Below are 57,671 nucleotides of genomic sequence, written 5' to 3' on the forward strand. Positions count from 1 at the left end.
GTAAATTTGCCCCGCGCTGCCCGCACGCGATGGAACGCTGTCTCGAACAGGAACCCGAGCTTCTGCCCATCGAAGGGTCGACGGACCGCAAAAGCCGCTGTTGGTTAACGGAATCGGATAGACCGGAAGGAGGAGAAAGCGCATGAAAGAGACTCCGCTGGTTGAAGTGAAAGGATTGCAGAAATCTTTTACCGTGAAAAAAGGCTGGTTCGGAGCCGCCAAACATTTGCGCGCGGTGGACGGCATTTCGTTTGCGATCCGCAAAGGGGAAACGTTCAGCCTAGTGGGCGAGAGCGGCTGCGGCAAGTCGACGACGGGACGGCTCGTAACCCGTCTGCTTAAGCCTAACGGCGGAGAAGTATGGTTTAACGGACAAAACATTAGCGGGCTGAACGACAATCAGATGCGTCCGATCCGCAAACATATGCAAATGGTATTTCAAGACCCATACGCCTCGCTGAATCCGCGGATGAAAGTAAAGGAGCTCGTAGCCGAGCCGCTGCTCATCCATACGAAGCTCAGCCCGAAGGAAAGGGACAAGCTGGCGCATGAGCTGCTGGAGACAGTAGGGCTCAGCAGCTTGCATGCCGAGCGTTACGCCCATGAGTTCAGCGGAGGCCAGCGGCAGCGGATCGGCATCGCGCGGGCGCTATCCGTGCGTCCCAGCTTGATAGTGGCCGACGAGCCCGTATCGGCGCTCGATGTGTCGATCCAGTCCCAGGTGCTGAACCTGCTTCAGGATCTTCAAGAGGAGTACGGCCTCACGTACTTGTTCATTTCTCACGATCTTAGCGTCGTGGAGCATATAAGCGACCGCATCGGCGTTATGTACCTTGGCACGCTGGTAGAGACGGCCGACAAAGATACACTATACGAACGTCCGCTTCATCCGTATACGCAGGCACTGCTCTCGTCCGTGCCGGTACCCGATCCGAGCAAGAAGAAGGAACGCATCATTTTGAAAGGCGACTTGCCGAGCCCGGTCGATCCGCCGTCAGGCTGCCGGTTTCATACCCGCTGTCCGTCGTGTATGGAAATTTGCAAGCAGAAGGTGCCGGTATTCAAAGAAGTGGAGCCGGGCCATCAAGTTGCCTGTCATTTATACGATGAAGAGAGCATGAGAAGCGCGAAATAATCCTCATAATCATTGTTGAAGAAGGGATCGCCATGCATATTTCAATCGATAAGTCCGAATCGGCGGATGTTCACATCCATCCGGCTTACTCAGGGGAAACGTTCCTGTACCCGCTCGGCGAAGGGCACAAGCAGCCGGGTACGATAACATGGCTGTATGGCCGCTCGGAAGGCGAACCGGATGCGCTCTCCGCAGGAATGGGGCAGCGCCGCCAACTGACGATGGAGCGAATTCGCCGTTCCGGCGGAGCCGCGGCTCGCGCCTTGCTGCTGGAAGGACGAAGCGGCGGAACGCTCGCGCGGGGCTCGGCAGCGAAGGCGGAAGGGAATTGCAGCGGAAGCAAAGAGGCGGCAGCAGAATGGCTGCAAGCCTGGATCGAAGGATGGCTGCTCGGCTTGTACCGATTCGACAAGTATCGAAGCCGGACGAGAATATCAGGCGAAGTCGGCTTGAATCTCCGATCGGAGGAATGGGCCGAGCTGTCGCTTGCCGAGCTGGAGGCCGTTATCGCACTCGCCCGGCATAGGGCGGAAGGCACCAATTTGACGCGGGACTGGGTAAATGAGACGCCCGACGCACTGAACCCGGATACTTTCGTACAATGGACCATTGAGCTGTTCAAGGACAGGCCGGTCAGCATCCACGTTTATCGGGGACAAGAGCTGATCGACCGAGGCATGAAAGGCTTGCTGACGGTAGGAGCCGGCAGCATGTATGCACCGGCGCTTATCGAGCTCCGCTACGAAGGAAGCTCCGAACCTGATGCGCCGTTGCTGGCGCTGGTCGGTAAAGCGATCACCTTCGACATGGGCGGCATGAACGCGAAGACGGGCCGCGACATCAGCGATGCCCGGATGGACATGGGCGGAGCGGCGGCCGTCATCGGCGCGCTGGACATCGTTGTCCGGCAAAATGCGAAGGCTCGCATAACCGCCCTGATCGCCGTCGCGGATAATGTTCCGGACGCCCGCTCCACGCTGCCTTCGTCCGTCATCACTTACCCGAACGGCTTAACCGTTCAAGTAGCGAATACGGACGGAGAAGGACGGCTCGTGCTGGCGGACGCCCTGATCCACGCCGCCAAGCTTGGCGTGGCGCAGATCATCGACATTGCCACGCTGACAGGCAATGTCGGGGATGCGCTTGGGCTAAGCATCGCGGGAATTTGGGGCGACTCCGGGATGACGAGCAGCTTGGTCGAGATCGGTGAGCGCAACGGGGAACGGCTGTGGCCAATGCCCCTGATGGACGAGTATGAATCGGAGCTGAAAAGCCATTATGCCGACCTGCGCAATGTCGGCACGTCGACATTGGCCGGCGCGATCGTCGCGGCGCTGTTTATCCGGCGCTTCGTTCCCGAATCGGCGGGCTGGGTTCATATCGATATGGCAGGCACTGTGCAATATAAGCAGGACGTCGGCTACGCGGAGGCGGGAGCTACGGGATATGGGGCGAGACTGCTAGCGGATTACGCGATTCAGTATGCCCGGAAAGCATAATTTGGCACAACAGGAGATATCGACTATGATGCTGGAAGTAATTGCTACGTGTATGGACGACGCGCTAAAAGCCGAGGACAACGGGGCCGATCGGCTGGAACTGATCACGGCCATCACCGAAGGCGGGCTGACGCCGGGCATCGGCTTGGTTCGGCAAGTCGTCCAAACGGTACGAATACCGGTTCACGTTATGGTCAGACCGCACAGCCGCTCCTTCGTGTACGACCAGCACGATCTGGAGACGATGATCGCGGAGATCAAGTCCATCTCCTCCACAGGAGCGGCCGGCATCGTTGTCGGCGCTCTGACGGCTGACGGACGGATTGACGATATAGCGCTTGAAGCGATGCTTCCATGGGCCGAAGGGCTTCAAGTGACGTTTCACCGGGCTTTCGACGAGCTGGACGACCAGTTCGCGGGACTGCAGACGCTGCTTCGCTACCCGCAAATTACCCGCGTGCTCACTTCGGGCGGGCCGAGACCGGCTCCAGAGTCGGTGCCGGCTATCCGGAAGCTGGTTGAGGCGGCGGAAGGTACGACGCTGCGCATTTTGGCAGGCAACGGGCTTACTCCGGAAGGAATCGAATCTTTCATTGAACAAACCGGGGTAACCGAGGTGCATTTCGGCTCGGCGGTTCGCTTCGGCCGTTCCGGACTGGCGCCGATCGATCCCGTGCAACTGCGGGCGTTATCCGACAAACTTCTTAGATACGGCCGATCATAGATTTTGAAAAAAGGTGAATCATCTTGCAAAATACAGAACAATACGTAGTAGGCATCGATCTTGGCGGAACGAAAATAGCGGCTGCCCTTTTCGATTCGAAGGGCGAAATTTTGAACCGGGAACGGATGGAAACGGCCAATGCGCGTACGGCGGAAGAAGTCGTGCAGCGCATGATCGACATGGTCCGCTCCGTTTCTCTTGGACATCCGCTGTCCGGCGTAGGGCTCGCTTCTCCGGGGGCGGTCAACAGCAAGGAAGGCATCGTGCTTCACGGCACCAACCTCCCGGAATGGGAGAATGTCCCCTTGAAGAAGTGGATGGGAGAGGCTCTAGGTGTCGAAGTGCAGGTCGTCAACGATGCGAATGCGGCGGCATGGGGCGAATATGTCAGAGGCGCGGGCAAACGGTCCGAGAACATGGTATACGTCACATTCAGTACGGGCATCGGAGCGGGGATCGTGTTGGACGGAAAGCTGCTGCTCGGCACCACTTCCTTCGCCGGGGAGCTGGGTCACAACATTATCGAGCCTAACGGTCCGGAGTGCATCTGCGGCAACAAAGGCTGCTGGGAAATGTTCGCATCGGGAACGGCTATCCGAAATTCGGCGCTGGAGCTTATGCGGAGCAGGCCTTCCGCCATTGCGGAATTGGCGGCGGCCCGCAATGAAGCGATATCATCGAAGCACGTGTTCGAGGCGTGCATGCAAGAAGATGCAGTTGCCGTCGAAGTGGTGGATCATGCGGTTTACTACATGGCGCTCGGTCTTGCGAATGCGGTCCATACGTTCAACCCTGACCGCATCGTCATCGGAGGCGGCGTGAGCAAAGCGGGGGATCAGCTTTTTCCGGCACTGCGTGCTCAGACGGAGAAGCTGGTGATGAAGCCTTACCTCGGCACCTATACGATCGTGCCTGCCGGCTTGCAGGACGATGTCGGTCTGATCGGCGCCGCCGCTTTATTTCACGGTTCTTGATGGAACGGCTTTTTAGCGTTATTTATACGGAAATGGAGAGCTGCCGCATGAGTACGAGAGAGGACAGAACCCGCTGGTTTTTGCAAGACCGGTTCGGCATGTTCATTCATTGGGGGCTGTATTCGATTCCCGCCAGAGGGGAATGGATTCGGGGCAACGAGCGGATGAGCTTCGAGCAGTATAAAGCGTATTTCGACGAATTCGACGCCTCTCGCTACAACCCGAGGGAATGGGCGAAAGCGGCAAAGGCCGCCGGTCAGAAGTACGCGGTACTGACGACAAAGCATCATGACGGCTTCTGTCTGTTCGACAGCAAGCTGACCGACTTCAAGGCGACCAATACGCCGTCCGGCCGCGATCTCGTTCGCGAATATGTCGAAGCTTTTCGGGAAGAAGGAATCGCCGTCGGCCTTTATTATTCCATCATCGATTGGCATCATGACGATTATCCGGGCTACGGAGACAAGGCCCATCCGGATCGGGACAATGAAGCGGCCAAAGATAAGCCTATCGATTTCGACCGTTACTTGACCTATATGCACGGCCAGGTGAAAGAACTGCTGACGAACTACGGCAAGATCGACATCATGTGGTTCGATTTCTCCTATGACAACATGACCGGCGAGAAATGGAAGGCGACGGAGCTCGTCCGCATGATCCGTTCCATCCAGCCGGATATTATCATCGATAATCGATTGGGCGGCAATATCCGCGCGGCCGAGCCGGAAGAATATGCAGGCGACTTCTTCTCGCCGGAGCAGATCATTCCGCCCGGGGGCATCGTGGACGTGAACGGCAACTCCATTCCTTGGGAAGCGTGCATTACGCTGAACGACCATTGGGGCTATCATTCCACCGACAAAAACTACAAGTCGGCCGAGCAGGTCATCCGCACGCTGGTCGAATGCGTCAGTAAAAACGGCAATCTGCTGCTCAACGTCGCACCGGATGCCAAAGGAGAGATCAATCGGGAAATGCTGGACGTGCTGCGCGAAGTAGGGGAATGGCTGCGGCTGAACGGCGACAGCATCTACGGCTGCGGAGCGGCGGATTTGCCAAAGCCGGAATGGGGGCGCTATACGCGGAACGGCAATAAGCTGTATGCCCACGTATATGACCGGGGAATCGGTCCGATCTATTTTGAAGGCTTGAAGGGGAAGATTGTCAAGGCGAGGCTGCTGCGGGACGGTACCGAGCTGAAGGTGGAAACGCCGTGGATGGCCGAAGAGTATTCCGACATCGAGAGCGGCGCTTTTATCAGTCTTTCGGGCGCCAAGCTGCCGGATGAACGGGATACGGTTATAGAGCTTTATTTGAAATAATGCGATGAAAGGCACGGAGCGTTGACCGTGTCTTTTTCTATTTGACCGCTCCCACCCGACTACTACTTTACTAACATTTTAGTGAAACCGCTCGGTCATCATTTTCCTGTAATGGCCGGGGCTTGCGCCGTACAGCGATTTGAAAAAGCGGATAAATGGAAACGGCTGTTCATAGCCGACCCGATTTGCAATTTCATGGATCGTCAAATCGGAAGTAGCCAGCAACGATTGCGCTTTTTTATACCGCTGCGATTGAATATATTGCAACGGAGAAACGCCGAACGCCTCTTGGAACTCTTTATGGAAATGCGATGTAGAAATGAACATCAGACCGGCTAACTGAGATATAATAATTTTCTCATTCAGATGGCTTTCGATATAATCGAGAACCGGCTGGAAACGCTGAAGTTTGCTGATTTTCTCAATGCCCCCGGATTTGTAGCGAGAAAATGACATAACCAGCTCCAGCACGACGTACATAAGCTGATTCACAAGGCTGGCTGAGCGCAGAAGCTCGCCGGGATCAGACTGCGCAGCATGAACAAGCTCGTAAATTTGCGTTTGCAGCCTCCTTACCTCGTCTCCAATGGATACGGGGGATACATAAGGAACATCGAGCAGATCGAGCAGCGGAAAATGTTCAAATACAGTGAAATTGAAATTAAGCCAGTGCGAGACGATATCGCGGTCGATCAGTTGCAACGTGTAAGGCCGATTGGCCGGAATATACAGCGCTTGCCCCGGATTCACGATAAACGTTTCGTGCTCCAACGTAATTTGTACAGGCCCGTCGTTAATTTGAGTCAGCAGCGCCCACGGCTGGACGCGAATGGACGTGTAGTAGCTTTTGCCGCGATACGTGCCTAGCGTGGAAGTCCCACATTCGAATTCGGACAGCCTCAGTGTCGTGAGCAAATGAACGAGGCGGAAAGCATCTGGCGAATCTTGCATACGAGCCCCTTCCTTTACCGATATTGACCGGTTACCCCTTCGAAAAGAGACTGTACTCGGTGTCTTGCTACCATTATAGGGGGGGGGATTGGGTCGCAGTCAATACGAATCTTGCAGGCGTTTCGAAAGTGCAGAGGATATGTGTACTCGACTGCACAATCTGTGCTTTTTGTCCGAAGGTCCATGTGTGATAATGGCTTTGCAACACGATGAGCGCTTGAGTGGGCGATAAGCTAATGGCCAAAGAAGGGAGCATACGCATGACAAACAAAATGAAGGCCGGTAATTTATGGAGGTGGAGAGATTTTGTAGACGCGTGATTCGGCTTTTGTGCGTTCAAAAGACAACGTCGTACAGAGCTGAATTTGAGCACGCAAGCTGCTGGGCGAAGGGGGCGCTATACGGCGACAACATATCAAGGATTTGTTTCTTTTTTTGATGTAAGCGCCGCCAAATTCTGGCGGGAGGAATTGCAGCTCGATTTGACGCTTCTTCCGTTTGCCCCATTGGATTGAGTCCAAGAAGGTAAGCGAAACGGTACGACATTGTTACAAAGTTGCAAGACTATGTTTCAAGCAATCCAATTATTCAATGGGGTGGGTCTATATGAAAAAATGGAACAGTGCAACGTTAGCTGCTGTGATGGCCATTGTTTTGCTGACTGCCGGATGCGGCGGCGGGAAGGAAAGCGGCGCGAAAACAGAAGGGACGGCCACACCGGGCATCAATAAGCCTGCGGAACCGTCGAAGCCGGTCAAACTGCTCGTCATCACGCCCCAGGGCGGCAACATGGAATGGTTTATGACTCGATACGGCAGTCAGATTCAGAAAAAATATCCCCATTATGAGTTTGAAGTGGTGGAGAGCGTCGGAAACAATGTACAAAATCTCGTTATCGAGCAGCGCAAAGTCGATCTGATCATTTCCTCCGTTAACAATTACCGTGCCAGCCTGCTCGACCTGTACGGCGGCGATATCTCGGATCTGATCGCGAAGCAAAAGTACGATCTCAGCCGACTGGAGCCTTCTTATATCGAAGCGGCGAAGGTGAACGGGAAAAACCAGAACGGCTTGCCTTTGTACGATTTGCGGCTGACGCTGTATTACAATAAAGATATTTTCGATAAATTCGGTGTTCCTTATTTGAAAAATCATATGACTTGGGAAGAAATGGCGGAGGTTGCGACGAAGCTGACGCGCAACGATGGCGGCGTGCAGTACCGCGGATTTGTCGCTAGCCCAAACCCGTTGCTCGTTGTGAATCCGCTTTCTATACCGTATACCGACGAGTTGGGCGAGAAAGCCGTTTTGCAGACCGACCCGTGGAAATCGTGGATTAACATGCTGCTGCCGTTGTATAAAGCGCCGGGCTATGACGCCAAGCTTCTGAACGATGCGCGGAACGTCTTCGTCAAAGAGAAGACAAGCGCCATGTTCCTAGCGTTCAACTCTGACGCTCCGAAGCCTGAGGAAAATGTGAACTGGGACGCGGTCAGCCTGTCGGAGTTGAAAAGCTTGCCGGGCGTCGGCTCGCAGCCATACCCGGTCATTATTACGGTAGCCCCGACGAGCCAGCATCGGGATGAATCGTTCCAAAGCATCGCCCAGCTTTTGACTGATGAAGTGCAAACGGCGATCACCTCCGACTTCGCCGCCATTACGCCGTTGAAGAACCAGGCGGTGAAAGATGCGTTCGGCCGCAACGTAGCCCAATGGAAAGGGAAAAACGTTAGCGCGATTTCTACTTTGAAGCCCGCTGCGCCAGCCCGCGCCGGCGTGTATGATTCGAATGCGGCAGGCGCGCTGAACAACGCCGTCATGTCCGTCATCGCCGGTGAAACCGATCTAAATTCCGCACTGCGAACCGCCGAAGAGCAAGCGACCAAGAAGATCGCCGAAGCGATTCAGATGAAAAAGTAACGAATAGTCCCCACGAAAGACATCGCAGAGTCCTATGAAAGAAAGAGGCATGATTCTGCTAATACTGATTTCATCTGTGGTAGCAACTATGTTCCCCAAATCAATTTGATTTGGGGTTTTGACCTAGGTGTCGTTTTATATAATTGGGACATTCCGACTCCGACCGTATTGCTTAGGATAAGCAGCTAGTTTACGGCTTGCTCCGCCGCTTGTAACGAACGTCATCTCTCAAGATACTCGGTTTTATTGCTCGAACGGCGATTGCGGGGTTGTGGAATTTTGACCGATATTTTTCAGGAAGTGGCAAGAATGTTATCCTCTTTTCCTATAACATAGAACTTGCTTAAGATCATGCAAGAAAGTGAAGGGGGGACAACAGATGAGGCTCTTGAAATGGATCAAGCCGATCGGAGCGGGAGTTACATTGGCTATCATAGCTGCTTGCGGGGGAGGAACCGGTGCCGGACAAACGCAACAGGAAAAAAGTGAAGCGGGGCAAGCTCAGACGAAAAAAGACCCCGTAGAAATCGTCTTTTATTCCACCACCGCCGACCCGCAGGAAAGCTTCGAGTACCGGTTCGGGGAACTGCTCCGGGCTAAGTTTCCTAACTATACGATTAAGTACATACAGTCCGGACAAGGGGCTACGTTAAACGATTTGCTCACAAATGGTACAAAATTCGATATTTTTTACAACACAATCGGTAACTTCGAACAGGCGATCATCCAGAACGATTTGCAGGTGGATATGACGGATCTGATCAAAAAGCACGGCATCGATCTGAATCGGATCGAGCCGACCCTCGTTCAGGCGCTTCAGCAGGTGCAGGGCGGTAAAATATTCGCTCTGCCCGTATCGACTTCCAATCTGATTTTATACTACAACAAAGACATCTTCGATAAATTCGGCGTACCGTACCCGGGTGACGACTTAACGTGGGAGCAAACGCTGGACTTATCCAAAAAAATGACCAGGAATGACGGGGGGACGCAGTATTTCGGGATGGCCGCCTCTTTCCTTCACCTGTTCCGAATGAATCCGCTTTCGATACCGACGGTCGATATGACTTCGTTCAAGCCAACGATCAACAAGGATGAGCGCTGGAAAACATTTTTCAAAACATTTTTTATCGACTCCTCGCAGGAGCCGGGTTATCAAGACTTTATTCAGAAGACGAAATCGTTCCCCGGTATTAATCAGTTCGTTAAGGATCGCAATGTCGCCATGTTCCCTTACTTATCCAGCTTGATCTACGCTTGGCCGACGGAGATGCAAGCCTTCAATTGGGATTGGGCTGCGCTGCCTCATTTCAGCGGCAGTCCGGGAACCGGATCGCAGTCGTATCCCGCCTTTTTCGGATTGACGAAGCGAAGCGCCCATCCGGACGAAGCGATGGAAGTGCTGAAATATTTGCTCACGGATGAATTCCAGCTTTCTCTTTCCCACAAAGGAATTATGCCCGTTGTCAAATCGAAGAACGTAATTGACAGCTTCGGAAAGCAGTCGCCATTCAGCAACCGGAGAATGCAGGCGGTGTTCCAAAACAAGTTCGCGCCCATTTCACCCAAAGCGGTCTACGATGCAGATATTCTCAACATCTATGCGAAGTACGCGAATGCGGTCAATCAGAATACGATGGACATGAATACGGCGTTTAGCAAAGCGGAGGAAGAAGCGGTCAAGTTTATCGATAATTTCAGCAAGAAGTAATCGGCGGAGCAGTCGTTCTCGTAGCATGCTTTCGATGTTGACAGATGCTTACTCGCCCTCTACGATGAGGGAGACATGCTGTCTATTTTGGAGGTTGGGGGCGGAATGACGATGACTTCTAGTCCGTACTATTATGAACATATTATGGGGAAGCCTCCTCGCAAAGACGAGTTCGAATTTTATATCGGCATTCATTCTTTCCCGAAAACCGATCTTCATTTTCATCCGTTCGCCGAATTAACCTTTGTACTGGATGGATGCGGCTACGAGAAAATTAACGGCATTATGCACCGCATGGAACCGGGTACGATCTCTTTAGTGCTTCCTAATCATATGCACGAATTCAAAAGCGATACCGATCAGACCATTCGCAAATATTGCTGCATGTTCGATATTAACCTGTTGTTCGGATCGTCTTACGATTCCGATTGGTACAGGTGGCTTTATCGGATCGGCTCGCAAATGCCGTCTTACGCCGCTTTTCAGGAGGAAACGGCCGCCAGAGTCGAAGGCATTTTCGCACAGCTCATGGCAGAATACGTCAAACCCGAGCTCACGGGGCATCATAACATGATTCGGAATAAATTATCCGAAGTGCTCATCCTGCTTTTAAGAGAGATCAATAAGGGACCCGGATCCAATTCAGATTGGAATCGGAAGGATCGCAGTCAGCCGTTTTGGCCCGCCCTACACTATGTGCATGTTCATTTTGCGGACAAGCTGTCTCTGGAGTCGGTGGCTACGCGCTTTCTTACAAACTCTACGTACTTAAGCCGCCTCTTCCGGGAAAATACGGGGCTAAGCTTCCTCGAATATTTGCACCGTCTGCGCATCAATAGTGCCGCGACCATGCTGATCCACACGGATAAATCGGTCGCAGACATTACGTTTGAAACCGGATTCGAATCGATACGCACCTTCTCTCGCGTCTTTCGGGATATGAAGGGGAAGTCGCCGAGAGAGTTTCGCAAAGCCCACCCTTAACCCGCGAGAAAAAACGGATCGGTTAGCCTAGGCACCGGTTCGGGAATCGAGAGGTTCAACATACCCGATTTCTTTATTATCGGCTTTTTAGGAAACGTTTCCGTTTATTGATTTATCCGCGTTTCAAATTCGTTGAACTGCGGCATGAAAGGCCGCACATAACCAACATGCAGGAGGGTCTATGTATGAGAATAAACAAACAAACAAACAAACAAACACGTGCGCTTGTCATCGCGGTATCGGCGGCTCTGATGATTGGCGGTTGCGCCGCCAAGAAAGAAGAAGAAGGGGGCAAGGCAGACCCGCAGACGGTGGGGGTGAAGCAGGAAGCGCCCCTCGAGCCGGTTACGCTGAAATTTCATCAGCTCGGCACCTATTTTACGCCGGAGGATTTCAAAATGCTGCTGGCCGATCCGGTTCATAAAAAATATCCGCACATCACGCTCGAAATGATCAATTCCCAGAACGATATGGCCAAACTGCTCGCTATGGGGGAACAGGTCGACTTTCTGGTGACGTATAACGGGCGGCTCGCCCCGCATAAAGATTTGAACGTTCTCGAAGATATAACCCCGCTCGCCAAAAAACATAATTTCGATCTGACCCGCTTCGACCCGGGCGCGCTGGACGCGCTGAAGTCGGCTTCGGATAAAGGCGAGCTGTATGCCCTCCCCTACGCAGTCAATCTGAACGCGCTCTACTACAATAAGGACATCTTCGACAAGTTCGGCGTCGGGTATCCGTCCGACGGTTTAACCTGGGAAAACGCGATCGAGCTCGGCAAAAAAGTCGGCCGCCAGGAAGGGGGCACGCAGTACAGAGGGCTGGAAATGGACAATTTGGCCCGCCTGCTTTTCCCGTTGTCGCTGAACGTGATCGATCCGAAGACGGATAAGGCGATGGTGAACAGCGACCCGTACAAAACCGCGTTCGAGATCGGCAAATCAATCTATTCGATACCGGGCAACGACTACAAAACGGGGACGGGGGCGATCGACCGCTTCTCCAAAGACCGGAACGTTGCGATGCTAGGATCGGTCAATTTGTTCCTCACCCTGCGGCAAATGCCGGATCTGAACTGGGACCTCGCGCAGTTCCCAAGCTACAAGGAGAAGCCGAATACGTACGGCATGTACGATCTGCACCTGCTTATTCCGATGAAGATGAGCCAATATAAGGACGATCAGATGCGCGTTATGGAAGTGATGTTCTCCGACGAGGTGCAAAACGCGATGGTGCGCAAAACGGCCCGTATCTCTACGCTGAAAGATCCGAAATACAGCCAGCAGTTCGCCCAGGAAATCTCCGAGCTGAAAGGAAAACGGATCGAAGCCGTATTCAAGAGCAAGCCGGCGCCGGCTATGGCTTTCTCGGTGTACTATTCGAACGCGTATACACTGCTGAACGCCGAATACGAAGCGATGCTGCAAGGGAAGCAGGATACGAACACCGCGCTGCGGACGGCTGAGGAAAAGATCAACCAGCTTATCAAGACGGAAAAAGGCAAATAAGCCGGATTGTAACCGAAAGCGATTTCATTTCGAGGAGGAGGCTGGCCATGAGTTTAGGTCAAGGGATGAACGTGTTATGGTTTGGAGCGAAGGGTGACGGGGTGTCGGACGATTCCGACATCGTCAACGGCGTCTTGCAGTAGTTCGCGAACGTATACTTGCCTCCCGAGCGGACATACCGCATTACGAAGCCGCTGGTCGACCCCGACGGTAAATCGCTTGTTTCTTCAGGAAACGGCGCGACGATCAAAATGACAACGGTAAACGTGGCCGGGATCGAGGTCGGTCACCAATCCGCCGTAGAGACGCTGACCATACTGATCTGCGGCGGGTAATACCGCCGAGTCGGCTTGCGCGATCAAAATCCGAACGAGCCCGCTATCGACGCGGGCCCGAATCCGGGACATCGGCATCAGGGGGACCGATTTTACGAGCAATGGAATCTGCATCAAGGATACGCAAAACTACGTCGCTTTTACAGTTATTGAGAACATCTATTGCGACCGGCTGAAGACGGCCGTACGGTTCGAGATGACCCTGCCCGCCTATGCGAACGGGACGATTTTGAACAATATCGTCATTCGCTCGACGAAGCGCGGCTTTTACTTCGATAAAGGCTCGGAAGCGAATGTAGTGAACAATGTGCATTGGAATTCCGGCAGCGAGTCGATCGAGTCATTTATGCCGAATCCAACTACAATCAGTGGAACGGCTGGTATTACTACTTGGGCGTTTTCTTGACAGAGGTCCACAGCGAAATATCCCATACTTGCTGGGGTTATTCGATTTTCAAAAATCGGCTTAGATGAGGAGGATAAATAATGACAGGCGCAATTTTAACAGCAATTGGCAAAGCAAAATTAGCCAGTGCAACCTCTGAAAATCAGCTTGAGATTACACATGTCGCCGTTGGTGATGGCAATGGCTCATATCCTGTTTTGACTGAAAATAGGGTGACATTGGCTAACGAAGTTTGGCGTGGTACTGCTTCTACTCCAATTCGTGATTCGCAAGCAACAAATACATTGATGTTTGAGTCGGTTATTCCACCGGATGTTGGCGGCTTTACCATTCGAGAGATTGCTGTTTTTGACAGTACAGGTGCAATGATTGCAATCGGGCATGTTGACCCTGTACAGCAAAAATTACTACCGAAGCAGTCAACTGGCATCAATATGACCGTACGTATCATTATCGCACTGGCAAATGCTGCTGAAACAAAGTTTATTTTACAAACAGAAAAGATGGAGTGGCAAGCGGGGAAAGGTATGGAACAGGAATGGCCGGAGGAGCCGGTCACCCATGTAAGCCGCAGAAAGCTGCTGACGGCCTTCGGCATGGCCGGTGCGGCCTTTGCCGCGGGCAGCATACTCCCGGGATCGTTAACGGCTTACGGGAAAGAGGGTTTATCGGTTGCCGGTACCGTATACGAAGGGGCTAACGGCAAGGACAAAATTCCCCCGGGAATAGCGGCGAATCTTGAGCTTGTAACCCATAACGAACTGGCAGGTCGTGATATGGCTGGAGCGCATCCAGCGAGCGCGATTTTGGATTCAAGCGGGTTATCACAGCAGCAGGTTAATGATTACAATCGCTATGTTGATTCCATCTCCGACATGCTGGCCATAATTTCACCGCAAAATGGTATGCGTGTTGCTGTAAAAGGTTATCATTCACCCGACACTTTTATTGAACTTAATCCATATAAGGGTGGTGGTGATTTTATTTGGGATGCTGCAAGTACATCTACAGCAAATGGCGGTACAGTTTTTCAAGTTTCCGGAATTGCTACCGGTCGATGGATTCGCTTAGATTGCTCTGAAGTTACTGTAGAGATGTTCGGCTCAAAAGGTGATGGTGTCTACGATGATCGACCTTCATTCCAAGCTGCTATTAACTACCTGCACGGGCGTGGTGGCGGTGAGTTAGTTGTTCCAAAGCCTATAGTAGAGTACCGCTGGAAATCCTATGATGCCGCAAACTCCGCATGTTTAGTTATTCCTGCGCCAACACGAAGCATTTACTTAGATCCTATCTCTATTCGTGGTACGGCTAACTTAACGTCTATTAAAGTGGATTTAGGCACAGGTGTTACGATCGAAGCCGCAATTCTATTGAAAGGCGGTGGTCTGTATAAGAAATTTGAAAACTTATCGGTATGGGGTGGGGCAACCGCAACAGCTCCAAACTGTAATTATGTTCTTAAAGGTTCAGACGCCTATTACCCGAATATGGCTATTCGCCAATGCCAATTCTATGTTGCAAAGAAAGACTGTGTTCGTCTAGCAACCTTTGTGACATTGCTTGAGCAGCTTCAAACGGCTTATTCTCCACGTGGAATTGTTATCGCAGGAACCGGGGTTAATGATTCAGGTGTATGTACTTCTGTGACATTAAATAGTTGTTATGCTTTAAACCATACAGAGTTCGGTTACTGGTTCGGCGAGTCAACCTATATGACTTTCAACTCATGCGCAGCAGATCACATCATTAATGACACGGGTAATGGTGTAGTAGCTTATCCGTACTATATTGATATTGCTCGAGGTGTAGCCCTTAATGGTTGCGGTGCTGAAAGTTCTACTCGCATTATGAAAGTCCGTGTTGCACAAGGGCTGAATATTAATGGATTTATGACATTATCAATCGGCAACGCCACAACTCCGCCAGACCACTTAATACGAATTGACGGCGGTTCTTCTACCACAATCTCAGGGTTATGGAATCATAATAAGAAGGGTGCGACTTATGTATTATCGCTGGGGAATACATTCTCTGCTGAAAGCGTCACCATTCTTGATCAGAGTATTTTTGCTACAGAAGTGACTTATTCATCGAATTGGCGATTTGAAAATCCTATCAGATTCATATTGAATGACTTTTCTAAAAAGACACAGGATAACACTTTAACAAACACAGGTAATGCCACAACAAACACGACTAATTTAGCAAATTTAACAAAATTAGCTTACGATACTGAGTTAGTTCATGATGTAATTATTCGATTACCGTCAGGAGATTACGAAATAAACGGAACCGTTTATTTGTGTAATTCAAAAACCCGTGGTGTTGGTAGAGTTCGCTTAATTGGCCATGCAGATGGAACAAGCAGAATTGTGTTTTCCGGTAATGGGGGGATTTCATTTGGAATTCCAAGCCAACTATCCAGTGTTGACTTCACTGTGGAAAATGTAGAGCTTTACTTAGGACCTGCGATTAATGTTAGTAATAAAGGTGTATTGTTCTATAAAGCAAATGTAGCATTTACAAATGCAAAAATTACATCAGACGATGGGGCTAAACAATACTATTCTGCCGGTCAAGCGACGTTAGCTTTGGATAATAACTCAAGAATAACGACGCCGCTGTTTGGTGCAATCGAGGTTGCTTACAGTTATAAAGCTACTGCCGCTCCAACGAACAGCACAAAATTGCCAGCAGGAACTATATTTAAAGCGTCTGACCCTAATGCAACTCGCATCGGTTGGATTAATACAGCAGACAATGGTGCAAACTGGCTTCCTATGGTAGTTACTTAAGATGAAGCCCTTCGGGGCTTTATTAAATCCATTGCGGGCATCGACGTATGCTGTATGTCGGCGATATCCTTTCCCAGCGAGGCTACGTCCTGCGCTTTATTGTTGATAGCGGCAAACGGCGAGTAAGAATGGATACAAGAATAGTCGTCGTAAAAAGGATGTCCGAGGATGAATTCCAAATTATATAAAGAGCCTATACCGTATCAGGATAATATGCTCAGCATAAAAATTATTCAGCAGGTTAAGCCTTTTTTCTCGGCGCCTCCGGGAAGCAAGCAGCACTACCACAAAGAGATTGAAATGTTGTATGTTCAAGAAGGCTGCTTGGAAATGGGCATACAAGACGAACATCACAGACTTGAGCCCGGGGATATATTGCTGATCGGTTCGTCCCAACCGCATATTACCAAAGGTGTAGCTTCAGAAAGAACGGTTTACTTGACTCTGCATTTCGATCTCCAGCCTTACTACGATCCCAGCATGTTGGTACATTACAGGTATTTCGCCGAAATTGACAGCCCTTTAAGTCACGTTAATGAAATGTTTCGACAACATGCAAAATTGCGCAACGATATCGGCCGGGCTGTTCTGGACATTCATCGGGAGATGGAGAGCCGCTCAAGAGGTTACAATATGGCCGTCAGTCTCCTTGTGAAACAGATACTTCTGACCATTTTGCGAAGCGATTCGGACGAAGCGGCTCGCAGTTACGAACGTCTCCCCGTTTATCCCCTTCATTTGGTGCTTGAATATGTGGAGAGCCACCTGAAGGATAAAATCGAAATGGAAACAATCAGCAAGATGATGAACTTGAGCTACTCCTATTTTTCCAAATACTTCAAAAGGGTTATGGGACTTTCCTTTATCGAATATGTTAATATCCGAAGAATCAAACAGGCCGAGCGCCTCCTTCTGACCAAGGACGGCAGTATTGCCGCCATAGCCGAACAAGTCGGAATCACGAATATCGCTCACTTCTATGAATTGTTCAAACGCTACAACCGTTGTTCCCCGAAAGAATACGCCCAGAAGCTGGCATCGTCGTGCTCTCCGACGAACGATTGAACGGACGGGGACTTTCCGCAAATTTCATGATACGAAACGAACCTTCATTCCTTCTTTGGCGGAGGAATCGGAGGTTCTTTTTCTTGATAGAGGCGATCGAATACAAGAAGTTAGTCGATCAAGGCAGCTGCGATCAAAACAAAAATGGATAAGAAGTGGACAAAAGCTGCAATATCCAAAACTAGCGAAAGACTTTATTATGGCTTTAACCGGTATTCGTAAGTGCAATGGGCGCCCTAACGTGCAAGCGTTTCAACTATACCAATCGGGGAGAGATAATTAAATGGTCAAATTACGCATCGTTTCTTTTATGGCTGCCCTTTTAGTAATGCCAAGCCTACTGATCGCCTGCAGTCAAAACGGAGAAAACGGCAAGAAAAGCCAGAACGGGGACGGCCAACAGACTGTGCAAAAGACGGAATACAAAGGGGGCCCGGCTGAGCTTCTGGTACTCGATGTAAACACCGGTACGACAGACGAACAGTTCAAAAAATTTTTTGTCGATCCGGTTAAAGCCAAATATCCGCAAATCAATCTGGTTCAAACGCGCGACCCGCTAGACAAGCTGCTTGCAGCAGGTACGCCGCCCGATATGGTACTGGTCAGCAACCCTGCCTTGGCGACCATACTCGAGGCCGATATCCCGGAAGATTTGACGGCGATGGTCAAAACATACGGCATCGATCTCGGCCGGATGGATCAAGCCGTTGTCCAACAAATGATGAAGCTTGGCGATCAGAAGGCGTTTTACGGGATGCCGTTCGCCATGAACTACGGAGCGACGGTGTATAACAAAGATATATTCGATAAGTTCGGGGTTTCATATCCGAAAGAAGTCATGACTTACGAAGAGATGTTGGAGATGGGAAAAAAACTGACCCGCGCCGACGGCGGTACGGATTATATCGGCGTCATGCCGCCCGACCTGAGACAGATGTACTGGCAATACGGCTTGCCCGTGTTCGATAAAACGAAAGGGAAGGCGTCCTTCACCTCGGATAAGCACGCTCAGGTATTTGCGCTGCTCAAGCAGTTTTACTCCATTCCGGGCTATGTACAGGATGGAAAATACAGACACTCGACCGACCTGTTCTTCAAGGAGCAGCGGATGGCCATGTTCCCGAACTTGATTGCCGCCTTTAACATTTTTTTCACCAACGCGGGAACGAAAGATGCGTTCAAATGGGACCTGGCCGCCTTCCCGAGCTACAGCGATCGGCAAGGAGCCGGGCTGGTCGTCGACTTCCATATGGCGGTCGTCAACAAATCGGGCAAAAACAAGGAGGCGGCTTATCAAGTATTGCTCGGCCTGGTGAGCGAGAACGTGCAGACGATGCTCAGCAAAGCCGGACGGTTGTCCGTCCTGAACGACCCGGGCATCCGAAATGTATACGGGTCGGACAGCGATTTGTTTAAAGGGAAAAATTTGCAGGCGATCTTCAAAGTAACCCCGTCGCTGTTGCCGGAAGCATCCAAGTACGATCCAAAAATCAACGGCTTGCTGAACGAGGAAGTAACGAAGAGCGTCGTTATTGACGGAATCGATATCAATACGGCATTGCGAAACGGCGAAGAGAAAGCAAACAAAGAAGTAGTGAATGTTCTCAAGTAGATCTACCCATTACCCCACCTACGAGGGCGGTTCCAGAAATAACTTAGCGACCGCTCTCCGGTGGAATACCGGAAAACGATCGCCGCATGAGCGCTCTTTTTTTCTCTGCCTGCTTGACGGGGATATGACCATCGGAACGTTTCCCGGCAGCCTCATTTATTTTTTCATTCCAAAATGACCCTCTCTTCCCCGACATGCAGCAAGTTGTGAAATTCCGCTTCGTCTTCCGGTTCGAAATCAATGCGCCAAGTGAGTGTCTCTGTTCGAAACGCCAAAGGTTTGAGGACAATTAAGCTTTTATCCATTGGGACTTTTGCGGTTTGAAGCCCTTCATATTGAACGGGCTTCCACCCTTTCGGAAGCTTCAAGAACAAATTCCCTGCTTCCCCTTTTGGCCGGATGCATACGCCGCTCAAATAGCGTTTGTTCGGATTCCACTCAAGCTGTTCGATTTCGACCCCTCCTTGGGTTACATGCATATCGGTCCCTATCAGCCAAGGATGCGGCCTCGACCTGGCTATTCGAAATACCCGGATATGATGGGGGGGCACCTCGACTTCGAGACGGTCTTTTATTTCACCCAAATACATCTCGTTCCAAAAATCAAACACGGTGTAGGCAGGGCCGTGTTCCAACCCAAGTTTGTCCAGCGAGAGCTCCATTTTTACAGTCCTAGGTTCGGTATTCAAGACGCCGATAACGTTCCATTCGTCCCAGCCCTTCTCGACCTTCAAATTGAACATTTTGGGCCAATCCGGGTATACGGCGTCAAACAAGTCTGCCGGTTTTGCCATCTTGTTGTATGGCGGAAGCGCCTTCTTGATAAGCGCAAGCCGTTCTTCGCCAATGGTCGAAATATCGTCCCCGAGCATCACGGGACCGCCTGACAAAGCAAACATGCTGACCGTGATAATCGCTTCGTTCAAAGGAATAGGCTTATCGATGGTCATCACATTGAAAGCGTCGTTATAATATAACTTCCGATCCGTAAAATAAGTGTTGGCCATTGTGGTCGATACGGTTCGAATCAAATTCCACGCATTGATCGTATACATGGCAGGGTATTCATTCATCCCTTTTATAAGCGGACGTCCTTCACCGCAATCGGGGGCAACCCTTACAGCATCGACACAACCGATGTTTTGGAATGTTGTTCCGGTCGAAGACAAAATATACGCATCTTCGCCTGCAGCTTCCCGGATCGTTTTCAAAGCCTCTCTGTACACTTCGGGACCTTTCACCTTGGAGCGGTCGAAATATTCATCATAGAGGAAGTGTCCCGGGGTCGAGCCCGATCCCGCATAAAGAAAATCGATCATATAGTACCTGATCCCCAGCTTCTGGTAAAATTCAAAGGTTCGCTTCAAAAAGTCAACCGTATCGGGATGACTTCCATCCAGGCAGTAGAAGTTAACCCGTTCGTCAGGCGGCAAATCGCCGGACTTCCCGAACCTCCACCTGGAATTGCATTTGACGAACTCTCCTTGCCTTTTTAACAGATGATGCTTGTGTTCTTCAAATAGGGGACTCAACTTGTCCGGTATCCAGAAAGGAGCGATCCAAAAGCCAAGACGTTGCCCGTTTTTCGCCAATTTGGAAACAAGCCATTCGAAATCGTGGGGGAACGTCGTTTTGTTAAATGCTGTCCAGTTTCCCGGCAGCATGTGCTTTAAATTGCCGATGCTTACCCAGAAATTCGTGACATCAAACCCTTCGAGTCTCGTTTGGATGGCGGCGGAATTCTCCAGCACAAGTTCTTCGTACGTTTGTTGGGTAAAACCGTCCCTCCATGTCCATCCTCCGAGCCAGCCGACGGACGGTTTCGGGGCTATCCGGGGCTTGTAATATTGCCCCACCTTCGTTGCCCAATTTTCCAAAGACGCATAAGGATCGTATGACCAATCGCACCCGATCGTTTCGGACTCGATTTCCTGATCCGGCTGAAGCTCATAATCATCAAAGTCGCAGAAACCATCAACATGAATCTTGTTGTGGGACGTGCTGTATGCAATCTCCGTATTGATTCTGTCAAAGGTCATAAAGCTGCAGTTGAATGCAAGTTTGTGGGACCGATTATACAGCAAACCGACCGTTTTGCTCCGGTGACAGTTGTTTTCAGAATAAAGCTTTTTCACAACATTATCGGTTACCCAGGCCGTTTGACAAAGCACCACCGTTTCCTCGGCTCCCTCGCCAAGATCAATATTGCCGCTCTCGTGCAATAAATGGCATTTTCCGAGCTTAATGGCTGTTTTCCCAACATTTTTGATCCGGGCTTTTATGGTCAAGAAGCTTTCCTCTTCATATAACCGGAACGAGATCGCAAACTTCTTCCCCGTACCTGAGGCGCCACAATCGGCAACAAGTTCCGAGTATCGTCCGTGCAAGTCTTCGCCTTGCGTCATTTCGACCGAATCGGTTTTCTCCAGACAGCGGATCTGGGAGCCATCTACTTCCCATACGAGCGAAAAGGATTCCATGACCAAGCGTTGGTCTGCTGTCCATGACCATGTTCCTGCAACGGAATCAAATGAAATTGCTCCGAATTTGTTACTTAACGGATATAACATGCCTGTATACACCTCTATGTTTTTTTATGGTTTTTGCGATGGAAGGGCGCGCGGTTTACCGCCTGCGATGACTGTAAGGCATTTCGGTCGATCTCCTTCTTGTTGCTGCATGACGCCCTCCTATTTTCTTTATTGATTCAGAAAGTTTAACTTCGCTAAAGCGTTAAAGCGAAGTGCGAGTTTCTGAACCAAGAAAAACTTCCGGTGTTCGGGGTCCCCGAAAAGTACCTGGCGTAATCTTCGAAGGATAGCGTCACTTTTTGGGGTGAGAGTAGCGGTCGCTCATCTTTGAAGTACGTCGATAGACGTTTTTCTTAACGATAAGGAAAGTTTAACTTCGCTAAAGCACTAAAGCGAAGAGAAGCTTTCCTTACCAAGAATAAGCTACCGCTAAAACACGAATGCACATCATCGAAAGGCTTCGATCAGAAGCTTTTCTTATATTATCTCTTGCCGTACAGTGCGGAAACAGCACATATCGTCTGCTTTTATTGTCATATTGTCTTTGCTTCTCAGTGTGTGACTGCGTGCACGTTTTTCAACAATAAAGGCGTACATTGCCCACTCCCACCCGACTACTACCTTTCTACTACCTGTGTATACTACCGTGCCCCGGTACGTGGATGATACAGTAAAGAAGTTCAAGGATGACGCGTCTAAAGAACAAATGAAGGAGCTTGGGAGTGGGTAGAAGATGGAATGGCTTATATTGATCCACGTGGTGTCGGCGATTATCGGCATTGGGCCGACTTTTTTCGGTCATATGTTGTTCAGGAAGAGGCAGCAGGGGGAGCAGCTTAAGCAGTCGTTGGCATTATTTCAACTGCTCAACTACTTTCCGAAAATAGGCGGGACGATTGCCGTCGTGTCGGGAGTAGTACTAGTCGCCATGTCGGGCTGGAAGTTCTCGGATCTATGGATTTGGATTTCTCTCGTCTTATATGTGCTCATTCAGGTCGTTGCTGTCGGTATGCTCGGTCCGGTAGTAGGTCAATTAATACACGCATTGAATAGCGGGGATGAAAGCCCGGCTGATCGGGGCACCTCGACGAACAAGGCGGCCGTTCTCCTCGCGAAAGCGAACCGGTTATACAACACCGCTTCGTTCATGGGCATCGTTTTGATTATTCTAATGATCGTAAAACCAATGTGAAGCAGGAGGAAACAATCGATGAATTTACATGGAAAAGTAGCCTTCATCTCGGGTGGCGGCCGGGGCATCGGAGCGGCCGCGGCACTGGCGCTGGCGAATCTCGGAGCAAGTGTTGCCGTGAATTATTTGCAGCAGGAGGATTCCGCACAAGCGATCGTCGACCGCATTCGGAATGCGGGGGGCAAAGCGGAGCCGGTAAGGGCGGATGTGCGTGATCCCGACCAGGTGAGCACCGCCATTACCCGTATACAGGAAACGCTTGGCGATATCGACATCCTGGTGAGCAATGCAAACATGTCATTCGTGATGAAGCCGCTGATCGGGATGCAGTGGGAGGAATATGCCCAGAAGCTGAATGACGAGATGAAGGCGGCTTTTACGTTGACACAAGCGGTTTTACCTGCTATGATAACCCGCAAATACGGAAGAATCGTCTATATATCCAGCAGTGCGGCCGATGTCGCAACGCCTTACTTGGCCGCACACGGCTCGGCTAAAGCAGCGCTGAATGCGTTCGCGAAATATGTTGCGCTTGAGAACGCCCCTCATGGCGTTACGGCGAACGTTGTCTCTCCGGGACTCGTCCAGACGGACGCGTCGCGCTACACACCGGATGCGATCAAGCAGCAGATTGCGGCTATGACGCCGATGCAGCGGGTGGCGACGCCGGATGACGTGTCGGGTGCGATCGCATTCCTGGCGAGCGAGGAGAGCCGGTTCATTACGGGAACATGCACGAATGTGAACGGCGGATTGATCATGGTGTAGTACGTATCGAAGCGGCTGTATTTTAAGGAAGAAGGGTGCGGTTCGGAGGCATGGCGAAGGAAGCGGACAGCGCAAGTGACGCGGGAGAACGATTCGTTCACGAGATCGATCAGATTGAACGGCATTATCTGGTAGGCAGGCAGAAGGAAGTCCAGTTTTTCCGGGAGCAGCTATCGGAGAAGCGGCATAGAGGACGTATTCTGAACGTGTATGGCACGGGTGGCGTAGGAAAAAGTTACCTCCTCGACGAATTCCGCCGGATTGCCCATCAGGATAGGATGCGATTCCTGCTGCTCGACAGTAGAGATTTCCCGCATAATCCTCATGACTTCTGTCTCCATCTTCTGCGGCTGCTTCGCTATAGCCTGGATGAGCGGACTGACAACCTGAATCGCTTGCTGGAGTTGTGCCAAGAAGCGATTATGCACGAGCCCGAGTCGGATGGAGTCATCCTCGCGTTGGATACGTTCGAGGAGCTGGGGGAACTGGAATATTGGTTCCGTGAAGAGTTCCTGACCCAGCTCCATTCCAAAGTGTTCGTCATTATATCCGGACGTTATCCGATTCAAGGCGCTTGGCTGTCCTCTCCCGCGTGGCGCCGGCTGATCAGCCATATGCCGATCGGGGATCTCGACTATTTCTCGGTCAAGGAATATTTGGGCCGTTCCGGGTTCGAGACGGAGGACGATATTCACCGGATATGGAGCAAGAGCAAGGGACATCCGTTGACGCTGTCCCTGCTCGTGTCCACGACGCTCTCCCAGGCGATGCAGCCGATGGCGTTCGAGGAGCACCATAGCGTGTTCGCCCAAGTGGTGCATGCATGGCTGAAGGAGCTTCCGGACCCGCAGCTTCGGGAGCTTGTGGAAGCGGCGGCGCTGCTCAGGCATTTCAATCAGGAGCTGCTTTCGTGTGCCATGAACAGCCCGGTCCCGACGGAGCATTTTCTTAAGCTGGTCGGGCTTTCCTTCGTCCGCCGGGTGGATCGGGGTTGGCTGCTTCACGACCTCATGCGGGACGCGATCACTCACGAGCTTCAACTGCGCGCACCGGATCAATACGGGAAAATTCGGAAGCGCTGCGTTCTCTACTACTATGATCTGATCAAGGAATCGGTGCACAAGAAATCGGTCGCCTGGGAAACGGCCGAATGGTTTTACTATATCGGCGATCCGGCAATCCTCGCCTTCTTCTATCAGAATTCGGGCACCCATCGGTGGGAGCCGCTCAACAGCACCAATTGGTCCGAGGCGGAGCGTTATATCGACAACAGGAGATCATCGGCCAAAGAAGCGAGAATTACTTATACGAATCCGGAAACATCGGAACGTCATGATTACGTTATTTCGGCGGAAGAAAATCTGTATACGTTGAAGCATATCCACCTTCAAGAGCTGTATGAGCTGGACGCGAGCATCGTCAAACTGATCCGGAACGGCAGAGGAGAACTGTCGGGTCTCTCGGTAATCATACCGATCAATGTACACACTTTGGACTATTTGCGTACGCATCCGCTCTCTTCGGCCTATTTTGCAGGCTTGCCCGAACAGAGGCTGAAGGAGTTGAAGGTGCCTCGGGAGTCGAAGGCGGGGTACTTTGTGAAGACGATCGACATTCCCGATTTCGCAGACCAATCGATGCGCGCAGCCGCCGGCTTGACCTTTATCACGCATATCATTTCAGCCGGATTCCTCGTCGCCGCCCCTCCGCCCAACCCGTTTTTCGGCGAAATCCACAAAGGCCTAGGCTGTGAAGTCGCCAAGCATGCATTGCATTACGATTATGACGGTATAACGCCGACGCCCTACTATGTCATTGATACAAGAGGAACTAAGCTGCAAAGTTATCTGAACAAAATGCTGGCGAGCTTCGGCATGCTGGACGAGCGAAGAGATGGGCAAGAGGGACTCGCCACCCTGTCATCGCGCGAGAAGGAAGTCGTGGAGCTGATCATGAAAGGGCATACCAACATGGAAATCGCAGCCAAACTATTCCTCAGCGAAATGACGGTTAAGAAGCATTTGACGAATATTTTCAGGAAGCTGGACATTAAGAATAGAAACCAGTTGACGATTTTGATGGGGAAGCGACAATCCACCCTGTAAAAATTGCGCCCCCCGTCTCATTGCGGTTTCGAGCCGTGAGATCGCCATGGTGTGCCCGCAGAATACGCTGTGCAATCGTGAGTCCAAGTCCGGTGCCGCCGTATTCCGGATTCCTCGAATCATCGCCCCTGTAGAACGCTTCGAATATATGAGGCAATTCATGCTCGGGAATTCCCGGACCCGTATCTTCAATCGTAAAGAGGACTCGTGTCTCCTCCATATGAAGGCGGATCGTGATGACGCCGTTTCTCTGCGTATGACGAAGGGCGTTATCGAGCAAATTTCCGATCGCTCGCCTTAGCATATGAGCGTCGCCAAGAAAATCACCTTTCTCCACCGATGCAACATATACCAAATCTATATCTCTTTCCTTGGCTGACGGCATATATTCCGCAACTATATCGGTGAAGAAAGCGCCTATATCCAGCTGCTCTCGTCGCAGCATTTGATTCAAGGATGCCAATTGGCTGTAAGAAAAAAGATCCGATACGAGACGCTCCAGCTGTTCGGCCTTTTTGCTGCAAATCGCGGCATATTTGGAAGCTTTCTCGGGATGACTTGCCAGACCTCGTTCCAATCTCGTCAAGAACCCTCGCAATGCAAATAATGGCGTCCTTAAGTCATGTGCAATCGAGCTTATAAAAAAACGCCGTTCTTCTTCCAGTTCGGACTGACGAATCAGAGACTCCCGAAGCCCCTTGCCCATTGCATGGAAAGCTGCACGTACATCCGCCACTTCCATTACGGTAGAAGCGGGGAGATGAAAATCCAGATCGCCGCCGGCGATTCGTCTCGCTGCGGCACTCATCGCTTCCAAAGGCTTCACGACGACACGGCCCATCTGACACCCGATGAATACAATGGCGCATAATCCTGCCAGAATGGCGAACGCTGTCGCCAATCCGCTCGTCTGCTCAGGAATGTAGAAGAGAGCTTTTCCTCGCAATTGACCTTGTTCCATGATGTTTAGTTCTCGATATGCGGTCGCTTCCGATCCTGAAGGGATGGATTGATAGATTTGACGATCCGAAGAATCGAGCAGGGTAATCCCCAACTTCGAATCGGCGATCCTGCTTTCCAGCGATGCCTGCCAGCCCGGATCGTGCCAGCGAGCGATGTCCGCCTTGCCAACCTCGGTCATCAAGCTGTTCAAGGCCGTCTGCTGACGTGAAAGCTTGGTGTTCTCCCATACATAACGATCGAGCAGTTCCGGGATTTCATAGATCAGTCGCGGGAGAATGAGCACGATGAGCATGCCGATCAGCATCCATTGACGTATGCGGAGCGGTTTCATCTTCGTACCCCTTCGAATCGGTACCCCACGCCCCACACATTAGTAATGAGTGCAGGCTTTTTGGGATCTTCTTCGATTTTCTCGCGAATTCTTCCAATATGGACGGTTACGGAATGCTTGTCGCCGATCCCTTCCCAGAAACGGTGCAGCAGCTGTTCATACGTGAATACTTGACGCGGGTACTCTGCCAATAAGCGAAGGATATCGAATTCTTTGGGCGTCAAAGGTACCGGGGATCCGTCAAGTCTTGCTTCATGCGCCCTTACATCCAGGACGAGCCGGCCGAAATCGAGCTCGAGCTTGAGATCCTTCTCATGCTTGCCGCTGCGGCGCAGTACGGCTTTAATCCGGGCGACGACTTCTTCGGGCGTTGCGGATTTCACGATATAATCGTCGCCGCCTAGGCTGAGTCCGCGGATTTTGTCCACATCTTCGCCTCGTGCGCTAAGGAATAGAATCGGCGTATCCCGCGTTTTCCGAATTTGCCTGCAAAGCTCGAGTCCGCTCTGGCCGGGCATCATGACATCCATCAAAATGCAATCGATCCGAGAACGGTCCAATGCTTCCATCGCTTGAACGGCGTTATACGCTTCGACCGCTTCAAACTGCTCATCCTCGAGAAAATCCTTCATTAGTTCCACGATTTCCTTATCATCATCGACGATCAACACCGTACGTTTCGTATTCATGTCCGTTCCTCCAACTGCTTAGTCGAAATGAATTGGCCTTATTGTAGCATATCCGTCTTCGCACGTGACCGGTTTGACCGCAATGTAACGGTCCGTTGATCGTTTTGTGACTTTTTCACTAAGTGTTTTGTGATATTCGGAGGTTATTGTAGGAGATGTTGATACACGAATATCTCGCTGTGAGGGGAGGGATGTAACCATGAAAGTTTGGGGCCTCATGTTCAAAATATTGGCTTGGCTGTTTTTAGGCTGTATCGTGGCTCAAGTATTTATTGCCGGGTTGGCCACTTTTTCGGATGCTTCAAATTGGTCGGTTCATACGTCGTTTGTAAAACTATTCGCTTTGGTTCCGCTGATCATGTTCCTGCTGACTTTCGTCGGTGGGATAAAGGGACTCTTGCGCTGGATCAGTCTTGGATTATTTGGGCTCGTCGTGTTTCAGTTTCTGACGATCCAAGTATTCTCATCAGCTTATGTGATTGCTGCGCTTCACCCGGTAATCGCCCTGCTGCTGTTCTGGGGCTCGATCGTAACGGTAAAGCGTTCATGATAATCCCAAGAGAATCGTATTCAAAGGAGAATTGTAAGCCTATGAACCCTACAACAAACCCTCAGTGGGTCAAGCTTGTTCAAACGCAGCATCCAGAGAAACAGCTAAGCTATGCGCGTCAACTGGACGACAACTTGTTAGCGGCCATTTACGGCATGGATTTGGAAACGTACCTGATCGTCAAAGGTCAATTGGTTCGGCAGGCGAAGGAAGCGGCGGAGCAGCTGCTGGAATCCCCCGAGTTCGCCGGTCGGGTCGACCGCTTGCCGTTCAAAGCTGGCGAAACCGTTATCGGTGTAGGCGAGAGCACGACGGATGATCTGCTGTCGTGGTTTGAAATTCTGAAGAATTTGCTTGAACTGCAAAGACCGCAGGACGGGATACGCCTGATCAATGAAGGGATATCGGGCAATACCTCGACCCAAGTGCTCGGCCGGTTCAGCGGCATTGTCGCCAAGCAACCGGATTGGATTCTGTGCATGATAGGGGGCAACGATGTGATGCGCGTTGGTCCCGCATCTGCCAAAACGCAAGTCAGCTTGGAAGAAACGGTTAAAAACTTAAACGAGATTCGGCGGATTGCCGCAGCCCGCACCGAATCTCACTGGGTGTGGATTACGCCTCCGACTTTCGACGAAGAGCGAATTGCCGCTTTTCCATACTTTCAGATGGGTCAATTAAGCTGGCGAAACGAAGACATCATCCAGGTTGGGGAAATGATCCGCAGCTTGCCTGACCTGATCGTAGATACGCAAGCGGGATTCGGGCAACCGGCGTTGGCGAAATTCATCGGGTTCGACGGACTCCACCCTTCAATCGACGGGCATAAAGCGATAGTACGCTGGCTTGTTGAAAGCCTTACCGGAGGAAAAGAGAGATGAACGTCGGTTCAAACGGAACAACGAACAGGATCGGATGGGTAATCGCCTCGCTGCTGCTAGGCATTCTAATGGCGGCGATGGATAATACGATCGTTGCGACCGCCATGGGGACGATTGTTTCGGAGCTGGGAGGATTCGACCGTTTCGTTTGGGTGACCTCCGCCTATATGGTCGCTATGATGGCGGGTACGCCGATTTTCGGCAAACTATCCGATATGTACGGCCGTAAACTATTTTTCGTCAGCGGGTTGGCTATATTCATCGCGGGCTCCATCCTGTGCGGCACTGCCCATAGCATCGTTCAGCTAAGCATCTACCGCGCCATTCAGGGCATCGGGGGCGGAGCGATCATGCCTATCGCTTTTACGATTATTTTTGATGTATTTCCGCCGGAGAAGAGGGGGAAAGTGAGTGGGTTGTTCGGTGCCGTCTTCGGCGTGTCGAGTATATTCGGACCGCTTCTCGGCGCTTTCTTGACGGAAACGTTGAACTGGAGGTGGGTTTTCTATATCAATCTTCCGCTCGGCATTGTTTCTCTCGTCCTGATCGCTCTCTGCTACCACGAATCGCAGCGGCACACGAAGCAGAAAATCGATTGGGCAGGCGCAATATCGCTTGTAGCGGCCGTAGTTTGTCTCTTGTTTGCACTAGAGCTTGGCGGCACTGAATATGACTGGAATTCAAGTATCGTCGTCAGCTTGTTCGCAGCCTTCCTGCTGTTTCTCCTTGTATTTATCCAGGTGGAAAGGAAAGCGAAGGAGCCGATCATCTCGTTCGCCATGTTCAAAAACCGGCTTTTTGCGACAAGCAACGCCGCCGCATTGTTCATAGGAGTAACCTTCATTTCCGCAACCGTTTATATTCCAATATTCGTACAAGGGGTGCTGGGAGGCTCGGCGACGAATTCCGGCACGATCTTGACGCCGATGATGCTCGGATCGGTGGTCGGCAGCCAACTCGGCGGGTTTCTGACAACGAGAACAAGTTATCGGAACATTATGCTCGGCGCAACCTTGTTCTTTATTTCCGGAATTTGCTTGCTGGGTTTGCTTACTCCGGAAACGACGCGAACGATGCTCGTGCTGGATATGATATTGACAGGGTTTGGCGTCGGATTTTCGTTCTCGGTGCTCAGCATGGCCGCGATTCATCCGTTCGACATGAGGCAGCGTGGCGCCGCGACATCCGCGAACCGGTTCATGATCTCGCTCGGAACGACGCTCGGCATTACCGCATTCGGCATTATCCAACGCAGTCTGTTTTCGAATAAGATTGCCGAGAACCGCGTACAAGGGCTTGCTTGGAACGGAGGAAGCGGAGAAGGGGCCAACCGCTTTCTGACGCCGGCGGGGAGGGAGCAAATCCCTGGGGATGTACTGGATGCAATAGCACAAGCATTGTCTTCCTCTATCGCGCATACGTTTTTATGGGCGTTAATCCCGGCCGTCTTGGCCGCGGGCGCGATATTTCTAATGTCGAAAGAACGATTGTCTATAGCCGTCAAAAGCACCATAAAGCCTTCCGGGCAGCAGGCAGAGGGGGAAGGATGACGAGGGAGCGGCCAATCCGAATTGGGTGGATGGCGAACATCTCGTCACTCCAGGCTTTCCTTGTATTCGCGCAGCAATCGGTAGCCTTCTCTCTTTGTACCGTGTCCTTTAATACAATAATCCTCCGGATTGATTCCGAAGGCTCGCAACATGGCGGATGCCGGTTTGCCCGTAAACCCTGTCGTATCGAACATATAATTCAATACGGCTTTTGTCAGTGTGCTTAGTTCCTTTTTGCTAAGAAGGTCTCCTTTATTCTTGATGGCAGCTTTCGCTTCCGAAACGATAATATTCGTAAAGGTATCGATCTGGCTTTGGAGAAAATCGTTCCATTCCTGTTGTTCCGCTTCGAAAGCTTCCTTCATCTGTTGGATATCGTCTGTCGACATGCTGCCGGTACCGACATCGAGGGTATTGAGCGGGTCGTACGTGACTTCGGCTACATAGGCTTTCGTCGTCCAGCTGCTTCCGATTTTACCGTAGATGTGACCCGTGCTGCCGCTGCTGGTGATATCGAACCAGCCCACTTCCTTCCCATTTTTGTAGACGACAAGGTCGGGGCGGGTGGGACCGTGGCTGACCTGAGTCGCTATACTGTAACCTTTTGGCAATGAGCTTCTGAGGTCATTGAACTTGGTGCCGGTTGCATAGCTTTCGATGGCATATCCGAATCTGGCAGGCGCGAAATGGTAAGCCGTTTCCAACGTTTCTACCAGGTCTTCATCGTCCGTATTGATTTTTTTTGTGTTGACACCATGAATTAAGGAGGCCGTTCTTTTCCATAACGTCGTATAATTGTCGACATCGGGGAGGGCCTCGGGGTTCAGCGTTGCTATTTCCGCTCCTTCCTGCACCAAGTCATCCAATTTGCTCGCGAAGCCGTCCAGACGGGTATTGGGATGATTACTATTGCCCCATACGACCTGTCTTTGCACGACATTACCGGTATGGGAAGCAAGCAGTTTGCCGACGGCCCGGTTACCGATCGTCCGCTGCAGATGCTTCGCCGCAGACGGGTCGGATAAAGGCGAAAGAAGCGTCCCTTCCTTGGCACGACGATCCGTTTGTGCTCGAGTGGAAGAGGAGGGACGTGGATTGGAGCGTTTCCTATGAGTATGCAAATCGCAGCACCTTCTGCCCTGCAAGATTGAACGAAAAAACCGGAAGGTAGTTCCTTCCGGTTTCCAGCATACCATGTACTTCTTGAAGTCGTCCATTTGCTTTTTTCAAAAATCCGACAATTCCCGTCATTCCTTCTTCGCCGGTTGATAAGTCAGTTCCACGGCACCTGAACGGAATGTCTTTGTTGCGACATGCTTTAGAGACTTCATTTCGTTATTGTCTTTAAAAAGACGTTTTCCGCTCCCCAGCACAACCGGAAATACCATAATCCGATACTCGTCGACGAGATCATCCTGCATCAGCGTGTGAACCAGCTCGCAGCTCCCGAGGACCAGAATGTCTCGACCGGGCTGCTGTTTCAGCTTCAAGACTTGTTCCGCAATAGGCCCTTCGATGAGACTTGCGTTCCATCTCATCTGCTGTGGGGTCTTTGTAGTTGATGCGACATATTTAGGATAGTTATTCATTCTGTCGGCAAAGCCTTCTGGAATGGAAAAATCCCGGATTTGATTCACGACAGTATTCGTTTTTCCCATTTTAGGCCAAGCAGCGGCAAAGCCTTCGTATGTGACCCGGCCAAGCAGAAGAGTGTCGCACAACTGGAGCTCCTCGAATTTGTGTTGATTTTGTTCATCCGTATTGAAGGGGACCGTCCAAACCGGATCCTCCATGACACCGTCCAGCGTCACGAACTCGGATACAACGACTTTTCTCACAAGCAGCCACCTCCCGTTAATTTGCGCGATTAAGCTCCTTGTCAAGCTCGTCCAGAAAAGCGTTCGCCCCGTGCATGTGATCTTCCAGCGAATCCAGACCATCGAGAAAGGCGCACTGTTCGGTATAGACGAGCTTCGTGCCGGAGCCCTCGGAATTGAATTCCACCGTGACGACAGACACCGATATCCTCGTCTCGCCCTTGTCTATGGTGATGGTGTAGACGATGCGCGTATCCGGCACAATCTCCTGATAGATGGCGACCGACGTGTAGATCGGCCCCCCCGGTTCACTGCCTCGAACGATCTCGCGTCCGCCTATACGGAATTCGAACTCATCCGCTTTTGGGAACCAGTTGGCCTTTATGGCGGGGTCCGACCATGCGGCGTAAGTCCGATCAGGAGAGGCAGTATAGTTGCGTTCCAAGGAAAAGGAGTCGTGGTTAATAAAATGTTTGCTCATCATTCAATCCTCCGCTTCATTCATTTGATCCGGATGCTTGTCTTAGAATATCTCCAAGCCCGTCCATATAGTTTGCGCCAGCTTTGTACCGGTAACCTCATTGTAAAACATGACGTCGCGTCATGTTCAAGTCTTAAATGCGAGATAGCTAGCGGAAAAATGCTGTTTAGCTTTCTTTTAAGCATGTATAATAGGGACTATGAGTACAATAAACTTTTCTATGGTATTGCCGCCTCATGATTTAGCGCGCGATATCGAATGCATTCGAATTTCAACATATACAGGAAACGAATCGCTTGACGTTAAAGTGTGTCCGAAAGGATTACCCGGTATCGTATTTCAGCTCGCTGATGACGATTCAGCTGCGATCGAAAGCATTACGATCGGCAATGCGCAAATCTCCGCGATTCCCATATTTTTTCTGCATGGTCAAGGATCTGCACCGAGTGTCATGCGTTTCAAGGACAAACCGTATGTATCTATACAGGTCGTGTTAAAGCCTCACGCCCTGTATTCTTTGTTCGGTTGGGACGCCTCCTCGCTTAACCAAGGCTTCCTGCCCCCCGATCAATTCGGTGCTATTGAGCTCGACAACCAGCTTTTGACCGCATCAACGAATGAAGAGCGGGTTTCTTTGCTTTGTACTTTTTTAACAGAGAAAATGAATCAAACGAAAAAGCGAGACGAACTGATTGAGCAGTCATTGGATTTTATTCGAAAATCCGTTTCTTCTATTTCAGTGAAACAAATTGTTTCGGCTTTCCATATATCTGAGCGTCAGTTTCAGAAACGCTTTGCCCGTGTCGTAGGAATATCGCCACAATTATATATTAGGATTGTGCGCATTAATGAGGCATTGCGGTTAATGAAGACCGGGAGCTTCGATCGATTGTCGGATGTTGCTTACGCGCTCAATTATTTCGATCAGTCGCATTTTATCCGTGATATCAAAGCGTTTTCTTGGTTAAGTCCCAAAACCATCACGATGAAGGTTAGTGACTTCCATAGCGACGAGGCAGGTTCCTCGTATTTATAGAACAATGGAATCTATATGCAATTCATAATGACTCCTTTCCCTTACGTTTTGTTAAACATAAGGGAAGGAGTTTATTATCGTTAAAGTTCGATGGACGGGATTATACAATTTTTGCAATGGATATCGAAGTACAATGTATACGACCCAAAACCAAGGAGTGATTGGATTTGCGAAAAATAAAAATGTTAAACCGAGTTTCGATTGACGGATATTTTGCCAGCCTTAATGACGCAACGTTCGGAATGGATTGGTTTGTGCATGATCCTGAGGTGGACAAAGCTGTGCATGAAAGCGGTGGGCGCATGGATACTCTCTTGTTGGGAGAAATCACCTACATGGGGTTCGAACGAAGCTGGGTGCCCATACTAAATGATCCCAATGCCCCCGAACAGATGAAGGCAGTGGCCGAAGAGTTAACGCAAATGACGAAAATCGTGTTCTCCAAAAATTTGAAGGAAGCGAAATGGGAGAACACGAAAATTTTCGATGGAAATCTAGTGGATAAAGTTCGCAAATTAAAAGAAGAGACAGGAAGCGATATACTGGTAATGGGAAGCGGAACAATCGTACAGCAGCTTGCCGAGGAAGAGTTGATCGATGAATATATGTTTATCGTTACACCGGTTGTAGCAAGCGAAGGCAAACGGCTCTTCCAGCATGTTAAACGGTTTGGCCTCCGCTTGTTGGATACGAAAGCCTTTAAATCCGGGAACGTAGTGCTGCATTATGAGCTGATAAAATTATAGAAAGTAGAGCCGCCGATACCATAGAAGAACATAAGTCTTCCATGAACGAAAAAACCGTTAAACACAAGGAGTTCCAAGTGTTTAGCGGTTTTGTTCTACGATAGTTAATTAACTTCGCTGTACTTTCCGAAATTATCCAAAATCGCCTGCCAGCCTGCTCTTTGCATGTCAACAGGATTGGTGGCTTCCGCATCAAAGGTTTCGATTACTTTGGTGGCGTTTCCTTCGCTAATAAAAGTGATCGCAACTTTTCTTCCATCTTCCATCGTGTAAGCAATAAACTCGTTTACTCTCACTTCATCATAAACGCCGCCAAAATCAAAGCCAAAGCTACCGTCCTTGGCTTCCATTCTTGTAACGAATTTACCGCCGACCCGTAAATCATTCTCGGCCTTCGGCGCATGCCAGTCCTCAGAAGCAGCGCACCATTTCGTAATATGCTGCGGCTCATTCCAATGTTTCCACACTTCTCCGACCGGCTTATGAACTGTAGTTTCTATCGTTATTGCTACATTACTTGTTTCCATATTCATTATCCACCTCATTCAATTAGTATTTGAACACTTTTAATATACACTATTGGGAATATTCCGGTCAAGGAATATGATAATGTTTTTTTTCGTCGCTTGGTGGTATAGACATCGGTTTTTCCTTTTTCGTACTGGTTATGCTAATCTCTAACTATCGACAATAATATCCAAATTGCCAAGGAGGCGATGTCCCATGACTACGAACGAACGGTCCAATAGATTAGCCAAGGAAAAGTCGCCATATTTGCTGCAGCATCAATACAATCCGGTAGATTGGTTCCCCTGGTCCGAAGAAGCTTTCGAAATCGCCAAGCGGGAGAATAAACCCGTATTCTTATCCATCGGCTATTCCACTTGCCATTGGTGCCACGTCATGGAGCGAGAGTCATTCGAAGACGAGGAAGTCGCCGCCATCTTGAACGAGCACTATATCTCCATCAAAGTCGACCGGGAGGAGCGTCCCGATGTCGATCACTTGTACATGTCCGTCTGCCAGGCGATGACCGGACAGGGGGGCTGGCCGCTTACGATTGTGATGACGCCGGACAAGAAGCCGTTTTTTGCCGGGACGTATTATCCGAAGAACCGCAAATACGGCCGTTACGGGCTGATGGATTTGCTGCCGCAGCTGGCGGAGAAATGGCGGGAGGACCGCGTCAAGGTCGAGGAGATCGGCGAGCAGATCATGGAGGAGACGAAGGGGCGCATGCTCTCCAACCTGGAAGGCAAGCTGTCCGAACAGACACTCGACCGCGCTTACCGGCAGTATGAGGAGCTGTTTGATGAAACGTACGGGGGATTCGGCTCCGCTCCGAAGTTTCCGACCGCTCACAATATATCGTTGCTGCTCCGCTACTACAAAAGGACAGGCACGGAGCAGGCGCTCGAAATGGCGGAGAAGACGCTGGATTCGATGTACCGGGGAGGGATGTACGACCATATCGGCTTCGGCTTCGCCCGGTACTCGACGGATGAGCGGTGGCTCGTGCCCCACTTCGAGAAAATGCTGTACGACAACGCGCTGCTCGCGATCGCTTATCTGGAAGCGTATCAAGTGACGGACAAGCCGGATTATGCGGAAGTGGCGGAGCGGATTTTCACCTATGTGCTCCGGGATATGACCGATCCGGAAGGCGGCTTCTATTCGGCGGAGGATGCCGATTCGGAAGGGCACGAAGGAAAGTTCTACGTCTGGAAGCCGGATGAAATCGTCGGCGTACTCGGCGCTGAAGACGGCGATCTGTATTGCGATTTGTACAATATTACCGAAGAGGGCAACTTCGAAGGACATAGCATCCCGAATTTGATCGGGCAAGTTCCGGAAACGTTTGCCAAGCGCAAAAACATGACGCTGTCCGAGCTGCGCGAGAAGATTGAATCGTGCCGCGTCAAGCTGTTCGCTTACCGGGAAGAGCGGGTTCATCCGCATAAGGACGATAAAATATTGACAGCCTGGAACGGGCTTATGATCGCGGCTCTGGCCAAAGGGGCGAAAGTGCTCGGGAACCCGGCATTCGCCGAAGCGGCGGCCAAGGCGGAAGCTTTTCTGTGGACCAAGCTTAGGCGCGAAGACGGACGCCTGCTCGCCAGATACCGCGACGGGGAAGCGGCATTTCACGGATATGTTGACGACTATGCCTATATGATCTGGGGTTTGATCGAGCTGTACGAGGCCACGTTCGAGCCTGGATATTTGCAGAAGGCGGCGGGGCTCGCCAAGGATCTGATCAAGCTGTTCTGGGACGACGAGAAGGGCGGGCTGTTCTTCTACGGGCACGATGCGGAGCAGCTGCTCACCCGGATGAAGGAAATATATGACGGGGCGATGCCTTCAGGCAATTCCGTCGCAGCGTACAACTTGCAGCGGCTGTCGAAGTATGTCTATGATGCACAGCTTGCCCAGAAAGCCGACGAGCTGCTGCAAGCATTCGCGGGCGCGGCAGAGCGCTATCCGAGCGGTCACGCGATGCTGCTAACTACGCTCGACTTCGCCGTGTCGTCGCCGATGGAGATCGTGATCGCCGGCGATCCGGAGAAGACGGAGACGAAGCGGATGCTCGAATCGGTCCGGAGCCGGTTCCTGCCGAGCGCCGTCGTTATTCTCGTTCCGAACGGGGAAAAGGGCGACGTCGTCCGGCAAACGATCCCGCTCGTTCAGGATAAAGTTGCGCTTGGCGGACGAACGACCGCATACGTATGCGAGCATTTCGCTTGTTTTGCCCCGACTGACGATCCGGAAGAGCTGGAGGAGCTGCTTGACCAGTAATACGAGGTTTTACAGCTTCATCTCCATCTGAATCCCGACAATGATCTCGCCGCTGCGGTTCGTCATTCTGTTCATTCCGCACGGAGTGAAGCCGAGCTTGTTGTAGAAGAGCAGCGCTCGCGGATTCGTATGATGGCAGACGAGCAGGAGGCGGGGGACGGACAGTTCGTTTCTCGCCTGCTCGATCATCGACTGAAGCAGCTGAACGGCTGCTCCTTTGCCTCTATGCTGCGGAGCAACGATCAAGTTGCCCAAGCTGCAGTGCTTTCCTTCCTCGTAACCGTAGAAATTAGCGTATCCCGCCAGCTCGCCGTTGTCGTCCGTCACTACAGTCGGACACCACCGCTTGCTCGCAGCTTCTTCCAGCTGAGCCGCGGCCAGCGGGTACGTGCCTGACGGAAACATGAAAAATAGCTCTTCCTCGGATTGCGGAAACGTACAGATCACGGCAAAGTCTTCGTGCCGGACGGGCCTGCAAGTGTACATGGGCTTCACTCCTTGGAAACTTTTGGATTGCCTCCATTATATATCTTGGGTCGGCTGATGTTGTGCCAAAAGTATAGCGGAAATAGGACAAAAATTGATGGTGCACGGCCCAACAAAATCAAACAGCGGGTCTCCATGGAGACACCGCTGTTCGTTCACTGCACAAGCTTATTTTTTCGGCAAAATCGAGTTCCATACTTCCGTCGTCTCATAGCCGAGCCTCCAGGCGGCGACTCCGGCGAGATCATACTTTTTGGCGATATCGATACGCGCCTGAACCGTTATTTTATCCTCCAGCCAGAACACGTAACGGTACCCGTCTTCCTCGTATTCCACCTTGTATTGCTGGAACTGGGCATCCCATGAGGAGACCGCTTTTTTGGCGGCGATCAGTGCGGGCAAATCTTTCATGTAGATGGCGCGGTTGCTCTCGAGCGCCCCCGTCGTTCCGTTAATTTTCCATTCCCTCACATAATACGGGATTCCCATCAGAAGCTTGTCTCTCGGAATACCGTACTCCAGAAACTCTTTGACGCCTTCTTCGGTCCAAGCAAGTCCGGCAACCGATCCCGGCTTGTCGCTTCCGGAATAGTGGTGGTCGTACGTCATCGTGATAATATAGTCGACGATCGTCGCAAGCTTCTCGTGATCGAATGCGGTCAAATGGTTCCACTTGACGCTGCCGCGCGGCAGGTCGATGGAAACGATCAGCCCTTTCTCATGAGCGGCCGTCGTAAAAGACTGCATGAATGCGGTGAAAGCCGCACGATCTTTGCCCGCCAAATTCTCGAAGTCGATATTGAGTCCGTCGACGCCCAAATCCGCCGCTTTGTCGACCAGCGCGCGAATGAACTTCTGCTGCGCCGCCGGGTTGGCGAGAAACTGCGTCGTCAAGGCCGAGTCGAACTGGTTGTTGACGAGCGGGTGCACTTCGTACCCTTGGCTTTTCAGCCACACCATCGATTCTTTATTGGACATATCTTTGAGCGTTCCGCTTGCATCGGCCAGTTGGAACCAGGTCGGGGAATCGATGTCCAGACCGGCCGTCGTCTGAACCTGCTTCTTGATCGTATCTGCTGCCGAGGAGCCGTTCCAGCCCCAGTACAGCAGCTTCCGGAAGTTGCTCCAGATGCGCGAGCCGTGGTAAGTCCTCAGCGATATGTATTTGTACCATTCCGCGTATTGCAGCGATTCCTGTATCGTCTTGAACTCCGCGACTTTGTTGTCGTTCTGGTAAACCTGATAATAGGGGAAATTATTCCATATTTCTTTGCCGTTCAGCTTGATCTTGATATGCAGAAACCATTGGGCGTAATAGATTGCATCGTCGAGACTGGCAAACTCGTTGATCAGGTTGTCGTCCTGATACACCTTGTATTTGTTTGTATTCGAATACACGACTTTGTTGCCGTCCGTAGTATCGATGACTACCGAATTGGCCCAGTTTAACGCTTCGTTCACCGCGTCTTCCAAGTAGCCGAACGACCACTGTGCGTTTGTTTTGTTGTCCTGCATCACTTGGTATTTTTTCGCTCCTTCGCGGAGCTGCTGCTTCTCGGATTGGGCCAAGTTGTCCCATACCCATTTGTTCGTATTCAAGTCGATGACGTGTGCGCCCAAATAATATTTCGCGGCCGCGACCGCATCCTTCAATTCCGTATATTCCCATTCGTCGAGCGTAATGCCGCCTTGGTACAAACGGTAGCGGGGATAATTGTTCCACACCCAGCCGGTCGACTGCATGTCGCGTATGGAAGCATATTTGTAATATTGGGCGACGGCTTTCGCTTGTTCGAGCGTGGCGAATTCCCAGCCCGGCAGCGATACGTCATATTGGTACAGCTTGTAGCGGGGGTAATTGTTCCATACCCATTTCCTGGTGCTGATTTCTTCCACGTAGCTTTCGGAGTACCATCCGGCGAATGTAATCGCTTGCTTCAAGTCGGAAAACTCGGATATCGCCGTCTCGTTCTGGTAAACCCGGTATTTCGTCGTCGCGGCCAGAGCGGCGGTCGCCGGTGCGGTGAATACCGTCACCGATACGAGCAGGGCGGCGATCCATCTTCTACCTCTCATCTCTCATCCTCTTTCTCTAGCATTCTCGCATATGTTCAGACGTAATAGAACGGAAATAGTTGCGAGATTCACGAAAAACACACGATTTGTTCGTACCCCGTACGTTCGGCTGCGGAACCGTTTCATGGGCAACGAAGTGAAAAAGTGATATGCTATTCCTGATATTGGGAGGAGGACGAGCAAGGTGAAGCCGATCCGATTGGGAATGGTAGGAAGCGGGCATGTGAGCAACCGTTATTTCGAGCAGGCGGGCAAGCTGGAAGGGGTTCAGTTCGTCGCGACGTGCGCCAAGCATATCGAGAATGCGGAGAGCAAGGCGAAGCTGTACGGCGTACCTCGGTGGTATGACGATTACGGGAAAATGATGGACAACGAGCAGTTGGATGCCGTCATTGTCACCACGCCGCATTCGATACATGCCGAAGTCGTGCTGGCCGCATTAAAAAGAGGGCTTCACGTTCTGAACGAAAAGCCGATGGCGACGAGCTACGACGATTGCAAAAGCATGGTGGAGGCGGCGGAGCGAAACAATCTCATTTTCATGAACCTGCCTTACAATTTGCATCCGGCATTCGTAACCGCACTTCAATATTTGAACGAGGAAACGATCGGCAAAATTACGGGAGCGGACGTCCAGCTCAATATTCCGGGTCCACCGAGAGACAACTGGTATTATAACAAGGCCGTCTCCCATGGCGGGGCTATTCTCGATTGCATCGTGTACCCGGTCAGCAGGCTGATTTCGCTGCTCGGACCCGCGAGCTCCGTGATGGCGGAAGTGAATACCCTGATTCCGAACCGTATCGTGGGCGGAGGGAAACAAATCCGAAGCGACGTTGACGATAACGCAACGGTAATCGTGCAGTTCGCGCAAGGACAGCACGCAGTCGTGAGGACGTTGTGGGGAACTTCATTCTCGCAGAACAATACGCTCATATACGGCCGTAAAGGAACGATTGCGCTGGGTGACGGCGGCTTTCCGCTCGTTATCCATTCGCCTCATCAACCGATCGAGGATGCCGAGCAGGTCGCATGGCGCGGCCTGCAGGGATGCTATGCTCCCAAGCTCCAGCCGTCCGAATTGTCGGAGAAAGACATGATGAGCCATTTCGTTCATTGTCTCCGCACGGGGCGGCAGCCGAAGCAGTCGGCCCGTCAGCAGCTTCATGTGCACGAGATCATGTTCGGAGCTTACCGGTCGGCCGAAACCGGACAACGCCACATGCTTACGACTACTTTCGACAATTTTCATTCGAATGCGGGAGCGGATATGTTCGATACGAAGAGCGGATATATTTGAGCTGCCGGATGATCAGAACAATCGTGCGATCCGGTTCGCAAACAAAAAGAACGTTCCGATGAATCGGAACGTTCCCCGCGGCCGGACGGCCGTTGTTTGATTCTACTATCGTTATTCTCTCACGATGCAGAACATTTCGTCTTCCACATCGAGCTCCAACTGACTGCGGAATACGCGGCGATCATAGTGGTTCAGGATGTACCGTTCGATCGCTTCCAGCATGTTCGCTTCGATAATATAATGCGACCGGCCGTCAATCGTGACCTCTGCGGAAAATCCGAGATTCTCTTCCCATTCGAGCTGAACGGTAACTTGATTCGGACTTATCCCTTTGCGTTCCGCTATATGCTCGCAGATGGCGTTGATGATCTCCTGCTGGCTCAGCGTCATTCTTGGAAGCTCTTCTTCTGTTTATTGCGATCCCGGAAATAGACGTAAACGTAACGAACGAGCATGATGAGCACGAAGATCGCCATCATGTTTACGAGCAATCCGAGTATGTTGCCGAGGAAGCCCATGCCTCCGAACAGTCCGCCGAACAGCATGCCGGCCAATCCGCCGATCATTAACCCTTTCATGAAACCGCCGCCGCCGAAAAGGCCCGGTTTGGCTGCCGTTGCCGGAGTAGCCGGATTCGTCGGCGATTTGGCCGGATCGGTCTTCGACACGTTATCGGCCGGTTTCGTCGGCGAGTACGATTTGCTGCCGGAGTTGAAGCTGCCGCCTTTCGGTTTTGCGTCCGCGTACTGTGGTGCGCTGAATGCAACGACGAAGAAGCAAGCCATCAGAACCAGCATCCATTTTTTCATTGCAATACCCTCCTGTAACGTTAGATGCATTTTGCCCAACAGTATGTACTACGAATAGCGTGGGCAACGGTTTCAAAATTTATAATAGATTGTTGAAAAAATTTTGATGCAAAACGTGATATAATGAAAAGATGGACCGGCAAGTCCCGGTCGTCAGAGAGCAGAAACGTTATTCCGTTAAAGTTCCTAGGGGGCGGCGAGCAGCATGTATCCCGATGCATATGTCGAATATTTGTTTCATTTCCACGCGGACCGCGACTGGTTCGAATGCCATGAGCTGCTGGAGGAGTACTGGAAAGAGCATCCTGCCGATCCGAAAAGCAAAACGTGGGTAGCCCTTATTCAAGTAGCCGTTTCGCTGTACCATCATAGACGAGGCAATCGGGCGGGCGCGTTGAAAATGATCGCGGCTTCTTTGCGCAATATGAGCGACACCCATCTTGCCGAGCTGGGTATAGACCATAAGGCATTCCGCGCGGTAGTGGAACAGAGGTTGGAAGAGCTGTCGGCCGATGGGGCGGCTCCGTTCACCGATCTGGATATCCCGCTCTCCGACCAGGAACTGATCCGGCTATGCCGCTCCAAATGCGAGCAGAGAGGCTTCGGCTGGCGACAGCCTAGCGATCCGGCCAACCGTTTTATTATGAACAAGCATACGCTTCGCGACCGTACCGACGTGATCGAAGCGCGCAGCCGCGAGGCGGAACGGAAACGGGAATTGAACACAATTGCGCAGGGGTGAAGCGGAACGTGAAATCGCGGTTGGAGCAGCAGATCGAATTTATTTTGGAAATCGACAAACTCAAGCACGTGTTCCGCAAAAGCCGGCTTATCCGCAGCGAACGGTTCGAGAACGATGCCGAGCACACTTGGCATTTGACCGTCATGGCTGTTCTGCTGTCCGAGCATGCCAATGCACCGGACTTGAGCTTGCCTAAAGTGCTGAAGATGCTGCTGATTCACGATCTGGTCGAAATCGACGCAGGCGATACGTTCGCCTATGACGTGAAAGGACTGGAAGGCAAATATGAACGCGAGCAGGCAGCGGCGAACCGGCTTTTCGGCCTTCTTCCAGAGGACCAGCGGGCCGAGTTCATGGAATTGTGGGAAGAGTTCGAAGCTCGCGAAACGAATGAAGCGAAGTTCGCGGCGGCGATGGACCGGCTGCAGCCCGTTCTTCTGAACTGCGAGAACGAAGGCCAATCGTGGAAAGAGCACGGGATTACAAGCGAACAAGTGCTGGAGAGGAACCGTCACATCGGGGATGGCTCGTCCGCGCTATGGCAGCACGCCCGGAAACTGATCGGGCGGGCGGTCGAGCAAGGATTTCTTAAATGACTTCGTATGGAGGGAACGACACGTGCAAAGATTATTGGATGAAATTATCGGCTATAACCGATCGTTCGTAGAGCAAGGCAAGTTCGAGCCGTATTTGACTTCGAAATTTCCGGACAAAAAATTCGTGATTCTCACCTGCATGGACACCCGGCTGATCGAACTGCTTCCGGCCAGCATGAATATAAAGAACGGCGACGTCAAAATGATCAAGTCGGCTGGCGGCGTCGTATCCACCGCTTTCGGCGGGATCATGCGCAGTATTATCGTAGCCATTTACGAGCTGGGTGCGGAAGAAGTGCTCGTCATCGGGCATCACGATTGCGGTATGGGCAACATTAACCCCCACCAGATGAAGGCGAAGTTTCTCGAGCGGGGCATTCCCGAAGATACGATCCAAATATTGGAGCATTCCGGACTTCATATCGAGCATTGGCTGAGAGGCTTCAACGACGTGACGGAAAGCATCAAGAGCAGCGTAAGCCTGATCCGCCACCATCCGCTCGTGCCGAAAATTCCGATTCACGGGCTCGTCATCGACCCGAAAACAGGCAAGCTTGACGTCGTTGATGAAGGCTACGAGAAATAAGATAGAGTTAAGGGTAAACCAAAGGGGCCTCTTCATATGAAGAAGCCCTTTTGTTGTAAAAAGGGGGCTCCCCCGGAAGTATTAACAATAGCTTTGATCGATGCAATTCGGCGAAGTACATTCGTGTTTGTTGTAGCTATTGTTGCGAGAGCAGCAGAGCTGCTCCGACGGAATGTGCTACGAAGCAGCTCTTCACTTCCGGGGGATTGAGGACCTGCGATCGATCAGGCGCATAGAAGGATTGTACGTTTGCTGGCTGCTCTTCAGGATGAGCGATTGCTGCTCCGGCTTGCGGTCCACCGTCAGCTTGTCTTCGAAAAACAGCTCCTGCTTCGGATCATAAAAGACGGTGAACAGGTTGCTCGACGCAAGCTGGTCGTCTTCTTCCGGACTATCGACAATCCATAATGCGGCTACGCCGTTTACCGCGCATCCGCAGCCGTCGGTATCGTAAGCGAGCTTGATCGCGCCTGCGGCACTGTGTGTGAAATGCCGCGCGCGGATATGGGCCGCCGCTTCTTCGGTAAAATGCACGTTCATCTCGTTCCACTCCAAACGTTTGAAATATCACCGCTTTCCATTTTACCATAATCCGGTGGCGAAGTTGATTCGCCTTTCTTTTCCAAGTATGATGGAACCATCCGTTTGTACATAGCCGAAGGAGGACGTATCGAGTATGAGCGAATCGCTTGCTGAGAAGCTGCAGTCTTTTCGGAGTTATGTCAAGAAAATGAAAAGCTATGGGGAAGCGCTGGACGTCATGTACTGGGACCTGCGGACCGGAGCGCCCAAGAAAGGCGTGGAAGCCCGTTCCGAGGTGATCGGGGAGCTGTCCGCGGAAATGTTCAAAATGTCGGTGTCCGACGAGATGGGACAATATCTCGAACAATTGTCGGAGCCGGGTACGTTCGAGCAACTGGATGAAGTCAACCGGAAGCTCGTCGAGGAATGCAAGAAGGAATATGACCGGAGCAAAAAAATCCCGCCGGACAAATACAAAGCGTATGTAGTGCTTACTTCACAAGCGGAATCGGTATGGGAGGATGCCAAGCATAAGGCGGATTTCGCCATGTTCCAGCCGTATCTGGAAAAAATCGTGGCCGCGAACCTCGAGTTTATCGAGCTGTGGGGCTACGAGGGACACCGTTACAACACGCTGCTCGACATGTACGAGCCGGGAATGACGGTGGAGAAGCTGGATAAGCTGTTCGCGGACGTAAGGGAGAAGCTGGTGCCGCTCGTATCGGCGATCCAGCGGTCGAATCAAACGCCGGACACGGCCTTTTTGAAGCAGTCGTTCGACGTTGCGGAGCAGAAGAAGTTTAGCTTGTTTATTCTGAACGAGCTCGGCTACGATTTCGAGGCGGGGCGTCTGGACGAGAGCGTGCACCCTTTCGCGACCGGGCTGAACCCCGGCGATGTGCGGATTACGACCCGTTACTTGCCGGATGACGTCACGAGTGCGCTGTTCGGGACGATCCACGAATGCGGCCATGCGCTCTACGAGCAGAACATATCCGCGGAGCTGATCGGCACGCCATTGTGTACGGGCACATCGATGGGGATTCACGAGTCGCAGTCCCGCTTCTGGGAAAATATGGTCGGACGCAGCCGTCCGTTCTGGAACCGCTATTATCCGAAGCTGCAGGAGCTGTATCCGGATCGTCTCGGAAATGTGCCGGTAGAGTCGTTCTACAACGCTATCAATATCGTCCAGCCGTCGCTGATCCGGATCGAGGCGGATGAGCTCACTTATAATTTACATATCATGATCCGCTACGAGATCGAGAAAGCGCTGTTCGACGGATCGCTAAGTGTCGCGGATCTGCCCGCTTACTGGAACGGGAAATACAAAGAATACCTTGGAGTCGAGCCGTCTCATGACGGGGAAGGCGTGCTGCAGGACGTTCATTGGGCAGGCGGGGCGTTCGGTTACTTCCAGTCGTATTCGCTCGGCAATATGTACTCGGCGCAAATCCGCCATACGCTGGAGAAGGAATTGGGCGATCTGGACGACCTGACGGCGAACGGACGGTTTGCCGCGGTCAAAGATTGGCTCGTCGAACGCATATACCGGTACGGCAAGCTGCTCACCCCGCACGAAATCGTAACCCGGATTACGGGAGAATCGCTTAATCCCGAATACTTGATCGCGTATTTAAAGAAGAAGTACGGCGAAATATACGGATTGTAATATAGTGGATGTAACAGGCGGAGGGCTTTGGCTCTCCGCTTTTTTTACATTTATAGCGTTTATAATTTCGGGGTCCCCGTAAAGTACTTGGAATAAGCCCCGAAGCATGGCTCCACTTTGCGGGGTAATTTTGTCATTGACATTAACCGCGAACTGGGCTCTTGCATACGATGGTAGCAAAGAGAGAAAGGGAGGACTATCCATGAGCAGAACGATAAAGTCCTTGCTGATCGCGATTGTCGCTATCGTACCGGTGCTGGTCAGCGCTTGCTCCGGTTCCGCCAAAGATCAGACGAAGATCCGGATCGGGGAAGTAACCCGTTCGATCTTCTATGCCCCCCAATATGTGGCGATCAGCCAAGGATTTTTCAAAGAGGAAGGGCTCGATATCGAGCTGACGACGACGGCCGGCGGAGACAAGACGATGACGGCACTGCTGTCGGGCGGCATCGATGTGGCGCTGGTAGGTTCCGAGACGTCGATCTATGTCAATCAGCAAGGCTCCGACGACCCGGTGATCAATTTCGCCCAAGTGACCCAGACGGACGGAACGTTCCTCGTATCCCGCAGGAAGCTCGACAAGTTCGATTGGTCGATGCTGAAAGGGAGCACATTCCTGGGACAGCGCAAGGGCGGGATGCCGCAGATGGCGGGCGAATTTACGCTGAAGAAGAAGGGGATCGATCCGCAGAAAGATTTGAAGCTGATCCAGAACGTCGATTTCGCCAACATTCCGGCGGCCTTCTCGTCCGGGACCGGCGACTATGTGCAAATGTTCGAGCCGCAGGCGACCGTGATCGAGAAGGAAGGCAAAGGGTACGTCATCGCTTCGTTCGGCGTGGAGAGCGGCAATTTGCCGTATACCGTGTTCATGTCCAAGAGAAGCTTCATCGACCGCAATCCGAAAACGATCCAGCAGTTTACGAACGCCGTCTACAAAGCCCAGCGATGGGTGGCCGAGAAGACGGTCGAGCAAATCGCCGACGCGGTCATGCCTTTCTTCGCCGATACGGATAAAGAAATCGTGAAAGCGGTCGTGAAACGGTACAAAGACCAGCAGTCGTTCGCGACGGACCCGATCGTGGACGAGAAGGAATGGAACAATTTGCAGGACGTCATGCAAGCTGCCGGAGAGCTGAAGCAGCGGGCCGACCACAAGAAGCTTGTCGATAATTCGTTCGCCCAGAAAGCGATCGACGCCGTGAAGAAATAAGGCGGGAGGGGACGGTGACTCGCGTGAAACCGGCAGTCGGCATTCACGATTTGACTCACGTATACGTGTCCGGCAAAGGCGCATTCGTCGCGCTGGAGAAGGTCGGCTTCACGCTGGAAGCCGGGGAGTTCGTAAGCTTGGTCGGCCCGAGCGGCTGCGGCAAGACGACGATTTTATCGATTATAGCCGGTCTGATCGAGCCGACAGAGGGGCATGTGGAAGTAGGCGGCCAGCCGGTGTCCGGCCCTTCCCGCAAAGTCGGCTACATGCTGCAGCACGACTATTTGTTTCCATGGCGCACTATTCTAGCGAACAGCGTCATCGGTCTGGAGTTGAACGGCAAAGTGACGGGCGAACAGAAGGCCGAAGCGGTTCGGCTGCTCGCGGAGATGGGGCTTAAGGACGTTGCGGGCAGTTATCCGCACCAGCTGTCCGGCGGGATGAGACAAAGAGTCGCGCTCGTAAGGACGCTCATCACGTCGCCGGACATTCTGCTGCTCGACGAACCGTTCTCGGCTCTCGATTACCAGACGAAGCTCACCCTGGAGCAGCTTGTATCGGAGACGCTGCGATCGAGACGGAAATCGGCCGTTCTCGTGACCCACGACATCACGGAGGCGATCGCCATGAGCGACAGGGTGATCGTGCTCGATCGGGGGCCGGGACGGGTGCGGCGGGAAATTCTGGTTCCCGGGCCGATTCGCTCCGCCTGCCCGATGAAAGCGCGGGAGATGCCGGGCTTTCATGCGCTGTTTAACGAAATATGGGGAGAGCTCGAAGAAATGGAAGCAAGGAGGGAGCCGTCATGACGCCGACACCCGTGCCGGAAAAGAGGGACGGCCAGCTGGCCGTCCTGACGAATCGCGTTATGCGCGAGCATCGCGGAAGGAACCGCCGCATGACGGCATCGGTCGCAGCGACGCAAATCGCCCTGCTGGTCGCCTTTCTCGCGTTGTGGGAAGCGGCGGGACGCGGCAAATGGATCGACGTGCTGCTGTTCAGCTATCCGAGCAAAATCGCCAAGCTGCTTATCGAAAAAATGGCGGACGGTTCCCTGATGCCCCATGTATGGGCTACGGTCATGGAAACCGGAGCGGGCTTCCTACTCGGCACGTTGTTCGGGACCGCGCTGGCAACGCTTATCTGGTGGTCGCCTTTTCTAGCCAGGGTGCTTGATCCGTTTATCGTCGTTGCCAACAGTATGCCGAAGGTGGCGCTCGGTCCGTTGTTCATCGTCGGGCTCGGACCGAACGTCATGTCGATTATCGCGACGACACTGGCCATTACCGTTATTATTACGACGCTAGTCGTTTATACCAGCTTTAAGGAAGTCGACGCGAACTATATCAAAGTCATCCGGATGTTCGGCGGAACGAGAACCCAGTCGTTCCAAAAGGTGATTTTGCCCGCTTCGGTGCCTGCAATCGTATCGACGTTGAAGGTGAATGTGGGTCTTGCATGGGTCGGGGTCATCGTGGGCGAATTTCTCGTCTCGAAGCAGGGGCTCGGATACTTGATCATTTACGGCTTTCAGGTATTCAACTTCACGCTCGTATTGGGGAGCCTCGTCATTATCGCGATCGTCGCGACCATTATGTATCAGGTAGTCGCTTATGCGGAAAGAAAGCTGCAGCGGCGCTAATAAATTTAAAGGCAGGGCGGCTCCGCGAGGGGCTGTTCCTTTTTTTTCGACGATACTGTGCCGCCACCGCCGGAGAATGATATTAAGGGTGGTTTGCAGCTTCTATTTTAGTAGCTGGTAAAGACTGCTATTTTCCATTGAAACGGGACAAGCTTTGCCGATTGTAATGCCCGGAACGTTCGTTTACGATAGAAGAAAATAACAGGGGGACGTCTATGGGAATCCGAACCGTGAAAACTGCGATCGCGACGGTCGCCGCCGTCTACTTGGCGATGCTGCTGTCGCTCGAATATCCGATGTCCGCCGGGCTGCTCGCCATTCTGGGAGTGGAATCGACGATACGCAAAGGGATCGTCACGTCGTTGGTCAGAATCGGCGCCTCCGTGATGGGGCTCGCGATCGCGACACTGATGCTGGTCCTGTTCGGCTTCCATCTGCCGGTGCTGGCCGCATTCATATTAATAGCGATTCCGGTGCTCTTGAAACTCCGCCTGCAGAATGGGCTCGCGACATGCTGTGTCGTCGTATTTCATATTTTCTCGGTCGGCTCGGCCACGATCCCGATCGTGATGAACGAGCTCGGACTGCTCCTCATCGGCCTCGGCACGGCGACGATCGTCAATGTCGTGTACATGCCTGATCTGGAACGCAGGCTGAAGCAGGAGAGGGATCGCGTGGAGGAGCTGTTCTCCGCAATCTTCGTGCAGCTCGCCCGCAACCTGCGCGATGTCGATTACATATGGAGTGGAAGCGAAGTGCTGGAGGCGCACGAGGCGATCGAGCGCGGCAAGCAGGAAGCCGTGAAGGCGTCCGAGAACCGGCTGTTTTCCGGGAATCCGTATTGGAACGGGTATTTTCGAATGCGATCCGGGCAGTTGGAGTCGATTCAGGACATGATCCAGATCGTAGCCCAGGTGTACAGCAATCTTCCGCACGGACAGCTTGTGGCGGAGCTGTTCGAAGCGCTCAGCGTCGACGTGAAGAGTGAAACGTATACCGGCAATGTGGAGAAGCGGCTCGAGAGTCTGGAGTCGGAATTCAAAAATATGCCGCTGCCGCAGAGCCGCGAAGAGTTCGAAGTACGCTCGGCCATTCTGCAAATGTGCCACGAGCTAACATATTATTTGAACATTGCGAAAAGAGAAAAGAAGCAATAGAATTCTAAAAAATGTTGTCACTCTAGACGAATGTCCTGCATACACTTTAATTGAATGATTTGTCATGGAGGAGGTTTGCAGGATGTCGACTACACATAGAGAGTGCAGAGAAATCATCACGAAAGCTGTTTGCGGCAAAGGTCGTAAGTTTTCGCAAGTGACGCATACCGTAACTCCGCCACACGCTCCGTCGAGTATTCTTGGCGCCTGGGTCATCAACCACGAATATGAGGCGGTTAAATCGAACGACGGGGTCGAAGTGGTAGGTACTTACGATATCAACATTTGGTATTCTTACGACAGAAACAAGAGCACGGAGGTAGCGAAAGAAACGGTTTCCTATGTAGATCTGATCCCGCTATCGTATCTCGATCCGAAACATAGAGTTTCCACCGTCGAAGTTTCTGCGCTCGCGACGCAGGACCCGAACTGTGTGGAAGCGAACGTTTCGTCCTCCGGAAAAGGTGTCGTGATCCGGGTGGAGCGGGAGTTCCAAGTCGAGATGGTCGCCGAGACGAAGGTGTGCGTGCTCGTATGCAGCGGGGGCTGTGACGACCTCGACAAGGAAGCGGATTTCGACGGCGACGACGGAAGCGATTATGAGGATCTCGATCCCGATCTGCTCGACGACGAGGTGGATTAATACTTACTCTATACTATGTCGGAGAATACATTTCGCCAGGGGGCATCCGCCCTCTTTTTTGTTGAAAATTTGTTGGAAAAAGAGGTGGCGGGATGGATGTCTTGTACACGGAAGCCAAGCTGCTGCGGCTGAATGCCGGAGAGGCGGCATCGGCTGCCCTCGATCCGTCGAGGGTGCGCGCCGCAGGCCGTCTACTGGGGTATTCGGACACGGAAGAGACCGGGACGGGAAGGGCCATTACCCATCGTTACCGGTTTCTCTTGTTTCAGCTGGATGTGCTGTCGGTCGAACGGTCGGCCGCCAATGCCGTATACGCGGCGAACGGTGCAAGGATCGGAACGCTTTATTCGGTCGGCCGTAGCTATCGGCCGGGTGCGGAGCAATGGGAACGCGTCGGGCAAGGAGATGTCGTGGATGCAAAGCAGCAGCTGGCCGAGAAAGCGGCCATGCGGCTGCTGTACGTGACGGGACTTGATTTCGGCATGGCCGATATCGGAATCGGAACGGACGACCAACCGGTTGTTTTGAAGCTGGAGCCTTTCCCGGCGCTTGACGCTGCGCAGGCCGGCCGCTTCGCCGAAGCGATGGAGGCGTACCGGACCGCTGCAAACGCGGATAACGGGGCATCGGAACAGGCGATACTGGGAGCGGACCCGGAGTTTCTGCTGATGAACGCGGACGGCAAAGTCGTCCCCGCCTCCGCTTTTCTGCCCAAACGGGGGCGGGCCGGCTGTGATTTGGTGAGAATCGGCGGCAAAGTGATGTATCCGCTCGCGGAGCTTCGCCCCGAACCGAGCTCCGACCCGAGACAGCTCGTAACGAATATACGACGTGCGCTTCTGACGGCGGCTGAGCTGATTCCGGATACGCCGGGAATGAAATGGCTGGCTGGGGGGATGCCGGCCAAAGGCTTCGCTTTGGGCGGTCATATCCACTTAAGCGGGATCGGATTGAACGTCGCCTTGCTGCGGACATTGGACAATTATTTGGCTTTGCCGCTTATTATGATCGAGGATGAGTCGGCGAAAGCGAGGCGGCCCCGTTACGGGATTCCCGGCGATTACCGCCGCCAGCCGCACGGCGGCTTCGAATACCGGACGCTGCCCAGCTGGCTCGTCTCGCCGCGCGTGGCAAAGGGCGTGCTCGCCCTTGCCGCGATCGTTGCCGGCCGCTATCGGCAGCTTCGGCATAGACCGCTCGACCGCTTTGACGTATTGCGCCGTTATTTCGCCGGCGACAAGTCCGGGTTGAGAGGAACCGTATTGCCGATGCTGGAGTACATTCGGCGGCTGCCGGAATTTGAACGGTATGCTTCGATGCTCTCCCCCTTGTTCGATATGATCGAGAACGGACAACAATGGGATGAGCGCAAAGATATTCGCGCCGGATGGAAAATCGCGCCCCCTGCCCTGCAAACAAGGTGATCGGCCCAATTTATGTTATACTAGCAGAATAAGAATATAATCAGCAGCGATTCACGGTTGGGGGATGGACATGAGCAAATATACGCCGATGATCGAGCAATATTTGTCGATCAAAGCGCAGGCGGAGGACGCTTTTTTGTTTTTCCGCCTGGGCGATTTTTACGAGATGTTTTTCGAAGACGCGATCAAAGCGGCGCAGGAGCTGGAAATAACGCTGACCGGCCGGGAAGGCGGCATGGAGGAGCGCATCCCGATGTGCGGCATCCCGTACCATTCGGCCGAATCGTATATTGCAAGACTGATCGAGAAAGGGTACAAGGTCGCCATCTGCGAGCAGGTCGAAGATCCCGCGGAGGCGAAAGGCGTCGTCCGGCGCGAAATCGTAAGAATCGTGACGCCCGGTACGGTGATGGACGGGAAGACGGTCGGAGAGGCGAAGAACAATTTTCTCGCGTGCGTCACGTCCGCTCAAGGCCAATACGGCTTGGCCGCATGCGATTTGTCGACGGGAGAGCTGTTCGTTACGGCGACGGAATCGTTGCTGGAGCAGCTCGTGGATGAGATTAATGTATATTCCCCGTCCGAGCTGATCGGCCAGCCGGAGCTCCTCGGCCTTCTGCAATCGAAGATGGCCGGCTGGCTGCCGACGAAACTGCTCACCGGCTGGGAGCGTACGGACGAGCAGCTGCTCGCGGCCCAGTTCCCGGAAGAGGAACTCCGCTCCGTATCGGATGTTTGCCGCGAAGCGGTCGCCTTGCTGATCTCTTATTTGAACGATACGCAGAAACGTTCCCTAGCGCATATAACCCGTATCGATTTATACGAACGCCGGCAGCATATGACGATGGACCCGTATACGCGGCGGAATCTGGAGCTGACGGAAACGGTGCGGGAAAGGTCGAAGAAAGGCTCGCTGCTGTGGCTGCTCGATCGTACGGCGACGTCGATGGGAGGCAGGCTGCTGCGCCGCTGGATCGATAAGCCGCTGACGAACCGGGCGGAAATCGAGAAGCGGCTCGAGGCGGTCGATTGTTTGTACAACGGTCTCATCGTCCGGGAGGAGCTTCGCCAGCAGCTGAAGGAAGTGTACGATCTGCAGCGTCTTGTCGGCCGAATTTCTTACGGGAATGCGAACGGCCGCGATCTGGTGGCGTTGAAGCTGTCGCTTAGGCAAATCCCGCATGTGAGACAAATATGCTCGGCTTCTGGCTCGGCTACGTTGAAGGAACTGGGCGAATCGATGGACGATTGCGCCGATATCAGGCAATGGATCGAGGACGCGATTGTCGACGAGCCCCCGGTTTCCGTACGGGAAGGCGGACTGATCAAGGCCGGCTACCACGAGCGTCTCGATCAGCTGAGGGAAGCGAGCGCGAACGGCAAGCAGTGGATCGCCGAGCTGGAGCGTCAGGAACGCGAGCTGACCGGCATCAAGTCGCTCAAGATCGGCTACAACAAAGTGTTCGGGTACTACATCGAGGTAACCCGCAGCAACTTGGCCAGCTTGCCCGAGCAACGGTATGAACGGAAGCAGACGCTCGCCAATGCCGAACGATTCGTGACGCCGGAGCTGAAGGAGAAGGAAGCGCTCATCCTGGAAGCCGAAGAAAAGATGGTCGATATCGAATACGACCTATTCATGCAAATCAGGGACAAGCTTGCGGGTCAGGTGAAACGACTGCAGCAATTGGCCGAGACAATTGCTGCAGCTGATGTGCTGCAGTCGTTCGCGACCGTAGGAGCGGCATACCGGTACCGCCGTCCCGCGGTGTCGGACCAATACGAGCTGAAGATCGAGGAAGGACGCCATCCGGTAGTGGAGGCGATTCTCAAGGACAGCTCGTTTATAGCGAACGACACTCAAATGGCCGATGATGACGGACGCGTCCTGCTGATAACGGGTCCGAACATGGCGGGGAAAAGCACATATATGCGGCAGGTGGCGATGATCTGCATCATGGCGCAAATCGGCAGCTTCGTACCTGCGGAAGTGGCTTCCGTGCCGATTATCGACCGAATCTTTACGCGGATCGGCGCCGCGGACGACCTGGTAGGCGGACAAAGCACGTTCATGGTCGAGATGATGGACATCCAGACGATGACGGCGAAGGCAACGGCGCGTAGCCTCGTCATCATCGACGAGCTGGGGCGTGGAACGTCCACTGGCGAAGGAATGGCCATCGCGCAGGCGGTGATCGAATATTTGCACGACCGGATCGGCTGCAAAACGCTCGTATCCACTCACTTTCACGAGCTCGCGCATCTGGAAGAGACGCTTGCAGGGCTTCGCAACCATTGCATGGCGGTGAAGGAAAGCGGCCAGGACGTCACGTTTCTGCGCAAAATGATCCGGGGCGCCGCGAGCACGAGCTACGGCATCTATTGCGCCCGAATCGCCGGGCTGCCCGATACGATCATCGATCGGGCGTACGACCTGCTTAACCGGTTCGAGACCGTTTCTTCCGTCATTCACGACGCGGGGGAAGCCGCGGCAAGCAAGGAGGAGCCGGGACGGCCCGAGGAGCAGAAGGCCATTCGGGATGCCGATGAACCGGCGCCGTTTCCTGAAGTCGTGAAAGAGTCCGGACCTATCGTTCAATTGAGCTTGTTCGGCGACGGCGACCGGATGAACAAACCCGCTTCCAAGAGCAGGACGAAGACGGAGCAAGCGGCGGACAAGCTGGTCGAGCAATTGCAGGCGGCCGATCTGATCAATATGACGCCGCTGCAGGCGATGAACTTTTTGTACGAGCTGAAAACGAAGCTGGCTGCGGAAATGAAATAAGGAGGACTTATCGATGAAGCATCGTCTTCTCGCCGGCATTTTCAATAGATTGAAAGCTATATCCGTCACGCTGGCGCTCCTCGGTCTGCTTCACGTTCCGGCCGGATACGCGTCTGCCGAGACGGCGCAGCAGTTCGAGGAAGTGCAGGAGCTGCTGAACCAGGTTCATATCGGAGGGAAGCCGGCGGCCGGCTCCGAGCCCGGCTCGATCGACGAGCTGATCAAGACGTTGAACGACCCGTATACCGATTATTTCGACGAGGAAGAGTGGGCCGGCTTTCAAAATTCGTTGGATTTGAACTATGCGGGAATCGGAATGAGGCTCGGTCAGGACGAGTCCGGGTTTATCGCGGTGGAAATATTCCGGAACTCTCCGGCGGAAGCGGCGGGTATGCAGCGTGGCGATTACATTGTCGCCATAGCGGACAAGCCGATAGTCGGGTTGAGGATCGATCAGGTGACCGCACTGATTCGCGGCGCGGAGAATACGGAAATCCCGATGAGGGTCAGACGCGGTGACAAGGAGATCGACGTGCTGCCCGTACGCGGGCAAATTCATTTGCCTGTCGTCAGCGGCGGGATGATGGAAGGCCGGGTCGGCTATATCAGCATCGACAGCTTCTCCGAGGGAGCCGACGAAATTTTCGCCGCTACTTTGACCGTTCTGAAACAAAGCGACATTAACGGACTGGTTGTCGATTTGCGCGACAATCCCGGAGGCATATTGGGTACGGCCCAACATATTGCGGAGCAGTTTATACCGCAAGGCGTGCTTATCCATACTCGTGACAAAAACAATGCCGACGATCCGGTGCTTATCCGAAACGGCCAGACCGTACCGTTCCCGGTCGTTCTGCTTGTCAATGAAAACAGCGCCAGCGCATCCGAAGTATTGACCGCCGCGCTGCAGGACTACAACAAAGCGATAGCAGTAGGCACGAAAACATATGGCAAGGGCAGCGTTCAGGCGCTTTATGAGCTAAAGACCGGCGGCGTTCTGAAAGTGACGGTCGAGGAATATTTGTCGCCCAAGAAACGCGTCGTGAACAAAATAGGGGTGATCCCCGATATCCAGACGGAGGGCACAGTGCCTCAGCTGCTGTTCGGACTTCGTAAAGCGGGAGCGGAACAAATCAAGCTGGAAATCGAGAGACATTTGTACCGGGTAAACGGCTTCGAGTTTTTCGATGCGGGGATTCCGCTTGTGCTCGCGGACGACAGCTTGTGTATGCCCGCACGCGTATTGGCGGCAGCGGTAGGGGAGCCTCTGGAATGGAGCGACAGTCTGAATGGAGTCGTCATCGGCAAGGGCGCTTCCGCAGTTGCGTTCGATGCTTCTTCCGGCTTTCTCGTGGCCGGAGCGACCGGCTTTATCGAGCTGAGCCGCTTCAAGGAGAAGTTCCCGCAGACGGAATGGACTTCGGAGCCCGGAAAAACGGTGTTGACCGTGAAAGGAAAAGGAATGGAATGGGAAAAATAAAAGTGCTCGATGAGCATGTGGCGAACCAGATCGCCGCGGGCGAGGTGATCGAACGACCGTCGTCGGTCGTGAAGGAGCTCGTGGAAAATTCGCTCGACGCCGGCAGCACGAAAATCGACGTGTCGGTCGAGGAAGGCGGACTTCAGCTGATCCGCGTATCCGACAACGGCTCGGGCATCGAAACCGACGACTGCGAGGTCGCATTCTTCCGTCATGCGACCAGCAAAATCGGCAGCGGCAAAGATTTGTTTCAAATCCGCACGCTCGGCTTCCGCGGGGAGGCGCTACCGAGTATCGCGGCCGTTGCGAAGGTGGACTGCGTGACATCTTCCGCAACGAACGGGCTCGGCCGCAAGCTTGTCATCGAAGGAGGCTCCGTCAAGTCGTTTCTGGAAACGGCCGCTTCAAGAGGCACGGACATGACGGTTAAAGAGCTGTTCTACAACACTCCGGCGCGCTTGAAATATATGAAGACGATTCAGACCGAGCTCGGGCACATCTCCGATTATTTGTACCGGTTGGCGATGGCTCACCCGAATGTAGCATTCAGCCTGAAGCATAACGGCAACGTCCTGCTGCAGACGCTCGGCAACGGGGACCTCGTCCAAGTGATCGCCGCCGTCTATGGTACCGCTGTCGCCAAGACGATGCTTCCAGTCCGCGCGGAGAACGCGGATTACACGCTGTCCGGGTTCATCTCGCGTCCGGATATGACCCGATCGAACCGCCAGGCGATCACGATGGTCTTGAACGGAAGAACGATACGCAACTATGCGGTGTCTAACGCGATTCTGAACGCCTATCATACGCTGCTGCCGATCAACCGGTTCCCGGTCGTTGCGCTCCATATCGGCATGGACCCGGGACTGGTCGATGTCAATGTCCATCCGGCCAAGCTGGAGGTTCGCTTCAGCATGGAGCAGGAGCTCGTCAAGTTCGTCGAGGAGGAGCTGCGCGGGGTGTTGAGGGGAGAAGTGCTGATCCCGCAAGCGGGCAAGCCGACGCCGAAATCGGCCGTCGTACAGGAGCGGATGGAGCTGTATCGGCCGGCTTCGGCGGAATCGGCCGTAGAGAGCGACGACTACCGCAGCGCCCCGCTCCCGGAACCGCCGGCGGAGCAAGTCCGGGTGATCGATTCGGCGAAGTCCGGATCGA

The 57,671-nt window shown here is 52.5% G+C and carries 50 protein-coding genes (2 of these 50 cut by a window edge); 37 read left to right on the forward strand and 13 right to left on the reverse strand.

The genetic code is table 11. The annotated features are described in order from the left end of the window. The 6 genes in view from FE783_RS02925 to FE783_RS02950 are tightly spaced (at most 47 nt apart) and all read left to right on the forward strand, a layout consistent with a single transcriptional unit that may run on beyond the window. Positions 1-146, forward strand: partial view of an ABC transporter ATP-binding protein gene (locus FE783_RS02925; protein ID WP_138877836.1) — the 3' end only. It extends 859 nt beyond the left edge of the window; the window shows 146 of its 1,005 coding nt (coding positions 860-1,005); its start codon lies beyond the left edge, outside the window; it ends in the stop codon at positions 144-146. Beyond that, positions 143-1,135 carry an ABC transporter ATP-binding protein gene (locus tag FE783_RS02930; RefSeq protein ID WP_138877837.1) on the forward strand — a complete coding sequence of 331 codons (993 nt, stop codon included), beginning with the start codon at positions 143-145 and terminating at the stop codon, positions 1,133-1,135. Before FE783_RS02925 ends, FE783_RS02930 begins: the two co-directional genes overlap by 4 nt. 32 nt (positions 1,136-1,167) lie before the next feature. After that, entirely contained in the window at positions 1,168-2,634 is a 1,467-nt protein-coding gene (locus FE783_RS02935; RefSeq protein ID WP_138877838.1) for a M17 family metallopeptidase, read from the forward strand. Between the two features lie 25 nt (positions 2,635-2,659). Then, positions 2,660-3,358, forward strand: coding sequence for a copper homeostasis protein CutC (locus FE783_RS02940; protein WP_138877839.1), 699 nt, complete (start codon positions 2,660-2,662; stop codon positions 3,356-3,358). 23 nt (positions 3,359-3,381) lie between these two features. After that, the gene (locus FE783_RS02945) at positions 3,382-4,332 is read left to right on the forward strand and encodes an ROK family protein (protein WP_138877840.1); all 951 of its coding nucleotides are present in this window, start codon (positions 3,382-3,384) and stop codon (positions 4,330-4,332) included. Between the two features lie 47 nt (positions 4,333-4,379). Next, positions 4,380-5,654 carry an alpha-L-fucosidase gene (locus tag FE783_RS02950; RefSeq protein WP_138877841.1) on the forward strand — a complete coding sequence of 425 codons (1,275 nt, stop codon included), beginning with the start codon at positions 4,380-4,382 and terminating at the stop codon, positions 5,652-5,654. Positions 5,655-5,732: 78 nt separating this feature from the next. On the opposite strand, the gene FE783_RS02955 is transcribed toward FE783_RS02950, so the two are convergent. Beyond that, entirely contained in the window at positions 5,733-6,605 is an 873-nt protein-coding gene (locus FE783_RS02955; RefSeq protein WP_138877842.1) for a helix-turn-helix transcriptional regulator, read from the reverse strand. 606 nt (positions 6,606-7,211) lie between these two features. On the opposite strand from FE783_RS02955, the gene FE783_RS02960 reads away from it, so the two are divergent. From FE783_RS02960 to FE783_RS02990, 8 genes are all read left to right on the forward strand, one after another. Then, positions 7,212-8,525 carry an ABC transporter substrate-binding protein gene (locus FE783_RS02960; protein WP_158301592.1) on the forward strand — a complete coding sequence of 438 codons (1,314 nt, stop codon included), beginning with the start codon at positions 7,212-7,214 and terminating at the stop codon, positions 8,523-8,525. 379 nt (positions 8,526-8,904) lie between these two features. Continuing rightward, entirely contained in the window at positions 8,905-10,236 is a 1,332-nt protein-coding gene (locus tag FE783_RS02965; RefSeq protein ID WP_138877844.1) for an ABC transporter substrate-binding protein, read from the forward strand. A 105-nt stretch (positions 10,237-10,341) separates the two neighbouring features. Further along, entirely contained in the window at positions 10,342-11,220 is an 879-nt protein-coding gene (locus tag FE783_RS02970) for an AraC family transcriptional regulator (RefSeq protein ID WP_158301593.1), read from the forward strand. A 185-nt stretch (positions 11,221-11,405) separates the two neighbouring features. Then, positions 11,406-12,731 (forward strand): ABC transporter substrate-binding protein, encoded by a 1,326-nt coding sequence (locus FE783_RS02975; RefSeq protein ID WP_158301594.1) that lies wholly within the window; start codon positions 11,406-11,408, stop codon positions 12,729-12,731. A 158-nt stretch (positions 12,732-12,889) separates the two neighbouring features. Then, positions 12,890-13,066: a hypothetical protein gene (locus tag FE783_RS37385; protein ID WP_158301595.1), complete on the forward strand. Its 177-nt coding sequence runs from the start codon at positions 12,890-12,892 to the stop codon at positions 13,064-13,066. 486 nt (positions 13,067-13,552) lie between these two features. Then, the gene (locus FE783_RS02980) at positions 13,553-16,270 is read left to right on the forward strand and encodes a phage tail protein (RefSeq protein ID WP_138877847.1); all 2,718 of its coding nucleotides are present in this window, start codon (positions 13,553-13,555) and stop codon (positions 16,268-16,270) included. Positions 16,271-16,438: 168 nt separating this feature from the next. Continuing rightward, on the forward strand, positions 16,439-17,335 hold the full coding sequence (locus FE783_RS02985; RefSeq protein ID WP_138877848.1) for a helix-turn-helix domain-containing protein: 897 nt from the start codon (positions 16,439-16,441) through the stop codon (positions 17,333-17,335). Positions 17,336-17,618: 283 nt separating this feature from the next. Further along, the gene (locus tag FE783_RS02990; RefSeq protein ID WP_138877849.1) at positions 17,619-18,947 is read left to right on the forward strand and encodes an ABC transporter substrate-binding protein; all 1,329 of its coding nucleotides are present in this window, start codon (positions 17,619-17,621) and stop codon (positions 18,945-18,947) included. Positions 18,948-19,111: 164 nt separating this feature from the next. On the opposite strand, the gene FE783_RS02995 is transcribed toward FE783_RS02990, so the two are convergent. Continuing rightward, positions 19,112-21,427, reverse strand: a complete 2,316-nt coding sequence (locus FE783_RS02995) for an alpha-galactosidase (protein WP_238402866.1) — start codon at positions 21,425-21,427, stop codon at positions 19,112-19,114. Between the two features lie 784 nt (positions 21,428-22,211). On the opposite strand from FE783_RS02995, the gene FE783_RS03000 reads away from it, so the two are divergent. The 3 genes from FE783_RS03000 to FE783_RS03010 are packed head-to-tail and all read left to right on the forward strand — an operon-like array spanning position 22,212 to position 25,543. Further along, positions 22,212-22,670, forward strand: coding sequence for a DUF2269 family protein (locus FE783_RS03000; RefSeq protein ID WP_138877851.1), 459 nt, complete (start codon positions 22,212-22,214; stop codon positions 22,668-22,670). 18 nt (positions 22,671-22,688) lie between these two features. Further along, positions 22,689-23,438, forward strand: coding sequence for an SDR family oxidoreductase (locus FE783_RS03005; protein ID WP_138877852.1), 750 nt, complete (start codon positions 22,689-22,691; stop codon positions 23,436-23,438). A 50-nt stretch (positions 23,439-23,488) separates the two neighbouring features. Then, positions 23,489-25,543, forward strand: a complete 2,055-nt coding sequence (locus tag FE783_RS03010) for a helix-turn-helix transcriptional regulator (RefSeq protein ID WP_138877853.1) — start codon at positions 23,489-23,491, stop codon at positions 25,541-25,543. Here the strand turns inward: FE783_RS03010 and FE783_RS03015 are convergent. After that, positions 25,488-26,798 carry a sensor histidine kinase gene (locus FE783_RS03015; RefSeq protein WP_158301596.1) on the reverse strand — a complete coding sequence of 437 codons (1,311 nt, stop codon included), beginning with the start codon at positions 26,796-26,798 and terminating at the stop codon, positions 25,488-25,490. The genes FE783_RS03010 and FE783_RS03015 overlap by 56 nt on opposite strands. Positions 26,799-26,833: 35 nt before the next feature. Continuing rightward, positions 26,834-27,526 carry a response regulator transcription factor gene (locus FE783_RS03020; protein WP_138877855.1) on the reverse strand — a complete coding sequence of 231 codons (693 nt, stop codon included), beginning with the start codon at positions 27,524-27,526 and terminating at the stop codon, positions 26,834-26,836. Between the two features lie 199 nt (positions 27,527-27,725). Between FE783_RS03020 and FE783_RS03025 the strand changes: the two genes are divergently transcribed. Genes FE783_RS03025 through FE783_RS03035 form a run of 3 tightly spaced genes read left to right on the forward strand, consistent with a single transcriptional unit; the run spans position 27,726 to position 30,507 of the window. Further along, a complete protein-coding gene (locus FE783_RS03025; RefSeq protein ID WP_138877856.1) occupies positions 27,726-28,076 on the forward strand; it encodes a DUF6220 domain-containing protein in 351 nt (116 codons plus the stop codon). A 41-nt stretch (positions 28,077-28,117) separates the two neighbouring features. Next, positions 28,118-28,957, forward strand: coding sequence for an SGNH/GDSL hydrolase family protein (locus FE783_RS03030; protein WP_158301597.1), 840 nt, complete (start codon positions 28,118-28,120; stop codon positions 28,955-28,957). Beyond that, complete coding sequence (locus FE783_RS03035; protein ID WP_138877858.1) at positions 28,954-30,507, forward strand: MDR family MFS transporter; 1,554 nt, start codon at positions 28,954-28,956, stop codon at positions 30,505-30,507. The genes FE783_RS03030 and FE783_RS03035 overlap by 4 nt, the downstream gene beginning before the upstream one ends. A 44-nt stretch (positions 30,508-30,551) precedes the next feature. On the opposite strand, the gene FE783_RS03040 is transcribed toward FE783_RS03035, so the two are convergent. From FE783_RS03040 to FE783_RS03050, 3 genes are all read right to left on the reverse strand, one after another. Further along, positions 30,552-31,628, reverse strand: a complete 1,077-nt coding sequence (locus FE783_RS03040) for a hypothetical protein (RefSeq protein ID WP_138877859.1) — start codon at positions 31,626-31,628, stop codon at positions 30,552-30,554. Between the two features lie 126 nt (positions 31,629-31,754). Beyond that, positions 31,755-32,345: a dihydrofolate reductase family protein gene (locus FE783_RS03045; RefSeq protein ID WP_138877860.1), complete on the reverse strand. Its 591-nt coding sequence runs from the start codon at positions 32,343-32,345 to the stop codon at positions 31,755-31,757. 16 nt (positions 32,346-32,361) lie between these two features. Beyond that, complete coding sequence (locus tag FE783_RS03050; protein WP_238402838.1) at positions 32,362-32,808, reverse strand: SRPBCC family protein; 447 nt, start codon at positions 32,806-32,808, stop codon at positions 32,362-32,364. Between the two features lie 196 nt (positions 32,809-33,004). On the opposite strand from FE783_RS03050, the gene FE783_RS03055 reads away from it, so the two are divergent. Both FE783_RS03055 and FE783_RS03060 read left to right on the forward strand, forming a co-directional pair. After that, complete coding sequence (locus FE783_RS03055; protein ID WP_138877861.1) at positions 33,005-33,841, forward strand: helix-turn-helix transcriptional regulator; 837 nt, start codon at positions 33,005-33,007, stop codon at positions 33,839-33,841. A gap of 167 nt (positions 33,842-34,008) precedes the next feature. Beyond that, positions 34,009-34,587, forward strand: coding sequence for a dihydrofolate reductase family protein (locus tag FE783_RS03060; protein ID WP_138877862.1), 579 nt, complete (start codon positions 34,009-34,011; stop codon positions 34,585-34,587). Positions 34,588-34,691: 104 nt separating this feature from the next. On the opposite strand, the gene FE783_RS03065 is transcribed toward FE783_RS03060, so the two are convergent. Continuing rightward, complete coding sequence (locus FE783_RS03065; RefSeq protein WP_138877863.1) at positions 34,692-35,114, reverse strand: SRPBCC family protein; 423 nt, start codon at positions 35,112-35,114, stop codon at positions 34,692-34,694. A 196-nt stretch (positions 35,115-35,310) separates the two neighbouring features. Here FE783_RS03065 and FE783_RS03070 point away from each other — a divergent pair, with 196 nt between their 5' ends. Further along, positions 35,311-37,383, forward strand: a complete 2,073-nt coding sequence (locus tag FE783_RS03070; RefSeq protein WP_138877864.1) for a thioredoxin domain-containing protein — start codon at positions 35,311-35,313, stop codon at positions 37,381-37,383. Between the two features lie 9 nt (positions 37,384-37,392). Here the strand turns inward: FE783_RS03070 and FE783_RS03075 are convergent, their stop codons facing one another. Both FE783_RS03075 and FE783_RS03080 read right to left on the reverse strand, forming a co-directional pair. Next, positions 37,393-37,869, reverse strand: a complete 477-nt coding sequence (locus FE783_RS03075) for a GNAT family N-acetyltransferase (RefSeq protein WP_138877865.1) — start codon at positions 37,867-37,869, stop codon at positions 37,393-37,395. 168 nt (positions 37,870-38,037) lie between these two features. After that, positions 38,038-39,945, reverse strand: coding sequence for a glycosyl hydrolase family 18 protein (locus FE783_RS03080; protein WP_138877866.1), 1,908 nt, complete (start codon positions 39,943-39,945; stop codon positions 38,038-38,040). Positions 39,946-40,129: 184 nt separating this feature from the next. On the opposite strand from FE783_RS03080, the gene FE783_RS03085 reads away from it, so the two are divergent. Next, positions 40,130-41,245, forward strand: coding sequence for a Gfo/Idh/MocA family protein (locus FE783_RS03085; RefSeq protein WP_138877867.1), 1,116 nt, complete (start codon positions 40,130-40,132; stop codon positions 41,243-41,245). 111 nt (positions 41,246-41,356) lie between these two features. On the opposite strand, the gene FE783_RS03090 is transcribed toward FE783_RS03085, so the two are convergent. Together FE783_RS03090 and FE783_RS03095 are read right to left on the reverse strand one after the other, a co-directional pair. After that, positions 41,357-41,635, reverse strand: coding sequence for a DUF2653 family protein (locus tag FE783_RS03090; protein WP_138877868.1), 279 nt, complete (start codon positions 41,633-41,635; stop codon positions 41,357-41,359). Then, positions 41,632-42,054, reverse strand: a complete 423-nt coding sequence (locus FE783_RS03095) for a hypothetical protein (protein ID WP_138877869.1) — start codon at positions 42,052-42,054, stop codon at positions 41,632-41,634. Before FE783_RS03095 ends, FE783_RS03090 begins: the two co-directional genes overlap by 4 nt. Positions 42,055-42,259: 205 nt before the next feature. Here FE783_RS03095 and FE783_RS03100 point away from each other — a divergent pair, with 205 nt between their 5' ends. Genes FE783_RS03100 through FE783_RS03110 form a run of 3 tightly spaced genes read left to right on the forward strand, consistent with a single transcriptional unit; the run spans position 42,260 to position 43,978 of the window. Beyond that, positions 42,260-42,796 carry a DUF309 domain-containing protein gene (locus tag FE783_RS03100; protein WP_138877870.1) on the forward strand — a complete coding sequence of 179 codons (537 nt, stop codon included), beginning with the start codon at positions 42,260-42,262 and terminating at the stop codon, positions 42,794-42,796. Positions 42,797-42,804: 8 nt separating this feature from the next. Beyond that, on the forward strand, positions 42,805-43,392 hold the full coding sequence (locus tag FE783_RS03105) for an HD domain-containing protein (protein WP_138877871.1): 588 nt from the start codon (positions 42,805-42,807) through the stop codon (positions 43,390-43,392). A gap of 22 nt (positions 43,393-43,414) precedes the next feature. Beyond that, positions 43,415-43,978 carry a beta-class carbonic anhydrase gene (locus FE783_RS03110; protein WP_138877872.1) on the forward strand — a complete coding sequence of 188 codons (564 nt, stop codon included), beginning with the start codon at positions 43,415-43,417 and terminating at the stop codon, positions 43,976-43,978. A 192-nt stretch (positions 43,979-44,170) separates the two neighbouring features. On the opposite strand, the gene FE783_RS03115 is transcribed toward FE783_RS03110, so the two are convergent. Continuing rightward, on the reverse strand, positions 44,171-44,518 hold the full coding sequence (locus tag FE783_RS03115; RefSeq protein WP_138877873.1) for an iron-sulfur cluster biosynthesis family protein: 348 nt from the start codon (positions 44,516-44,518) through the stop codon (positions 44,171-44,173). Positions 44,519-44,654: 136 nt separating this feature from the next. Here FE783_RS03115 and FE783_RS03120 point away from each other — a divergent pair, with 136 nt between their 5' ends. The 10 genes from FE783_RS03120 to mutL all read left to right on the forward strand — a co-directional run. Beyond that, positions 44,655-46,172: a carboxypeptidase M32 gene (locus tag FE783_RS03120; protein ID WP_138877874.1), complete on the forward strand. Its 1,518-nt coding sequence runs from the start codon at positions 44,655-44,657 to the stop codon at positions 46,170-46,172. A gap of 202 nt (positions 46,173-46,374) precedes the next feature. Next, the gene (locus FE783_RS03125; protein WP_138877875.1) at positions 46,375-47,385 is read left to right on the forward strand and encodes an ABC transporter substrate-binding protein; all 1,011 of its coding nucleotides are present in this window, start codon (positions 46,375-46,377) and stop codon (positions 47,383-47,385) included. A 23-nt stretch (positions 47,386-47,408) separates the two neighbouring features. Then, positions 47,409-48,194, forward strand: coding sequence for an ABC transporter ATP-binding protein (locus FE783_RS03130; protein WP_138878269.1), 786 nt, complete (start codon positions 47,409-47,411; stop codon positions 48,192-48,194). Between the two features lie 89 nt (positions 48,195-48,283). Next, positions 48,284-49,027, forward strand: coding sequence for an ABC transporter permease (locus FE783_RS03135; protein WP_420799710.1), 744 nt, complete (start codon positions 48,284-48,286; stop codon positions 49,025-49,027). 215 nt (positions 49,028-49,242) lie between these two features. After that, entirely contained in the window at positions 49,243-50,184 is a 942-nt protein-coding gene (locus tag FE783_RS03140; RefSeq protein ID WP_138877877.1) for an aromatic acid exporter family protein, read from the forward strand. 82 nt (positions 50,185-50,266) lie between these two features. Further along, positions 50,267-50,827: an outer spore coat protein CotE gene (locus tag FE783_RS03145; RefSeq protein ID WP_138877878.1), complete on the forward strand. Its 561-nt coding sequence runs from the start codon at positions 50,267-50,269 to the stop codon at positions 50,825-50,827. Between the two features lie 92 nt (positions 50,828-50,919). Continuing rightward, positions 50,920-52,251: a putative amidoligase domain-containing protein gene (locus tag FE783_RS03150; protein ID WP_138877879.1), complete on the forward strand. Its 1,332-nt coding sequence runs from the start codon at positions 50,920-50,922 to the stop codon at positions 52,249-52,251. Between the two features lie 70 nt (positions 52,252-52,321). Continuing rightward, the gene (mutS, locus tag FE783_RS03155) at positions 52,322-55,036 is read left to right on the forward strand and encodes a DNA mismatch repair protein MutS (RefSeq protein ID WP_138877880.1); all 2,715 of its coding nucleotides are present in this window, start codon (positions 52,322-52,324) and stop codon (positions 55,034-55,036) included. Positions 55,037-55,049: 13 nt separating this feature from the next. Then, positions 55,050-56,516, forward strand: coding sequence for a S41 family peptidase (locus FE783_RS03160; protein ID WP_138877881.1), 1,467 nt, complete (start codon positions 55,050-55,052; stop codon positions 56,514-56,516). Beyond that, a protein-coding gene (gene mutL, locus FE783_RS03165) for a DNA mismatch repair endonuclease MutL (RefSeq protein ID WP_138877882.1) crosses the window boundary here: on the forward strand, positions 56,504-57,671 show its 5' portion. 830 nt of this gene lie beyond the right edge of the window; the window shows 1,168 of its 1,998 coding nt (coding positions 1-1,168); the start codon lies at positions 56,504-56,506; its stop codon lies beyond the right edge, outside the window. The genes FE783_RS03160 and mutL overlap by 13 nt, the downstream gene beginning before the upstream one ends.

The sequence above is a fragment of the Paenibacillus mesophilus genome (genome assembly GCF_005938385.1).
GTDB classification, from domain to species: domain Bacteria; phylum Bacillota; class Bacilli; order Paenibacillales; family NBRC-103111; genus Paenibacillus_AB; species Paenibacillus_AB mesophilus.

Coding starts and splice junctions, on each gene's coding strand:
- FE783_RS02930 (WP_138877837.1), top strand. CDS start 143: ATGAAAGAGACTCCGCTGGTTGAAGTGAAAGGATTGCAGAAATCTTTT.
- FE783_RS02935 (WP_138877838.1), top strand. CDS start 1,168: ATGCATATTTCAATCGATAAGTCCGAATCGGCGGATGTTCACATCCAT.
- FE783_RS02940 (WP_138877839.1), top strand. CDS start 2,660: ATGATGCTGGAAGTAATTGCTACGTGTATGGACGACGCGCTAAAAGCC.
- FE783_RS02950 (WP_138877841.1), top strand. CDS start 4,380: ATGAGTACGAGAGAGGACAGAACCCGCTGGTTTTTGCAAGACCGGTTC.
- FE783_RS02955 (WP_138877842.1), bottom strand. CDS start 6,605: ATGCAAGATTCGCCAGATGCTTTCCGCCTCGTTCATTTGCTCACGACA.
- FE783_RS02960 (WP_158301592.1), top strand. CDS start 7,212: ATGAAAAAATGGAACAGTGCAACGTTAGCTGCTGTGATGGCCATTGTT.
- FE783_RS02965 (WP_138877844.1), top strand. CDS start 8,905: ATGAGGCTCTTGAAATGGATCAAGCCGATCGGAGCGGGAGTTACATTG.
- FE783_RS02970 (WP_158301593.1), top strand. CDS start 10,342: ATGACGATGACTTCTAGTCCGTACTATTATGAACATATTATGGGGAAG.
- FE783_RS02975 (WP_158301594.1), top strand. CDS start 11,406: ATGAGAATAAACAAACAAACAAACAAACAAACACGTGCGCTTGTCATC.
- FE783_RS02980 (WP_138877847.1), top strand. CDS start 13,553: ATGACAGGCGCAATTTTAACAGCAATTGGCAAAGCAAAATTAGCCAGT.
- FE783_RS02985 (WP_138877848.1), top strand. CDS start 16,439: ATGAATTCCAAATTATATAAAGAGCCTATACCGTATCAGGATAATATG.
- FE783_RS02990 (WP_138877849.1), top strand. CDS start 17,619: ATGGTCAAATTACGCATCGTTTCTTTTATGGCTGCCCTTTTAGTAATG.
- FE783_RS02995 (WP_238402866.1), bottom strand. CDS start 21,427: ATGGAATCCTTTTCGCTCGTATGGGAAGTAGATGGCTCCCAGATCCGC.
- FE783_RS03000 (WP_138877851.1), top strand. CDS start 22,212: ATGGAATGGCTTATATTGATCCACGTGGTGTCGGCGATTATCGGCATT.
- FE783_RS03005 (WP_138877852.1), top strand. CDS start 22,689: ATGAATTTACATGGAAAAGTAGCCTTCATCTCGGGTGGCGGCCGGGGC.
- FE783_RS03010 (WP_138877853.1), top strand. CDS start 23,489: ATGGCGAAGGAAGCGGACAGCGCAAGTGACGCGGGAGAACGATTCGTT.
- FE783_RS03015 (WP_158301596.1), bottom strand. CDS start 26,798: ATGCTCATCGTGCTCATTCTCCCGCGACTGATCTATGAAATCCCGGAA.
- FE783_RS03020 (WP_138877855.1), bottom strand. CDS start 27,526: ATGAATACGAAACGTACGGTGTTGATCGTCGATGATGATAAGGAAATC.
- FE783_RS03025 (WP_138877856.1), top strand. CDS start 27,726: ATGAAAGTTTGGGGCCTCATGTTCAAAATATTGGCTTGGCTGTTTTTA.
- FE783_RS03030 (WP_158301597.1), top strand. CDS start 28,118: ATGAACCCTACAACAAACCCTCAGTGGGTCAAGCTTGTTCAAACGCAG.
- FE783_RS03035 (WP_138877858.1), top strand. CDS start 28,954: ATGAACGTCGGTTCAAACGGAACAACGAACAGGATCGGATGGGTAATC.
- FE783_RS03050 (WP_238402838.1), bottom strand. CDS start 32,808: ATGATGAGCAAACATTTTATTAACCACGACTCCTTTTCCTTGGAACGC.
- FE783_RS03055 (WP_138877861.1), top strand. CDS start 33,005: ATGAGTACAATAAACTTTTCTATGGTATTGCCGCCTCATGATTTAGCG.
- FE783_RS03065 (WP_138877863.1), bottom strand. CDS start 35,114: ATGGAAACAAGTAATGTAGCAATAACGATAGAAACTACAGTTCATAAG.
- FE783_RS03070 (WP_138877864.1), top strand. CDS start 35,311: ATGACTACGAACGAACGGTCCAATAGATTAGCCAAGGAAAAGTCGCCA.
- FE783_RS03075 (WP_138877865.1), bottom strand. CDS start 37,869: ATGTACACTTGCAGGCCCGTCCGGCACGAAGACTTTGCCGTGATCTGT.
- FE783_RS03080 (WP_138877866.1), bottom strand. CDS start 39,945: ATGAGAGGTAGAAGATGGATCGCCGCCCTGCTCGTATCGGTGACGGTA.
- FE783_RS03090 (WP_138877868.1), bottom strand. CDS start 41,635: ATGACGCTGAGCCAGCAGGAGATCATCAACGCCATCTGCGAGCATATA.
- FE783_RS03095 (WP_138877869.1), bottom strand. CDS start 42,054: ATGAAAAAATGGATGCTGGTTCTGATGGCTTGCTTCTTCGTCGTTGCA.
- FE783_RS03100 (WP_138877870.1), top strand. CDS start 42,260: ATGTATCCCGATGCATATGTCGAATATTTGTTTCATTTCCACGCGGAC.
- FE783_RS03115 (WP_138877873.1), bottom strand. CDS start 44,518: ATGAACGTGCATTTTACCGAAGAAGCGGCGGCCCATATCCGCGCGCGG.
- FE783_RS03120 (WP_138877874.1), top strand. CDS start 44,655: ATGAGCGAATCGCTTGCTGAGAAGCTGCAGTCTTTTCGGAGTTATGTC.
- FE783_RS03125 (WP_138877875.1), top strand. CDS start 46,375: ATGAGCAGAACGATAAAGTCCTTGCTGATCGCGATTGTCGCTATCGTA.
- FE783_RS03135 (WP_420799710.1), top strand. CDS start 48,284: ATGACGGCATCGGTCGCAGCGACGCAAATCGCCCTGCTGGTCGCCTTT.
- FE783_RS03140 (WP_138877877.1), top strand. CDS start 49,243: ATGGGAATCCGAACCGTGAAAACTGCGATCGCGACGGTCGCCGCCGTC.
- FE783_RS03145 (WP_138877878.1), top strand. CDS start 50,267: ATGTCGACTACACATAGAGAGTGCAGAGAAATCATCACGAAAGCTGTT.
- FE783_RS03150 (WP_138877879.1), top strand. CDS start 50,920: ATGGATGTCTTGTACACGGAAGCCAAGCTGCTGCGGCTGAATGCCGGA.
- mutS (WP_138877880.1), top strand. CDS start 52,322: ATGAGCAAATATACGCCGATGATCGAGCAATATTTGTCGATCAAAGCG.
- FE783_RS03160 (WP_138877881.1), top strand. CDS start 55,050: ATGAAGCATCGTCTTCTCGCCGGCATTTTCAATAGATTGAAAGCTATA.